Genomic DNA, 55152 nt, shown 5'->3' on the forward strand with positions numbered 1-55152 from the left:
TGCTCGATGCCGAAGCCGATACCAGCAACGAACAGGCCATCCTCGAGCCGGGTGTGGGCGAGACCCCGCTGTGGGACACCCTGGTGCTGAGCGCGCTGTTCCCCGCCGACAGCAACGCCCTGTTGCTGCTTGCCGCGCTGGAAGCCTTCGATCCGGAACTGGACTGGAGCAACGGCAGCTTCCGCGCCGTAGAGGACGAAGACTGGGAGCGCGCGTGGCTGGACCAGTTCCAGCCGATGGATTTCGGCAGCCGCACCTGGATCGTGCCGTGGAACCATGAACTGCCGGAAGCTGCACAGGCCGCCGATGCTGCCGTGGTGCGGCTGGACCCGGGCCTGGCCTTCGGTTCGGGCACCCACCCGACCACGGCCCTGTGCCTGCGCTGGCTCGACCAGTTGGCCGTCGACGGCGTGCTGCAGGGCCAGCGCGTGCTCGACTTCGGTTGCGGTTCGGGCATCCTCGCGCTGGCCGCGCTGAAGCTGGGTGCCGCTGAAGCCATCGGCGTGGACAACGATCCGCAGGCTCTGGTCGCCACCGCCGACAACGCCGAGCGCAACGGCGAGCAGGCGCGCATGCATGTGTACCTGCCGCAGGACGAACCCGTCGCGACCTACCCGATCGTGGTCGCCAACATCCTGGCCTCGGCGCTGGATGCGCTGGCCGAACTGCTGGCCGCGCGCGTCGCTGCCGGTGGCCGCATCGCTCTGTCGGGCATCCTGCATGGCCAGGAAGGCGAGCTGCTGCAGCGCTACGCCGCGTGGTTCGACGACCTGCAGGCCACCCAGGATGGCGACTGGATGCGCATCACCGGCGTGCGCCGCGCCTGATCGTGGTTGAATGACCGCTGGATCCGAGCCCGCACCCTGAGCATGTCCGAGCCGAACCCACCGCGCCGTCCCCTGGCCACCTTCCTGCGCACGACGCCGGAGGGTGAGGCTGCGCCTGCGACCGATGCGCGCACGCAGCACGACGTTGAGCACACAGCGCCTGCAATGCAGGCGCCGACCGAGCCCGTTGATCTGGCACATGCGCCGACGGCGGAGATGCGACACGACGATGACATGGTCATCGTTGATGACTCCGCGGCCATCGAACCGGCACCGGTCGTACTACCGGCAACGACGGTTGCCACCGATGCACCCAGTTTCCTCGGCAACCCGCGCCCACGTGCCCTGCCAACGCCGCGCTGGCACTGGGTGCTGGTCGCCGCGCTGGCGCTGCTGCTGGTCCTGCAGAGCGTGCTGGCCGACCGCACGCGGCTGGCCGCCGACGCCGGCAACCGCGCATGGCTGGGCACGCTGTGCGGCGTCCTGCGCTGCAGCCTGCCCGCTTGGCACGAGCCCACTGCGTTCACCATGACCAGCCGCGAGATCCGCCCCCTGCCGGGCCAGGCCGGCGTGCTGCAGGTGCAGGCCAGCATCCGCAACGATGCGCGCTGGGCACAGGCATGGCCAGACCTGCGGTTGTCATTGTCCGATGCCGATGGCCGGGTGATCGGCAGTGGCGTGTTCACGCCCGCGCAGTACCTGGGGGAGAACCCCGCGGCAGCCCTGCTGGAACCGGGACAGAGCGCCCGCGTCGCCTTCCGCGTACAGGAGCCCGCCGCATCCACCGTCGCATTCACCTTCGACTTCCTATGACCGCAAGTGGCCGCCCGGTCATGGCAGGCCGGGCACGCTCGCGCTAGACTGACCGCCACCACCTCATCCGGCCGCGCGCTTCGCGCGCACGGGCCAACCGAATCGGGAACCCCCTTGAACGCTGTCCTTTCTCGTCCTGACAACAGTCGTGGCGCTCCCCGGCCACCGCTGCGTGAACATGTCGCCCAGTCCGTGCGCCGTTACCTGCGTGACCTTGATGGCTGCGACGCGGACGATGTCTACGAGATCGTGCTGCGCGAGATGGAAATCCCGTTGTTCGTGGAAGTGCTCAACCATTGCGAAGGCAACCAGAGCCGTGCCGCCGCGATGCTGGGCATCCACCGCGCCACCCTGCGCAAGAAGCTGAAGGAATACGGCATCAGCGCCTGAGCGCGCGCGTGGGTAGTGCCGGCCGCCGGCCGGCAACCCCATGAACGATGGCAGGATGTTGCCGTTGCCGGCCAGCGGCCGGCACAACCCGTAGTTCCACGCCATGCGTGGATGAAGCCCCCACGAAATCAGCCGCCGCCGCCCGCCTTCCAGTAGTACCGCACCACGTGGAAGAACACCGGCGCAGCAAAGCACACCGAGTCCAGCCGGTCGAGCATGCCGCCATGGCCCTCGATCATGTGGCCCCAGTCCTTGATGCCGCGATCGCGCTTGATTGCCGACATCACCAGGCCGCCCCAGAACCCCATCAGGTTGATCAGCAGCGACAGGCCGAACGCCTGCAACGGCGTGAACGGGGTGATCCACCACAGCGCCGCACCCAGCGCACTGGCGCTCAACACACCGCCCACGAAGCCCTCCACCGTCTTCGACGGCGACAGCTTGGGCGCGATCAGATGCCTGCCCAGCAACTTGCCCCAGATGTACTGCAGCACGTCCGAGGACTGCACCACGATCACCAGGAAAGCGAACAGCAGCACGTTGCGCGACGGATCATGCCCGGGCACATGCAGGTTCAACAGCAGCGGCACGTGCGAGATGCAGAACACGCAGATCATCAATCCCCACTGCACCTTCGCGGTCCGCTCCAGGTAGTGGGTGGTGTCACCGCCGATGGTCGACAGGATCGGCAGGAACAGGAACGCATAGACCGGGATCAGCAGCGTGTACATGCCGTACCAGTCGATCCACACCAGGTAGTACTGCCAAGGCAGCACGATGTAGAACGCGGCCAGCAGCGCGTAGTAGTCGCCTGAACGGGTCGGCGCCAGGGTGATGAACTCGCGCAGCGCGAACAGCGAGATGATCGCGAACAGCACGATCACCCCGGCACGGCCGAAGAACAGCGCCAGCCCGACCACGATCGCCATCACCCACCACGCGCGGATGCGCGAGACCAGGTTGGCGATGACCGCGCTGGGCTGCCCGCGCTGACGCCAGCGCAGGGTCTCGGCCACCAGCGTGGCCAGTACCAGCACCGCACCCACGCCAGCGAACAGCAGGCCGGTCTGCTGGCCCACGCTGCGCGCGGCCAGGTCACCGGACACCTCCATCAGATAACTCATGCGCGCCCTCCATTCGGCGCCAGGTCCAGCAGCGCCTGCCGGCTGCGGGCCAGGAACGCGGCCTTGTCTTCATCGGCCTGCAGCCGCAGCGGTGTGCCGAAGGTGGCCGTGCACAGCAGCGGCAGCGGCAGGAACCGGCCCTTCGGCATCACCCGCTTCAGGTTGTCGATCCACACCGGCACGAACTCCAGCTCCGGCCGTTGCCGCGCCAGATGGTAGATACCACTCTTGAACGGCAGCAGCGGTTCATCGCCTACATTGCGGGTGCCTTCCGGGAACAGGATCAGCGAGCAGTCTTCGTCCACCGCATCGCGCAGTACCTGCAGTGGATCCTGCTGGCGATGGCCGGCCTCGCGCTCGACCAGCACACCATTGAACACCGCATCGATCAGGTAGCGGCGCAGGCCGTCGCGCTGCCAGTACTCGGCTGCAGCCACCGGGCGCACCTGGCGCCGCAGTGCCGGTGGCATCGACGACCAGATCAGCACGAAGTCACCATGGCTGGCATGGTTGCCGTAGTACACGCGACGCTCGCTGGACGGCGCGCAGCCGATCCACAGCGCGCGCGCACCGGTCACTACGTGGATCGCGCCACTGCAGGCGCGGGCAATCAGTTCGGCGAACATCGGTTACTCCCGTTCACGTCTGCGGCCACACCACGGCCAGCACCAGCAGCACTACCTGCACACCTGTCAGCAGGTACTGCCGCAGCAGCAGGCGGCGCATGCCGGCCCAGCGCAGGTCCCAACCGCGCAGCGGCGCATCGGGCGGTGCGCGGCGCAGACCGCTGTCGTGCAGCAGCTGGTCGGTGCGGCGCGCGGCAGCCTCCCCTTCCAGGCCTTCATCACGCAGCAGCTGCAGCAGGCTCGCGTCCAGTCCAACCCGCCACGCGTGATACGCCTGCACCAGCCCTGCCCCAGCGCTGGCCAGCAGCAGGCCGGCGGCAATCATCGCCAGGCCCGGCTCGGTGCCGAGCAGCAGCAGCGCCACCAGCAGCAGGCCCAGCGACAGGCCGGCCGGCCAACGGCCCTGCCGCAGCAGCAGCTGCATGGTCGCCAGGTCGGGAACCGTACTCATGCGCGCGCGCCTGCTGCAGCAGTGATGGCATGCAGATGCGCGACGCCCAGCACGACGCCGGGACGCGCAGCACGCACGATCGCCACCGCACCATCGGCGTCGGCGGCGCGACCACTGCGCAGCAGCCAGGTCGCTACGCTGGCGGCGCTGCGCGAATAGCCCAGCGCGCAGCACACCAGCAGCGGTCCGTGCGCGCGCAGCCGCTCGATGACCTCTGCAGCCTCGAGCAATTGCTCCGGCGCAGGCGCCACCAGGTCCAGCATCGGCACGCTGGCGTACGCCGCGGCCGGTGCACCACAGGACAGCTCGGCACAGGCATCGACCACGCCCACCAAGGGTGCCGGCAATGCAGCGCAGGGAATACGCCCCAGCCACACACCGTCCATCACCGGCACCGGCTGCGGTGCGCGGCGCGTCCACAACCGTGAATTGATCCAGGCCGCACCCAGGTACGGCGCCAGCAGCCAGCGTGACGCCATGGTCAGGCGTCCGTCGGCGCGCTTCTGGAACACCGCCGTACCCAGCCCGGCATAGGCCAGCGCCACCAGCAGCAGCGATACCACCGGCCACAGCAGCCACAACGCCACACCCCGCAGCAGGATCACTGGCACCAGCAGCAGCGCCGCCCCGAGCAGGTACAGCCCCGCCAGGCGCCAGCGCTTGGCATCCCGCGTCGTGCGCCACGCACGCAACGGTGGTGTGCCCTGCTCGGGCCACAGCCAGACGCACAACCAGCCAGCCAGAAGACCGGTCGGGATGTCGATGAAATGATGCTGGAACGTGGTCAGCACCGAAACGCCGATCAGCAGCGCCCACACATGCAGCACCCAGCGCCACACCCCGTGCAGGTACTGCGCGAACTTCACCCACAGCACGATGAGCAGCACGATGTGCAGCGATGGCGCCTGGTTGAACGGCTTGTCGAAGCCCAGCAACACATCGAACAACCAACCGAACACGCCGCCGATCTCCGGCCGCTCGAAGCTGAAGCGCAACGGCCACAGCAGGAAGCAGGTCACTGCGATCAGCTGTGCACTGAACAGGCGCAGCGCGTGCCGGTCCAGTTCCAGCCGACGCCGGCACAGGAAGAACGAGATCGCGTAGAACAGATCGATCGACCAGTACGGCACGATCGTCCACGGCACGAACGGAATCTGCGTTTCCCATCCGAAGGCCATCACCGGCAGTTCGGCATGGCGGCCCGCCATCCAGTTGGCGAAGCCATAGCTGGCGAAGAAGAACGGGCCCAGCAGGGCCAGCCACAGCAGGGCGCGCCGCCAGGGGCGCCCCTCCGCGGCCAGCGGGGTGGCGGCGAGCGTCGCCATCACGCGGTCCGGCGTGCCAGCGACACGGTGAAAATGCCGAAGTCGTCGATACGCTGCGCCACCTTCTCGAACCCGGCCAGGCGCACCAGCTCGTCCATTTCCTGCTGGGTACGGCGGCGCATCACCCACGCTGCGCCACCACGATGGCTGGTCAGTGCGCGTGCGATGAACTCCAGCTGCGGGTGCCAGGGCTGGCCGGTATAGGCCAGGTAGCCGCCCACCGGCACCGTCGCGGCAATACCCTGCAGCGAGCGCAGCACTGCATCGTTGTCGGGGAACAGTTCGTACAGGCCCGATACCACGGCCAGCGTCGGTGCGGGTTCCACCTTGGCCAGCTGTGCCGGATCGAACGCGTCGCCCTGTTCGAAGCGGGCAATAGCGGCCGCCCCCAGGCGCTCAATCAACGCTTGGCCCTGAGCCACGTTCAGATCGCTGAAATCACGCAGCACGATGCGATCGGCGCGCTGTTCGCCCTGCCCCAGCGCTTCCAGCACGTAGCGACCATGGCCAGCAGCTACGTCCAGCACGTGCACCGGCGTGCCCTGCCCACGCAGGCGCTGGGCAGCGTCGCGCAGCAGTTCCTGCAGGTGCTGGCCACGCACGCGGATGCCACGCCAGCCGATCGCATCCAGATAGTTGCGGTCGACCATGCGACCCAGCGGGCCCTTGCCACGCGCTTCGTCGCGATAGATGTAGTCCAGCGTGCTGCCGGAATCGAAACCGGTCTGCAGGCCCAGCGCGATGCCTTCGGACAACGTTCCGCCGAAACGCAGGCCGCCACGTACCACGCGCCAGCGCAGGTCGGCCAGGCTGTTGCGCTCCGGTGGCCAGGCCAGGATCTCCGATTCCTCGAAGGTCGGCCCATGGCGGTGCGCGTCGCGCCGTGACAGCTCGCGCAGCGGCTCGGCAAAACGCGCCTGGATGAAGCTGCGGATGCGCGCCAGTGCTGGTGCACGATCGCGCTCGCCCAGCGTGTCGTGGAAGAAGCCCGGCAGATGCACACGCTCCTTGATCGGGCTGGACAGGCGCTCGTAGAAGCGGTCCTGCGGGCCACGGTGCACGACGAAATCCGAGCCGGACACCAGCAGCTGCACCGGTACACTGATCGCCTGCGCATCGGCCACGATGCGGTCGGCCGCCTCGTACAGGCCCAGCAGCACGCGCACCGAGATCGGCCGGGTGATCAGCGGGTCGGCACGATAGCTTTCCACCCGCGCCGGGTCATGGGTCAGCCACTGCGGCTTGACGTAGCTGTTGACGAAGAAATTGCCGCGCAGCTTCTGCATCAGCGCCAGGCCCGGGCGTGCGAACGGCACGTACAGCTTCACCTTGAACGCCGGCGAAGCCATCACCAGCGCGCGCAGGCGTGGTGCATAGTCGTGCACCCAGGTGGCGGCGACCACCGCCCCCACGCTCTGTGCGATCACCACGATGTCCTGCACCGCGATACCGTGCTCGGCACCGATGTGGGCGATGAAGCTGTCGAGGTCACGCACCAGCGCCGGGAAGCCCGGTGCATCGCCACGCGTACCCGGCGAACGGCCATTGCCGCGCGCATCCCAGGCGAAGAAGGCGGTGTCGGGCAGGTCCAGCTCATCGACCAGGTGGGTGACCCGCCCGGAGTGCTCGTGGCCGCGGTGCAGCAGCACGATGGCCTTGGTGGCCGGCGTTGCAGTGGTGCCCGCCCAGTACCGGTAGAACAGCGGTACCTGGTCGAAGCTGTGGAATTCCCGTTCCTGCGCCTGACGCATGCAATCTCCTGATTGTCTTCTTGTATCTGCTTGATTAGTCCGGCGAAACCGCCGCTTCCCGCAGTCCGCGACGGACGCGATTGATCATGGTCAGCATGCACAGCACCGCCATGGCCGCGGCCACGCCAGTGACCGTCATCGCGCCAACCCACTCACACGCCAGCAGCAGGCCCAGCGCACCGATCACGAACGCGCGGTCGCTCTTGCCCATCGGGCCGTCGTAGCGGCGGCTGGCACCGACCATCAGCCCCAGCACCCCGGCGTACTCGCTCAGTGCCGCGGTCCAGGCCAGCAGCCACAGCGTTTCCGGGCGTACCCCAGGCACGCTGAGCAGGCTCAGGTACAGCGCCGCATCGGCAATCACATCGCACAGCTCGTTCAGATAGGCGCCCAGCCGCGACTGCTGGCCGAACTCGCGGGCCAGCATGCCATCCACCGCGTTGAGCGCCATGCGCAGCAGCATCCACAGCGGCAGCAGCAGGTACAGCAGGGGCTGGGCCGGCGCGCAGCACCACACGGCAACGGCCACCAGCAGCGAAACCACGGCGGCGGCCACGGTCACCGCGTTGGCGGTGATCCCCATACGGTGCAGGCCGCGTACGGCCGGACGCAACAGGTCCTGGAAACGTCCTTTCAGTGCATAGATCGACACGATCTGTATCCGCTGGTCCTTGGCAGTGCGGCCACAGCCTACCCCATCAAATACGGGTACCGGCAAGTTCCGCCGGGCCCAGCCAGTCCTGCCATGGCAGCTGCGGATCGATATGGCGGCGCAACCAGACCGCGTCATGGCTGCGCTGCATGGCATTGCGCACCGCCTGCACGGCCCGCTCCCGCGCCCCAGCATCGGCGAACCCCGCCTGCAGCGCCAGCAGCCGGTACACACCGCCGGGCGAGCGCTGGAAGTGGATGATGCCGCCGGCGGGCAGCACGATGGCGCCCTCATCCAGGCCATCGGCGTACAGATACAGCTCGAACGGGTCCAGCCAGTACTGCGCATGCATCACCTGCAGCAGTTCGGCCACGCTCGGTGCGCGCCGGTAGGGCGCGATGGCATCGCCATACCAGCACTTGTCGTCGTCCAGGTAGACCTTGAACTCCAGCCGCCGCCAGCGCCGGCGTTCACGGCGCTGCACGTCCCAGGACAGGATCTCGGCCTGCTCACCCCAGCGCTCGGCGGCTTCAGCCTGCAGCGTCGGTACATCGGCCGAGGCGCACCAGGCCGCGGCCTGGCCACAACGCGCGTGGCGCACATAGCGGGCCAGGAACAGCAGCGCCCCTTCGGCATCGAGGGCGGCCTGCAGGCGCTTGGCGACGGTCATGGGGCGGTATCCTGCACACGGGGGACAGGCGGCACCGTGCCGTGCCCGGCGATGGCTGACAAGCCCGCCAATCGTGCCCATCACGGTCAAGCCGGCCTTGAACGCGGCGAATCTGCTCCTGCGGCACCCGCCACCGGCCCCCACCGCCTACAATATCGGCCCCGCTCCGCTGCCGATTCTGTCCCATGACTGCCGATCTGTTGCCCGTCCGCCGGGCCCTCCTCTCCGTTTCCGACAAGACCGGCCTGGTCGAGCTGGCCACTGCGCTGGCCGCACGTGGCGTGGAACTGCTGTCCACCGGCGGCACCGCAAAAGCCATTCGCGACATGGGCCTGGCCGTGAAGGACGTCGCCGACGTCACCGGTTTCCCGGAGATGATGGACGGCCGGGTCAAGACCCTGCACCCGATGGTGCACGGCGGCCTGCTGGGCCGTTCCGGCCTGGATGATGCGGTGATGGCCGAGCACGGCATCGGCGCCATCGACCTGCTGGTGCTGAACCTGTACCCGTTCGAATCGGTCACCGCCAAGGCCGACTGCACCCTCGCCGACGCGGTCGAGAACATCGACATCGGCGGCCCGGCGATGCTGCGTTCGGCAGCCAAGAACTTCGCCCGCGTGGCGGTGGCCACCGACCCGTCGCAGTACGCCGAGCTGCTGGCCTCGCTGGACGCCAACGACGGCCAGCTGTCGGCCGCCACCCGCTTCGCGTTCTCGGTGGCCGCGTTCAACCGCGTCGCCCAGTACGATGCCGCGATCAGCAACTACCTGTCGGCGGTCACCGCCACCGACGCCGCCGTACCGGCACGTGCCGAGTACCCGGCGCAGATGAACTCCACCTTCGTGAAGGTGATGGACCTGCGCTACGGCGAGAACCCGCACCAGAGCGGCGCGTTCTACCGCGACCTGTACCCGGTGCCGGGCACGCTGGCGACCTTCCAGCAGCTGCAGGGCAAGGAACTGAGCTACAACAACCTGGCCGATGCCGACGCGGCGTGGGAATGCGTGCGCCAGTTCGATGCACCGGCCTGCGTCATCGTCAAGCACGCCAACCCGTGCGGCGTGGCCGTCGGTGCCGGCAACGGCGACGCCTACGAGCTGGCCTACGCCACCGACCCGACCAGCGCCTTCGGCGGCATCATCGCCTTCAACAAGCCGCTGGACGCCGCCACTGCCAAGGTGATCCTGGACCGCCAGTTCGTGGAAGTGCTGATTGCCCCGGACTACGAGCCGGCCGCGCTGGAATACGCACAGAAAAAGGCCAACGTGCGCGTGCTGCGCATCCCGCACGGCGATGGCCTGAACAACTTCGACAGCAAGCGCGTCGGCTCGGGCCTGCTGCTGCAGTCCTCGGACAACCGCGGCATGACCCGCGACGAACTGAAGGTGGTCAGCAAGCTGGCGCCGACCGACAAGCAGTTCACCGACCTGCTGTTCGCCTGGAAGGTGGCCAAGTTCGTGAAGTCCAACGCGATCGTCTATGCCAAGGACAACCGCACCATCGGTGTCGGTGCCGGCCAGATGAGCCGCGTTTACTCGGCCCGCATCGCCGGCATCAAGGCCGCCGACGCGAACCTGGTGGTCGAAGGTTCGGTGATGGCCTCCGATGCGTTCTTCCCGTTCCGCGACGGCATCGATGCCGCTGCCGCCGCCGGCATCAAGGCGGTCATCCAGCCGGGCGGTTCGATGCGCGATGCCGAAGTGATCGCCGCCGCCGACGAACATGGCCTGGCCATGGTGTTCACCGGCGTGCGCCACTTCCGCCATTGATCCTGGAGCGACACGGATGTCCACAGTTTCAATGAAATCGCTGGCCGCCCTCGCCCTCGCGGGTGCGGCCATGCTGGCGGGCTGCAAGCCTGCCGGCGAGCCCAGCGTGGCGCCGAAGGTGGATGCGCCTGCAGTGACCCCCGCCTCACCGGCGCAGCATGTCAGCCGCACCGCACGACTGCAGGCTTTCCTGGTCCAGCGCTACGGCAGCAACGCCAAGCTCTCCGCTGAATGGCGCGGCAGCTGGACCGACGATGGCGACACCCATGCGGTGGACTGGCAGGTCTGCGCGGAACAACCGGTGGTGAGCGGAGACAGCTGGCAGCAGTTGTTGGCCGTGTGCGGTGCGCTGGTCGATGGCGCGCACATCGACCCGGGAACGATCGAGTTCTTCGTGCTGCGCCCCAAGGGCGATGGCTTCGAGGTGACCAGCGAACTGACCGGCGAGCGCTTTGGTAGCGGCGGCCAGCCCGGCACCGCCAGCATCATCCGCGCCGGCAGTGACTTCTATGGTTTCCGCGTCGAGGACGGCTGGTTCGGGCAGGGTTTCTCGCTGCTCTCGCAGTCGCTGATCCTGCCGGGCCCGAACGGCCTGGTGGCCAGTGGCAGCGTGCGCAGCCATATCGACAATGACGCCCAGTACGAGTGCGACGCCAGCACCGACCCCGACACGGCCAACGACTGCCGCACCCGCCGTTTCAGCATCGATTTCGCACTGCGTTTCGACGACAGCGACCGCAGCGCGCGGGTCTGGCCGCTGCTGATCGAAGAAACCGGAACCACCTGTGGCGGCAAGCAGGTCCGGCAGCAGCACCGCTTCACCCTGGACCCGAAGACCTGGGCCTATTCCTTCCCCGAATCGCTGCGACGCGAAGGCTGCGAGTGAACCACGCGCGCCGCCGGGGATATCGATCTTCCCTTCCCACGCAATCTGGAATCTCGTGATGAACGTACTTGTCATCGGCTCTGGCGGCCGCGAACACGCCCTGGCATGGAAGCTGGCCCAGTCCTCCCGTGTCACCGAAGTGATCGTGGCGCCCGGCAACGCCGGCACCGCCAGCGAAGACAAGTGCCGCAACGTGGCGGTCAAGGTTGCCGATATCGACGGCCTGCTGGCGCTGGCCCAGGCCGAAGGCGTGGCGCTGACCGTGGTCGGCCCGGAAGTACCGCTGGTGGCCGGCGTGGTCGACCGCTTCCGCGCCGCCGGCCTGCGCATCTTCGGGCCGACCGCCGCTGCCGCGCAGCTGGAAGGCAGCAAGGCCTACGCCAAGGACTTCCTGGCCCGCCACAACATCCCCACCGCGTTCTACGCCGTGCACACCGACGTGGACGCCGCCCTGGCCTACATCCGCGAGAAGGGCGCACCGATCGTGGTCAAGGCCGATGGCCTGGCCGCCGGCAAGGGCGTGATCGTCGCAATGACCCTGGCCGAAGCCGAAGACGCGGTGCGTGACATGCTCTCCGGCAACGCGTTCGGCGATGCCGGTGCACGTGTGGTGATCGAGGAATTCCTCGACGGCGAGGAAGCCAGCTTCATTTCGATGGTGGACGGCGTGCATGCGCTGCCGATGGCCACCTCGCAGGACCACAAGCGCGTCGGCGACGGCGATACCGGCCCGAACACCGGCGGCATGGGCGCCTATTCGCCGGCCCCGGTGGTGACGCCGGAGGTGCATGCCCGCGTGATGCGCGAGGTGGTGAACCCGACCGTGCGGGGCATGATCGCCGACGGCATCCCGTTCACTGGCTTCCTCTACGCCGGCCTGATGATCGATGCCAGCGGCGCGCCGAAGGTGATCGAATTCAACGTGCGCTTCGGCGATCCGGAAACCCAGCCGGTGATGCTGCGGCTGCAGTCGGACCTGGTGGAGCTGGTGGAAGCCGCCATCGACGGCCGCCTGGACCAGGTGGAAGCGCACTGGGATGCACGCCCGTCGCTGGGCGTGGTGCTGGCCGCCAGGCCGTACCCGGAATCGCCGATCACCGGCGACGTGATTTCCGGCCTGGACGACGTGCCGGCCAGTGCCAAGGTGTTCCATGCCGGCACCACGCTGGACGCACAGGGCCAGGTGGTCAGTGCCGGCGGCCGCGTGCTGTGCGTGGCGGCGCTGGGCGACAGCGTGCGCGACGCGCAGGCCAATGCCTATGCCGGCGTGGCCAAGGTCAGCTGGGCCAACGAATTCCACCGCAACGACATCGGCTGGCGCGCGATCGCACGCGAAGGCTGAGGCCCACGCGATAGCAGAGCAGCCACGCATGGCGTGGCTCTACTGGAATCAGCAGTAGATCCACGCCGTGCGTGGATTGAACACCTCGGAAAAGCAAAGGCCCGGCAGAACCGGGCCTTTGCTTTACAGGACTGCTTCGAGTCCCTTCCGATCAATCAGGTTCAGCAACTTCAGTGATGGTCCGCTGGGCTTCTTCTCGCCCTGTTCCCAGCTGCGTACGGTGGAAACGCTGGTATTGAGAACTCCAGCAAAGACCGGCTGACTGAGCTGTAATGACGCACGCAGGGCACGGATCTGGGCACTGCTGTATTCAGGGACCGGCTCAAGGCAAAGCGCTTCGTAGCTGCTCAACCGACGCTTATCGATGAAACCATGTGCGTGCAGACTCACAGCCGCATCATGCACCGCCTCAAGAAGCGCACTTTTCGCGCGCCGTCGCTCAGGGGTCTTCGTCATGGCTGATCTCCTGTAGATCCCCGTACTGCACGGCACGATTCAGCTGCGCCGTACTCATTTTCAAGAACTCCGATGCGTACAGCTGCAGCGCATCGCGTTCCGCATTCGTGATTGCAGCACGTTCATTCTTCTCGTAGCCGAAAAGGAAGAACCAATGCCCGCCTCGCTGTGTGGCGACGATGGTTCGGACGCTCCCACGCTTTCCTCGCCCCGGCAAGGCAACGCGCTTCTTGAAGATTCCGCCGCCAAGATCAGCATCCACCAGACCCCCTTCCATTTCACGTACCGACCGGTACAGCGCAGCGTCGGACAGGGTGGTCCTGCGCATGCTGCGATTGAAACTTCGTGTGCGGAAGACGCGTGGCATGATCATACCGTGCCACTGCGTGGTACGGCGTGAACATCAGCATCCAGCACATGATCCGGTCGGCGCAATCACCGCTTTGGCGTCAGACTAGAGCCACGCCATGCGTGGATGAGAACGCCACCAAAAAGAAAAAGCCCGGCATTGCCGGGCCTTTCTTCAATCCAGCGCCACCCCGCTTACGCGGTGAACAGCGCCTTCATCTTCTTCAGCGCATTCGCTTCAACCTGGCGGATGCGCTCGGCCGACACGCCGTATTCGTCAGCCAGTTCCTGCAGCGTCACCTTGCTGTCCGCATCCAGCCAGCGACGGCGGATGATGTCGCGCGAGCGGGCGTCCAGCTCGGCCAGGCCTTCGCGCAGCAGCTGCATCTGGTTGTCTTCGCTGTCAGCACGTTCGTAGGCCATCGACGGGTCTTCGTCGTTGGCGACCAGGAACGCGGCCGGCGACGGCGGCGCGTGCTCGTTGTCCTCATCGGTCGGCGCATCGAAACCGATATCGCGACCTGACAGGCGCGACTCCATTTCCATGACCTCGCGCTCGGACACGTTCAGGTCCTTGGCCACCGCGCTCACTTCAGCCGCGTTCATCCAGCCCAGGCGCGTCTTCGACTTGCGCAGGTTGAAGAACAGCTTGCGCTGCGCCTTGGTGGTGGCGACCTTCACGATGCGCCAGTTCTTCAGGATGAACTCGTGCATCTCGGCACGGATCCAGTGCACGGCGAAGGAGACCAGGCGCACGCCCATGTCCGGGTCGAAGCGCTTGACCGCCTTCATCAGGCCGATGTTGCCTTCCTGGATCAGGTCACCCAGGGCAAGGCCGTAGCCGTTGTAACCGCGGGCCACGTGCACCACGAAGCGCAGGTGCGAATGCACCAGCTCGCGGGCGGCGTCCAGATCGTTGCCGTCGCGGAAGCGACGGGCCAGGTCCTGTTCGTCATCGACCGACAGCACCGGAATCTGGTGCACGGCACCGATGTAGGCGTCCAGCGAACCGAGCGCACTGGGAATCGGGAGATTGTTTGCCACAAGGGCAGTAGAGGTGTTCTGGCTCATAGGCACCCATCTTAGCAGTCCGGCATTTGGACTGCTAAAGGAGGAAAAAGTTCCAGCATCCCATTGATGCAACACTGGTCCCAAACAGAGCCCTACCGTAGCGCGATTTGATGACAGTGGCGAGCACGCTTTTCGGGATTCACAATCCCTTGGAATTCAAGCAATTACCTACTGGAAACCGGCCGATTCCGGTCAAGCGGAGCTGAACGGGCCTTCCGCAGGACCCATTCAGGCCCGGAAACGTTGCTCGGCGTTCAGCCCCGATCACCCGCCGGCGGTCAGAGCGCCGAGCGTGGCGGCAGCGACCAGTCGATCGGGGCCTGGCTGCGGCGCTGCAGGTACTCGTTGGCCATCGAGAAATGCCGGCAGCCGAGGAAGCCACGATGGGCCGACAGCGGCGACGGATGCGGCGACTTCAGCACGCGATGGCGGCGGGTATCAATGACCTTGCCCTTCTGCTGCGCATACGCGCCCCAGAGCATGAACACCAGGCCTTCGCGTTCGCGGTTGAGCACATCCACCACGTGGTCGGTGAAGCCTTCCCAGCCCCGGCCCTGGTGCGCACCGGCCTTGCCCTCCTCCACCGTCAGCACCGCATTGAGCAGCAGCACGCCCCGCTGCGCCCACGGGATCAGGCAGCCGTGGTCCGGACGCGGGATACCGAGATCGCTCTCGATCTCCTTGTAGATATTCAGCAGCGACGGCGGCACCGGCACGCCCGGCGCCACCGAGAAGCTCAGGCCATGCGCCTGGCCGCGGCCGTGGTACGGGTCCTGGCCGAGGATCACCACCTTCACCTGCTCGAACGGCGTGGCATCGAACGCAGCGAAGATCTGCGGCCCAGGCGGGAACACCGCCGCGCCACTGGCCTTGCGCTGGCGCAGGAAGCTGGACAGCTCGCGCATCTGCGGCTGCAACAGGTAATCGCCGACATGCTGCTTCCAGCTCGGTTCCAGCTGGATCGTCGGGGTGTCGGCTGCTTCATCCATCATCGAATCAGGGGTCCATCGTTCAATCGGGCCAGCCGCAGCTGGAACAGCACCTTGGTGACCAGCAGCCGTTCTTCGATCGGCTTCAGCACCAGGTCGTTGGCACCGGACTGCAGCAGCCCGGTCTGGTTGTGCGGATTGCCGTCGCCAGTCATCACCAGCACCGGCAGGCGGCGCTTGCCGTAACCGAAGTCCACGCGCACCCGCTGCACCACGTCGCGGCCGCTCAGTTCGCCCTTCAGGGTAACGTCGGTCAGCACCAGGTCGATGCGATGGCGGCTGCGGCCCAGCGACTCGGCGGTGAGCAGGGTGAACGCTTCTTCGGCGCTGACCACGTGCAGCACGTTCAACTGCTGGCGTTCCAGCATGCGCTTGGTGGCCTCGGCGACCACGCGACTGTCCTCGATATAGAGGATGGTGGCGCCGGGAATGGTCTGCGGCTGCACATAGCCGCGGATGAAGGTCGCCAGTGCCTCGTGGCCCAGCGCCTTGTCGAAATAGTCGGTGACGTACTCGGTGAAGCGGCGCTGCTCCAGGTGCTGCTGGGCATCGCCGGAGACCACGATCACCGGCACATAGGCCTGGCCTGCGGCTTCGCGGACCATCCGCGCCAGCGCCAGGCCGTCGCCATCACGCAGGGTCAGCGAGGTGGTCACCAGATCCACCGGCCCCTGTGCCAGCGCCTGCTGCGCGTCCTCGATGCTGTCGCAGCCGATCACCTCCACGCCCGGCAGGTCACGCTGCAGGACGTCGGCGATCAGCTTGCGCACCAGCTTCGAGCCATCGACCACCATCACCCGCGTCGCGGGCCCCTCAAGGTGCTTCAGCGCTTGCGGTTGCATGCCGGTCTCAGGTGTCGGTCGGGCGGGTCTGGCGGAGGAAGTGGCCGGTCACCAGCCATGCCCCCAGCCAGCCCAGCAGCAGCGTGCCGAGCAGGACCAGACCGCCATGCAGCAGGTCCAGGCCATGCAGCACGAACGGGCTGCCGTAGCTGCGGGAGAGTTCGACCAGCGGCACGCGCAGCGCGGCACCGGCCCCGCCGATCAGGGCCAGTGCCACCGCGCCGGCACCCAGGCCGTACCACGCGCCCAGGTACAGGAACGGGCGGCGGATGAAGCCATCGCTGGCCCCCAGCAGCTGCAGCACGCCGATTTCCTCGCGACGGGCCTGGATGTCCAGACGCACGGTGTTGCCGACCACCAGCGCGGCGCCCACGCCGAGCAGCACCGACAGCACCTGCACCAGCCGCGCACCGAACGCCAGCCAGGCATCCAGGCGCTGGCGCCACAGTGCATCGTGTTGCACCAGGTCGGCCTCGGGCAGGCTTTCCAGCGCGCGCGCCAGGCGCGCGTCGTCCTTGCCCTGGCCGGGGGTGATCACCAGCAGCGAGGGCAGTGGATTGTCGTTGAGTGCGTCGATCGCCTCACCGAGGCCGGCATCGCGCAGTTCCTGCAGGCCCTGCTCGGGCGTGCGCACGTTCACTTCGGCCACGTCGTCGCGGTCGCGCAGCTGGCCCGCCAGGCGCAGCGCGCCGGGACCATCGACGTTGCCCTTCAGGAACACGTTGATGTCGCGCGACTGCTGCACGCTGCCGGCGAACTGCTTGAGGTTGTCCAGCGCGATCGACAGGCCCAGCGGCAGGGCCAGTGCCAGCGCCATGACCATCACCGTCAGCAGGGTCGCCCATGGCTTGCGGCAGGCGCGGCCCAGGCTGAACACCACGCTGTGCACGTGGTGCTGGAACCAGACGCCCACGCGCGACGGGGCGGCGGCTTCGCTGTTTTCGTTCTTCGCCATCGGTTACTCCGCCAGGTCCTGCGGCGAGATGTCATCCACCAGCCGGCCGTGGTCGAGGATCAGCACGCGCTTGCGCATGCGGCGCAGCAGCGGCAGGTCGTGGCTGACCACCAGCACGCTGGTGCCGCGCGAGGGCAGCTCGGCGAACAGGGCCATGATCTCCGCCGCCAGGGTCGGGTCGAGGTTGCCGGTTGGTTCATCGGCCACCAGCAGCTTGGGCTCGCCGACGATCGCGCGGGCAATGCCGACGCGCTGCTGCTCGCCGGCCGACAGCTGCGAGGGCAGCGCCTTCTCGCGGTGGCCCAGGCCCATCCGTTCCAGCACCGAGCGCACGCGCTTGCTGATGTCGCCACGGCGGGTGCCGCGCAGGATCAGCGGCAGCGCCACGTTCTCGGCGATCGAGCGGTCCATCAGCAGGCGATGGTCCTGGTAGACCGCCCCCACTGCGCGCCGATGGCGCGGCACATCGCCGCCACGCACCTTCAGCAGGTTGCGCTCGTCGAACACCACCGCGCCGCGGCTTGGCCGCTCGTCCAGGTGGATCAACTTGAGCAGGGTGCTCTTGCCCGCACCGGAATGGCCGGTGACGAACAGCATCTCGCCCGGCGCGACCTCGAAGCTGACATCGGTCAGTGCCTCGTGGCCACCGGCGTACTGTTTGCTGACATTATCGAAGCGCAGGACACTCATGCCCCGATTATGCAGGAGCGGCGCCACCGATCGGTAGCGCCTGGCGTTGCCCGGCGGAATCTTCGATCTGCCACTGCGCCCGCCGGACCTCCCCGGGCGCTACCCTTCCCTGCGGGCGTGCAGGACCACCAACGCGTTGTTGTCGCGGTATTCATCCCAGAAGCCGGGAGGCCGGTCCTTGCATTCCGCCGCTGTCGGCACCGGCGCCTGCCACTGCAGCCCGGGCAGCCCCGCGCGGGCGGCCGCCTGCTCGTGCTGGTCCGCGCGCCATTGATGGTCGGTGACGCGGGCCACGGCCGCATCGGCGAACGCGACCTCGACCAGGTGATGATCATCCAGCGCCTGCTGCCGGACGATACGCGCGCCGTAACGCGAAAAGTCGCCCTTGGCCAACCGGAAGGCAGGATGGGTGACGATGCCCAGCAGCCGTCCGCCCGGTTTGAGGACGCTGGCTGCTGCCCGGTACATGCGCTCCAGTTCCTGCAGCGTATCGGCGTGGTTGAACAGCCAGACCGCCACGGCAACATCGAAGCGGGCCGGCATGTCCAGGCGGGTCGCGTCGCCGTGCAGGAACTGCATGGCGTCACCGCCCTGCGCGGAAAGCCGGCGCGCCTGTTCGATCATCGCGGCGGACAGATCGACGCCGAGGGCGCTACGGGCCCCGTGCAGCAGGAGGTGGCGGCCGAAATCACCGGAACCGCAGGCCAGATCGATGACATCCCGCCCCTGCAGTGGACCGGCCAGCTCCAGCAGTGTCCGGCGTTCCAGCGGACGGGATGCAGAGGCCGCCACATGCTGCGCGTAATGCAGATCGAATGCGTCGTAACAGGGTACGGATGCCATCGCGTGACGCCTCCGGATGCGGGAGGCATCAGCTTGGATGGAAGCCGGCGGGCGCGGCCAGAGTCAGATGCGACAAGGTTGCGTGGCCGGCGCCTGCGCGGCATGCCGGTCCCGGCCAGCGGCCGGCACTACCATGCCTCGTGAGGCTGTAGAGCCGAGCATGGGCTCGGCTCGGTGCGGACCAAGGTCCGCACCCACCCGCGGTGGCTTAGTTGCCCGACAGCATCCGGCGGATCTTGCGGCCGATGCGGGTCAGGAACGAATCACCGGTATCGGCCGCGGTGCGCACCGGCTTGGCCACCACCTGCACCGGGGTGACCGGGCTGACGCCATTGCCGGCCGTGGCCTGCACGCCTTCGGCACCTTCGACCGGACGGCCGTGGCGACGACGACGACGCTTGCGCGGCTTGCGCTCGCCATCCACCGCACCTTCGGCACGCGGCGGACGCGGCGGGCGCGGAGCCTGGGCGACAGCGGCTTCAGCACCTTCCACCGGAGCGGCCGCAGCCTGCTCGCCTTCCACGCGCGGCTTGCGCGGGCCACGCGAACGGCGCTCGCCGCTGCGCTCACCGTCGCGACGCTCACCGCGGCCACCGCTGGAGCGGCCACCACTGCGGCCACCGCCACGACGCTCTTCCTCGGCGGCGCGGGCTTCGCGCGCTTCCCGGAAGATCTGGCCAACGCTCTCGTTCTCTTCGCCGTCCTCGCCTGCGGCCGGGGCCGGGCGTTCCGGGCGCGGCAGCGCGGTCAGCAGCTCCTTGGTGACCGGCTCGGACGGAATCTTCTGCTCGATGTAGGCCTCGATGTCCGGCAGGCTCATCGCATAGCGTTCGCAGGCAAAGCTGATCGCATCGCCTTCCTCGCCCAGGCGGGCGGTACGGCCGATGCGGTGCACGTAGTCTTCGGCGTCGAACGGCAGGTCGTAGTTGTAGACGTACTTGATGCCGTCGATGTGCAGGCCGCGCGCGGCCACGTCGGTGGCCACCAGGATTTCCAGCTGGCCCTTCTGGAAGCGGTTGAGCAGGCTCTCACGCTTCTTCTGCGGCACGTCGCCGGACAGCACGCCGACGCGGTAGCCGGCCTTTTCCAGCGAACGGGCCACGCGCTCGACGAACACCTTGGTATTGACGAACACCATGGTGCGCGCGCCTTCGCTGCGCGACAGCAGGCCCAGCAGCAGCGGGATCTTCTCTTCGTCGGCCGGGAAGTACAGCTTCTGGCGCACGCGTGCGGCAGTGACCGTCTCGGCTTCGACCACCAGCTTCTGCGGCTCGTTCATGTGCTCGTAGGCCAGCTCCAGCACGCGGTGGCTGAGGGTGGCGCTGAACAGCAGGGTCTGGCGGGTGGTGCGCTCCGGCATGCGGCGCAGCAGGAAGCGGATGTCCTTGATGAAGCCGAGGTCGAACATGCGGTCGGCTTCGTCCAGCACGCAGATCTCGCAGGCATGCAGCGAAACCACCTTGTGCTGCTTCACGTAATCGATCAGGCGGCCCGGGGTGGCGATGATCACGTCCACGCCCTGCTGCAGGATCTCGCGCTGCTTGTCGTAGTCGACACCGCCATAGACCAGCGCGAAGCGCAGGCCCAGGTCGGAACCGAACTTCACCGCGTCCTTGTGGATCTGGATGGCCAGTTCGCGGGTCGGGGCGAGGATCAGCGCGCGCGGGTCTTCCGGCTTGCGGTCGGCCAGCGCCGGCTTGCTCAGCAGGCGGTTCACGACCGCGACCAGGAAGGCCAGGGTCTTGCCAGTGCCGGTCTGGGCCTGGCCGGCAACATCACCGCCGGCCAGCGCGACCGGCAGGGTCAGCGCCTGGATCGGGGTGCAGCGGGTGAATCCGGCTCCTTCAAGGCCGGCCTGCAGGGCCGGATGCAGCTCGAAGGAGGAGAAGGTCAAATCGGTCAGCGGTTTGTCGCTCATGAGTCCGTCTTGGTATGGCCGCCGGCCCGTAAGGCGGCTGGCACTTCATCGTCTAGGGGCACCGTCGCAAACTGCGGCCCCTGCGGCGGGTTGGCAGGCTGGGACCACCGGGTCCGCGCGCCGCACAATGCCCCAGTTTAACGCACTCGGGCGGGCAAACCGGAATGAGCCGTCTCAAAGAGACGAGAGACGCTCGACCTTCACCCAGCAACACCGGACTTGAACGGTCCTTCCAGAGGCGCTGGTGTCGCCCGCTGCCAGCCCCATGTACAGGAAGACAGTGAAATCCGACACATACCGGCCATCGAAGCGATCACGATACGCTGGGTTCCAGCCGGCGCCTGTCCCTGCCCTGCGATAGGGGTACACTGCCGGCCGTGAGCGTCCAGGCATCCCGCCGAACGCACCGCGGCAGTGCGCCGCGAGGCAACGACGAGGGTCGCGCCACCGGGCATGGCCCAGTTCACCCACCTCCGGCATGACCGGGTGCAATCCAAGACGAGAAACCAAGATGAGCGACAAGGTTGTACATGTCGGCGACGCCGACTTTGATAGCGCAGTGCTGAATTCCAAGGAACCGGTGCTGGTCGATTTCTGGGCCGAGTGGTGTGGCCCGTGCAAGATGATCGCCCCGGCGCTGGACGAGCTGGCCGATGCCTACCAGGGCCGCGCCAAGATCGCCAAGGTCAACGTCGACCACAACCGTGCGCTGGCCGCCAAGTACCACGTGCGTTCGATTCCGTACCTGGTCGTGTTCAAGGATGGCGAGAAGGTCGCCGAGCAGATCGGTGCGGTGGGCAAGGCCCAGCTGGCCGGCCTGCTGGACAAGGCCCTGGCCTGATCCCGCTGTTCCCCGGCAGCCGTCGACCGCGGCTGCCGGTGGGGCGCCCCGCGCCCATGATGAATGCTGTTCCCGGTGACCCTTGCATGGCGCCGCGGGCCGATGATAGTGTCGGCATATCCGGCCGCGTTCGCGTGCCGCACCCTCTGGACGCAGTTTCTTCCAGACCCATTCCCAACGTTCGCCGCCCCAGCCGGGCGCTCGCACCTTCAAGCGAGGAATAACGCTCTTGTCCGATAACACTTCCGAAACCGGCAGCGCCGATGCGCCCGCCGAAAAGCGCGTGCGCAAGCCCCGCGTGAGCAAGGCCGCCGCTCCGGCAGCCGCCGAAACCAGCGCCGCTCCGGCGCAGCCGACCCTGCCGCTGGCCGCCGCGCCCGAAGCGCCGGCACCGGCCGCCGCCGCCCCCGCACCGAGCGCGCCCGCCGCCGAGGCCCCTGCCAGCAGTGGCGGCGGCGAAGGTGGTGAGGGTCGCGAATCCGGCCAGCCGCGCCAGCAGAACCACCAGGGGGGCGGCCAGAACCAGGGCCAGAACCCGTACAACCAGAACGGCCAGCAGGGCCAGGGGCAAGGTCAGGGCAATCGCCGCGACCGCTTCCGCAACCGCCGCGACCGTGACCGCAACAATCGCTTCCGCGACGATGGCCTGCCCAACGACGGCGGCGAGCAGCAGCCGTTCGTGCCGCGCCCGCACGCCAACGTGCCCGAGGGCTTCCCGGTCTACTCGCTGAGCGACCTCAAGCGGATGCCGGCGCAGAAGCTGCTGGAAATCGCCGAGCAGCTGCAGATCTCCGAAGGCGTGGCACGCGCCCGCAAGCAGGATGTGATCTTCGCCCTGCTGAAGGTACTGACCCGCCACGGTGACGGCGTCGCCGCCGACGGCGTGCTGGAAATCCTGCCGGACGGCTTCGGCTTCCTGCGCGCGGCCGAAGCCAGCTACCTGGCCGGCCCGGACGATACCTACATCTCGCCCAGCCAGATCCGCCGCTTCAACCTGCGCACCGGCGACCATATCTCCGGCCGCATCCGCTTCCCGAAGGACGGCGAGCGCTACTTCGCGCTGAACATCGTCGACACCATCAACGGCGAGCCGATCGAAGCGTCGAAGAACAAGGTGCTGTTCGAGAACCTGACCGCCCTGTTCCCGCGCCGCCGCTTCACCCTGGAGCGCGGCAACGGTTCGTCGGAAGACATCACCGGCCGCATCCTCGACCTGATGGCGCCGCAGGGCAAGGGCCAGCGCTCGCTCATCGTGTCGCAGCCGAAGGCCGGCAAGACGATGATGATGCAGCAGGTCGCCACCGCCATCACCACCAACCACCCGGACGTGCACCTGATCGTGCTGCTGATCGACGAGCGCCCGGAAGAAGTGACCGAAATGCAGCGCACCGTGCGCGGCGAGGTCATCAGCTCGACCTTCGACGAACCGGCCGCGCGCCACGTGCAGGTGGCCGAAATGGTCATCGAGCGCGCCAAGCGCCTGGTCGAGCACAAGAAGGACGTGGTCATCCTGCTCGACTCGATCACCCGCCTGGCCCGTGCCTACAACAACGTGGTGCCGAGCTCGGGCAAGGTGCTGACCGGTGGTGTGGACGCCAACGCCCTGCATCGCCCGAAGCGCTTCTTCGGTGCCGCGCGCAACGTGGAAGAAGGCGGCAGCCTGACCATCATCGCCACCGCACTGGTCGACACCGGTTCGAAGATGGACGAGGTGATCTACGAAGAGTTCAAGGGCACCGGCAACAGCGAAGTGCACCTGAGCCGCCGCATCGCTGAAAAGCGTGTGTTCCCGGCCATCGACATCAACCGTTCCGGCACCCGCCGCGAAGACCTGCTGATCGAACCGGAACTGCTGCAGAAGATCTGGATCCTGCGCAAGCTGCTGCATCCGATGGATGAAATGGCCGCGATGGAGTTCCTGCTGGACAAGATGAAGAACACCAAGTCCAACGACGAGTTCTTCGGTTCGATGAAGCGCTGAGCCCCGGCGCTGCATCGGAAGAAACCTGCCGCTCGCTGCGGCAGGTTTTTTTTTGCCTGCAGGGCGACGCACTTCACTTCGCTGGCGCCCGCTTTTGGCGATAATCCGCGCGATACCCTGCCCGGCCCCCGTGGGCCCGGCCACCGATTCCCGCTGTCGCCCCTTCCGGAGAACCGGTCGGGTCCAGCCTCCTGCCGGATCCGTCGACGCATGCGAACGCTGTCCCCCCGCCTCAACCTGGGCAAGCTGATCCTCGCCCTGGCCCTGCTCAGCGCCATCATCGCGCTGGCCAACACCCTGCTGGCCAGCTACCGGGTGCAGCGCGACCAGCTGGTCGGCAATACCCTGGAAGCCAACCGCGTCTACGCCACCAAGCTGGCCGAGACCACCCAGAACTTCCTGCTGGCCGCGCAGCAGCAGCTGGCCTATGCAGCCACCCGGCTCGGCCAGGGCGACCTTGATCCGAAGCAGGCCCAGGACGAAGCCAGCCGCCTGCAGTTGCAGTCCAGCAGCTTCAACTCCTCGCTGGTGGTGGATGCCGATGGCCTGGTGATCGCCACCTCGCCGCAGACCCTGCAGCTGCAGGGTGAGGTGCTGCACAGTGTCGGCAACAATGCGGCACTGGCCGCGCGCCAGCCGATGATCAGCGATCCGTACCAATCGGCCACCGGCAAGCTGCTGGTCTCGCTGTCGCACCCGATCTTCGACCGCCAGGGCCGCTATCGCGGCTATGTCAGCGGCACCCTGTACCTGCGCCAGCGCAGCGCCCTGCATACGCTGCTGGGCAAGCACTACTACCGCGACGGCTCCTACCTGTACGTGGTCGACCGCCATGGCCGCCTGCTGTACCACGCCGACGGCAAGCGGGTTGGCGACTACGTGGTTGGCAACCCGGCGGTGAAGGCCGTTGTGCGGGGCGAGCGCGGCGCGCAGCAGGTGCGCAACAACCGCGGCGTGTCGATGCTGGCTGGCTACGCACCGGTCGCAGCCACCGGCTGGGGCATCATCGCCCAGCGCCCGACCGAGGCCACGCTGCAGCCGCTGTCGCGGCTGATGACGGCGGTGATCTGGAACGCGATTCCGCTCGGCCTGCTGTCGCTGCTGGTCACCTGGTGGTTCGCGCGCCGCATCTCGATGCCACTGTGGCAGCTGGCACGCAATGTTCAGGGCGGCGAGGACACCGGCAACGCCATCAACCATGTCAGCGGCATCCGCGCCTGGTACTTCGAGGTCGCCCAGCTCAAGCAGGCGGTGCTGCACAGCTTCAATGCCCTGCAGGATCGCATCGGCACGCTCAACCGTGCCAGCCGTACCGACCCGCTGACCGGTCTGTTCAACCGCCGCGGACTGCAGCAGGCGCTGGACGCGCTGCAGGTGCAGGGCATCCCGTTCGCGATCCTGGCGCTGGACATCGATCGCTTCAAGTCGATCAACGACAGCCATGGGCATGACGTCGGCGACAACGCCATCGTCCATATCGCCGACCAGATGCGCCGCTACTCGCGCGACAGCGACATCCTCTGCCGCGCCGGTGGCGAGGAATTCCTGCTGCTGCTGCCGGGCATCAGTACTGAATCGGCGCGCCAGGCCGGCGAACGCCTGCGCCAGCACATCGCCGACCATCCGTTCGAACCGGTCGGCACCATCACCGTATCGCTGGGCGTGGCCCACTTCCCCAGCTTCCATGTCGACGCAGAACAGGCGCTGCGGCTGGCCGACAAGGCGCTGTACATGGCCAAGGAACAGGGCCGCAACCGGGTGGTGGTCTACCCGTATGCGGACTGACGCGGAGCCGGATTGCCCGGCTCCGCTCCCACAATCAGCCCTGTTCCAGCGGGGTCAACAGGCGCACGCCGCGCTTGGCGCCATCGACCATGTACACCCCACCCTCCGGCAGCAGGTCGCTGCCGGCCTGTTCGATCGCCCGGCGTTCGCGCCACGGCGCAGCCTGGCGGGGCCCGGGGATGAAGGCGCGCCAGCGGCCATAGCGTTCCTGCCCTGCGTTGCGGTCATTGCCCAGGGCGAAGCTCACCGGGATGCGTACCGTCCAGCTGTCGTGTGTGCTGCTTTCGCCGGTGGTCGGTGGGTTGAAGGTCCAGCTGCGGGCGCTGCTGATACTGGCCTTGGCCAGGATGTCGCGCATCTTGGCCATGGCCCGTTCCGGGCCGACCACGGCCATGTTCACCTGCTCGGCGATGACATCGGCCACCGTGCCGTCACGCGCCACCTTGACCATCAGCAGCACTTCACCCTGCGCACCATTCCGATAGGCGTCTTCCGGATAGCGCGGCGGAGCCATCTGCTTCCGGGTCACCGAATCGGTAGCCTTCGGATCATATTCACTGAAATCGACACTGGTCATGCTGACCTGGTAGCCACCATCGGCCATCTGCGTCCCCCTCAGCCGCACCCGCATCGGGGCGCGTGCAGCCACTGCCTTGCCATCGCGCAGCGTGGGTTCGAAGCGCCAGCCGCCGATCGTGCCTTCCACGAAGGAGGCGATGCTCGGAGTCAAGGCCGATTTCTGGTCCAGTACCAGCGAGCTGACCTCACCCTCAGGCGTGATCTCGATATGGCCGGACAGCACCATGCTCATTTCCGCGGTGGCACGCACCGCACGCGCGGTCTGTGCACTGGCCTCGCCAGCAAGCAACGGGGTGCCGGCACCTACGGCCAGCGCGAGAGCGAGAAACAAAGGGGAACGCATCATTGCCGGATCCTTGGTGATGAACGGCGAGCGTACCCCAGTCCCAGCCGCCATGACAGCCGCCTCAGGCCAACCGGTGCACACCCGCATAAGGGGGCGTATCCGGATAGTCACCGCGGGCGAAGCGTTCCTGCAGGCCCTGCCACCAACCCGGGTCGAACAGGTGCCGGTAGTGCTCGCGCACTGCGGCCAGTTCACCTGCCGGCAGGCCCATGAACGGGCCGAAGCGCTCCGGGAACACATCACGCGGGCCGACATGGAACCAGGGCTCGTCGGCCATCGCTTCCTCAGGCGTGCGTGGCTGCGGCCACGCGCGGAACACGCAGTCGCTGACCAGGCACAGCTCGTCATAGTCGTAGAACACGGCCCGGCCATGCCGCGATACGCCGAAGTTCTTCGGCAGCATGTCGCCAGGGAAGATGTTGTTGCGCGCCATGTCGGTGATGGCCTGCGCGTAGTCGAGCACCGCCGCGCGCACGGCCTCGCCTCCCTGCTCGCGCAGGTACAGGTTCAAGGGGCGGAAGCGGCGCTGCACATAGCACAGTGCGACTTCAACCTCATCGCCATCGATGCGTACGCTCTGCGCGCATTGCTGCAGCAGCTCTTCCAGCAAGGCCGGTGCGAAGCGGTCGCCTGGAAAGCGCAGATGACGATAGGGCTGTGCATCGAGCAGGCGGCCGACACGGTCCAGGTTGAACACCAGCGCGTATTTCTCTTCCACCTGCTGGCGCGACATCGACTTCGGCCACGCGAAGCGGTCGCGGATCAGCTTGAACACCAGCGGGTAACTGGGCAGGGTGAACACCGCCATGACCATGCCCGGTGTGCCCTCTGCATGCACCAGCCGCTCCTGCGGGTGCTCGTTGAAATGACGGAAGAAGGTGCGGTAGCGCTCGGTCTTGCCCTGCTTGGCACGGCCCAGCACCGTGTAGATCTCGTCGATGGGCTTGCCCGGCAGCAGGCTGCGCAGGAACACCACGGCGTCGCCCACCGTGCCCAGGTCAGCCTGGAAGTAGCTGCGGGAGACGCCGAACAGGTGAGCAACATCACGGCGCCGGGTCAGCACTGCATCGGCACGCAGGCCGCGCTCGTCGTTGACCAGGGCGATCACGCACGGCGAGAAGCGGTGCTCGCCGAACACGCGTCCGACCAGGTAGGCGCGACGCTCGCGGTAGAACACGGTGTCGAGCAGCTCGATGCTGCGTACCGGCGTGTCACCCCAATGGGCGAGGTCGTCCTGCAGGCGCACGGCAATGGTCGCCGCGCAGCGCAGCTGGTGCGCATAGGGGATGTCGAAGCGATAGTCGGCCAGCACCCGCTGCAACGCCTCCACCGGCCGCGTCGGCGAGACGGCATAGGTATGCCGTGCCACGGGATGGGTGATTGCATCGGAAGGTTCGACATCGAAGGCGATGAACTCCAGCGCCGGGTCCACGCCCCGGGTGGCGAACAGGCGCCGCGACAGCGTGTTGTAGAAGGTCTTGTACAGCTCGGCGTCGATCAGCCCCTGCAGCAGCGCGCTGTAGCAGGCATGCACCTGCAGCCACAGCGCGCGCTCGCCGATCGCGTCACCGGCGAGGCGACGCAACGCATCCATCTGCTCGGCGATGCACAGGTCGTACAGGGCGATGCGCTCGACCGCATCCTGTCGCGCACCAGCCCAATCGCGCTGCTCGAAGCGCTGCCGCGCCCGCGCGGTGATCGCCGCGAAGCGGGCATGGTACTGCTCGAAACCATCGCGGATGGCGCCGGCGATACGCGGCGCCAGTTCGGCAGCGATGTCAGGCTCGGACATGCACGGCTCACCGGGGAGGACCGGCTTTACCATACGCTGGCGTGTGTGATGCCGTCGAGCGCAGAGGTAGTGCCGGCCGCTGGCCGGCAGCCCCTGGACCGCCGGTGGACCCATGCAGATGCCGGCCAGCGGCCGGCACTACCGGCTCAGATCGCCAGTTCGGCCTCTACGTCCTGCACCTTGCGCCGGGCCAGCGCCAGGTTGGACTTGGTACGGTCCAGCACGAGGTAGAAGAACAGGCCCTTCTTCTTCGCCACCGGGCGCATGATGTGGTACGCCTTGCCCAGCGAGATCAGGATGTCCTCGATGCTGTCGTTGAGGTTCAGCGACGCGGCGGTCTTCATCTTGGCGCGGATCACTTCGGTGTTGCCGGCGGCGGCCACTTCCATGTCCATGCCGGTACCGGCTTCACCCAGCAGCATGCCGCTTTCGTAGTCGACCAGCGCCACTGCCTGCGCGCCGTCGATGCCCATCAGTGCGTTCAACGATTCATTCAATCCAGCCACGTCGCACCCCTTGTCGAAGTTGGTTCGAGCCCCTCGTTCCCCTGCGGCCGGGCTCACGATCCGCCGAGTTCGGCCAGGATCGCCTGGCCACATTCCCTGCTCTGCCACAGCACCTGGCCGATCACGCTGCGCTGGTCGCAGGCCGCCATCAGCAGCAGCGGTGCGCGCCCTTCAGCCAGGATCGCCAGCATCAGCACCTTGCCGCCCACAGCCTCCAGCATCAGCGTCTGCAGATCGCCCAGCACCAGTTCGCGGCCCACCGCCGCGGCCAGTGCCAGCATCGCGCTGGTCATCGCTGCCAGTCGTTCGCCACGCCCATCGGCGCCGGCACTGACCAGGGCAAAGCCATCGACGCTGGCCAGCACTACCGTACGCACGCCTTCGACGCGCTGCTGCAGGTCCTGCAGCAAGGGCTGCAGGCGCTCACGCTGGCCGGCATCGGGCAGGACTGCCGCCTGCCCGTCAGCCATGTGCCGCCACCAGCGCGTGCGCTTCCATTTCGCTCATCAACACATCCATCAGCAGCAGCCCCTGTTCGCGGTCGCGGGCGTCCACCGCCAGCAGCGGTAGTGGTTGGTCGTCGAGGCAGGCGCGCGTGGCCCAGTCATCCAGCGCGGCGCGTGGCGCCTGGTCGAGATGGGTCACCGCCACCACCAGCGCCAATGACGATGCGAACGGCTGCAGCACCTGCAGGTAGTCCTCCAGCTCGCTGGCCAGCCCGGCACGACGCGCATCCAGCAGCAGCACCGCACCACGTGCCCCCTGCAGCAGGATCGGCCACAGGAAATCGAAGCGCTGCTGGCCAGGTGTGCCGTAGAGACGCAGGCGTTCGCCGTTGGGCAGGTCGATGTCTGCGTAGTCCAGCGCCACGGTGGTGGACACCTTGTCGGCGCCGAGGCGGTCACTGTTGGCCACATCGGTGTCGATCACCGCGCCCGCTGCGATGCTGCGCACCAGGGTCGACTTGCCGCTGCCCATGCCACCCAGCACCACCACCTTGTGCTCACGCATTGCGTTCGCTCCCGCGCAGGTGCCGCCACAGGCGGGCAAGCAGGCCGTTGTCGGTGCCCGTGCCGCTGCCACGTCCTGCCGCCATCGGGGCCACCGGGGCGCTCTGCAATTGCGCGTAGCCGCACAGGTAGGCGGCATGGATGAAATCGCGCACCGCCGCAGCCGGCAACTCAAGCAGCATCGCGCACTCGTCAACCGTGCACGCGCGCTTGAGCAGCAGCGAACACAGGCGGAAGCCATCATGGTCGTGGCCCAGTACGCGGAAGTCGGGCCAGCGCAGCAGCTTCACTGAGGCGCCACGCAGGCGTTCGTCCAATGCCTGCCAATGGCGGCTGCGCTGTGCCCACTGCCACAGCAGCGGTCGCAGTGGTTGGCGTGGCCGCTCGCCGGCCAGCGCCTGCAGGCGTGCCGGCGTCAGCGCATCCAGTTGCAGGCGTTCGAAGGCATCGGCCAAACGCTCCACCAGCGCCGCAGCCGGTTCCTGCAGCAGCACGGCCTGGTCGTGCTCCAGATCCATCAGCAGCAGAGGCTCGCCCGCATCACTCAACAGTGCCTGGCCCTGTCGCAGCGGCAGCCGCTCGCGCAGCAGACGGGTGATGGCATGCGCACCATCAGCCAGGCGGATCGGTGCGGCTGCGTGCATGGCCAGGGGCTCCACTGCCAACTGCATGCCGCGCAATGCACGGCCGATGGCACTGTCATCAAGTACATCCTGGTGCCCATCACCGTCACGCAGCTGGCCTCCCAGGTCCTCGATCCAGCACTGCAGTCGCGGACGCTGCTGGCGCATGCGCAGGGCCGCGTTGCGCAGCGCCGGCGTATCGCGGATGACCAGCAGATCGCAATCATCCAGGTCCTGGCTGCGGCGGATCTGGCCGTCCGGCAGGGCCGATGCCACGCGCAGCCGCTGCAGCAGGGCCTGCTCGCCCTGGATGTCGGTTCCCACTACCAGCACGCGTGCCATCCGTGTTCCCCGTGCGGCCACCTCCCCGGTGGCCTCGCGTCGCCAAGGCTAGGGCATCGCCAGCGGCAGCCGTCGTGATCGACTGCTCAGATCGAGGGCGGCTGCAGATCCGCTCATATCGGTTCTGCGACGGCCATCGTGGGCAAGTTTCATGCCCCTTTGACGGCATTCCGACAGCCGACGGAAGTCGCGGTTTCATCGCCTGGGGTCAGATCCCTTTTGCATGGCAAAAGGGATCTGACCCCAGAGCCAAAAAAGAAACCCGCGCCGAAGCGCGGGTTCCGGTGTCACGGCCGAACGGCAGTGGATCAGCCGCGCAGCTGCTCCAGCGCGGCGTTGAAGGTCGCGCTCGGGCGCATCGCCTTGCTGGCCTTGGCCACGTCCGGGCGGTAGTAGCCGCCGATGTCCACGGCCTTGCCCTGCACCGCGATCAGTTCTTCAACGATCTTCTGCTCGTTGTCGGTCAGCGCCTTGGCCAGCGGCGCGAAGCGTGCCTTCAGTGCAGCATCTTCATTCTGCGCGGCCAGGGCCTGGGCCCAGTACAGCGCGATGTAGAAGTGGCTGCCGCGGTTGTCGATGCCACCCAGCTTGCGCGACGGCGACTTGTCGTTGTCCAGGAACTGGCCGTTGGCTTCGTCCAGCGCCTTGGCCAGCACGCGGGCTGCGGCGTTGTCGTAGCGGTTGCCCAAGTGTTCCAGCGACGCTGCCAGGGCAAGGAACTCACCCAGCGAATCCCAACGCAGGTAGTCCTCTTCAACGAACTGCTGCACGTGCTTCGGAGCCGAACCACCAGCACCGGTCTCGAACAGGCCGCCACCGGCCATCAGCGGCACGATCGACAGCATCTTGGCGCTGGTGCCCAGCTCCATGATCGGGAACAGGTCGGTCAGGTAGTCGCGCAGCACGTTGCCGGTCACCGAGATGGTGTCCTCGCCCTTGCGGATGCGGTCCAGCGAGAACGCGGTGGCTTCCACCGGCGGCAGGATGCGGATGTCCAGGCCGTTGGTGTCGTGGTCCTTCAGGTACTGCTCGACCTTGGCGATGACCTGCGCGTCGTGGGCGCGGGCGGCATCCAGCCAGAACACGGCCGGGGTGCTGCTCAGGCGGGCGCGTTCGACGGCCAGCTTCACCCAGTCCTGGATCGGCGCGTCCTTGGTCTGGCACATGCGCCAGATGTCACCGGCCTCCACGGCGTGCTCGAACACCACGGTGCCGGCGTCGTCGGTGACCTTGACCACGCCATCGGCAGCGATCTGGAAAGTCTTGTCGTGCGAGCCGTACTCTTCGGCCTTCTGCGCCATCAGGCCGACGTTCGGCACCGAACCCATGGTGGCCGGATCGAAGGCGCCGTGCGCCTTGCAGTCGTCGATGACGGCCTGGTACACGCCGGCGTAGCAGCGGTCCGGAATGACCGCCTTGGTGTCCTGCAGCTTGCCTTCGGCGTTCCACATCTTGCCGGAGTCGCGGATCATCGCCGGCATCGAGGCGTCGACGATCACGTCGCTCGGCACGTGCAGGTTGGTGATGCCCTTGTCCGAGTTGACCATGGCCACGCCCGGGCGCTGCGCGTACTCGGCAGCCAGGTCGGCTTCGATCGCCGCACGGGTGGCTTCAGGCAGCGACGGCAGGCGCGCAGCCAGGTCACCGATGCCGTTGTTGGCATCGAAACCCGCCTGCTTGAGCACGTCGGCATGCTTGGCCAGCACGTCCTTGTAGAACTCGTTGACCGCCACGCCGAACATGATCGGATCGGAGACCTTCATCATGGTCGCCTTCAGGTGCAGCGAGAACAGCACGCCCTGGGCCTTGGCATCGGCGATCTGCTCGCCGATGAAGGCGGCCAGTGCCTTGCGGCTCATGACGGCGGCGTCGACGATCTCACCCGCCTTCACTGCGGTCTTTTCCTTCAGCACGACGGTGCTGCCGTCCTTGCCGTGGAAGGTGATCTTCAGTGAACCGGCGTTGGCCAGGGTGGCCGACTTTTCGCTGCCGTAGAAATCACCGGCGGCCATGTGCGCGACGTGCGACTTCGAATCCGACGCCCAGGCGCCCATGCGGTGCGGATGCTTGCGCGCATAGTTCTTCACCGACAGCGGTGCGCGGCGGTCGGAGTTGCCTTCGCGCAGCACCGGGTTCACCGCGCTGCCCTTGACCTTGTCATAGCGCGCCTTGTAGTCGCGCTGCTGGTCGTCAGCCGGGGTTTCCGGGTAATCCGGCAGCGGATAGCCCTGGTCCTGCAGTTCCTTGATGGCCGCCTTCAGCTGCGGCACCGAGGCGGAGATGTTCGGCAGCTTGATGATGTTGGCGTCCGGGGTGGTCGCCAGCTGGCCCAGCTCGGCCAGGTCGTCGCTGACCTTCTGCGCGTCGCTGAGCAGTTCCGGGAACAGCGACAGGATGCGGCCGGACAGCGAGATGTCACGGGTTTCCACCACGATGCCGGCAGTGGCGGTGTAGGCACCAACGATCGGCAGCAGCGACTGGGTGGCCAGGAACGGTGCTTCGTCGGTCAGCGTGTAGAGGATCTTGGACATGGGGGACTTGGACTCTGTAGCAATGCTCAGGGGAAGGCCGGCGCCAGCGCCGGGCCACGTGCAACCGTGTCGCGCGCGGGGCCGGGCCCCACGCTTTCCCCCGTCGCCGTCAGGGTGGGCGCGCGGCGGGGAAACCCCTGCATTGTCGCGTTTTCAGCCGCGCGGGGCAAAGCCACGCCATACGCGACGGTACTGCACCACTGTGTTGCGCCGCTGGCTCGCTTCCGGTCTGGAAGCTGAGGCTTGATGGCTAATTCGACTTCCCGCTCGTTGAGGCACGCATGACCCACTCCGACAATCGCGGCCCCCACTCGGCATGCCTTGGACAGGTCAATGTCTGTGAGCGCTTGCTTTGCTGGAAGTTGCAGATGCGGAATCCCCCAACAACGGCGGCCAGGCTGGCGAGTTCATCAGCCGTCGCTGCAGAGCCTCGGATGTGCAGCGAACCGGCGCCAGACGATCCGGGCCGAACGTAGACGTCGTACCGGGTGGAACCTCCTTCCGCCCTTGCATACCCCGACACGACATATCCGCCGTCCGTGAAGCGCAGATCCGGCGTGCTTCCTGACGCAGGCTTTTCGGGGGCATCGCCCTCGTAGATCAAGGCGACTTCCCGATCATCGCTTCTGACGCGGTGCACGCCGAAGTCAACAGGTGCCTCGTAGGTCACGGACATGCCTGTTGGCACGCGCAGACAAGCGCCATATAGGAAGTGGTCGCAACTGTAGCTCCACAGGCTAGATTCCTGGGCCCACGAAGTGAGCGGGCACAAGAAAGCGAAGAAAACCAAAATGCGTGAAAGCATCTCAACGCTCCCGTTTTTGAACCGCCGAATCGCCTTCTACAATTCCACCGATGGTATGGCTGTCAACCACACCGGGAACCCTATTCATGATTCCGTCGCCACGTGCAGGATTGGGCAGCCCCGTCGTCTTGTCATAAAGATCATCCACACCGCCAAGATGTGACACTTCATGAGGAACAACACCCTTGTCAAATCTATCCAGGACATTGATCTCGCCCTTCTTTCCGCCCAACTCCGCGAAACTCCGTCCGCTGCGGTGGGAGGTTTCCCCGTTGACAAGCTTTATCTCATTACGGGCGGCCCGCGGAGTACTTCCGAGTATCGCCCAATAAAAAAGGACGCAGCCTCGCGGCTGCGTCCATCGTGAGCCCTGCCGGGAGAGAGTCGGCAGGACTTACTTGACCTCGAACTCCTGCGGCGTTCCGGCCGCCTTGCCATCGACGGTGACTTCGGCGCGGTACTTGCCGGCCGGCCAGCCCTTTGCATTCTTGAACGTGACGTTGGTGGTTTCCGCGCCACTGGTGTTCAGGGTGGCGTTCTGTTCGCCGGCCACCTGGCCGTCCTGGTAGGTCAGCTTCGCGCCAACAGTGACGTTGTTGGCAGCGCCGTCGGTCTTGACCGAGACGATGACGTCATCCTTCGGTGCGAACAATGCCGTCGTCGCAACCGACTTGTCGGCGGCTGCGGTCTTGCCGACGGTCACTGCCGAGACGCTGACTGCAGCGGCTTCGGCCATCGGCGGCGGTGCGCCGGTCATCGGTGCAGGTGCTGCCGGTTCGGCCGGCGCGGTCGCTGCCGGAGCGGCGTTGCTGTCGGTCGACTCTTCTTTCTTCTTGCAACCTACCAAGGCAACGCTGCCCAGCAGGGCGGCGATCAGGGCGGTCTGGAGCGGGGTGGTCTTGATCATTCGGGGTTCCTCCCAGGGATTGTCGGACGGCGTTCGATGGCCGGCTTACTTCGGCGGCAGCTTCAGGGTCTGGCCCGGGAAAATCTTGTCCGGGTCATCAAGCACATCGCGATTGGCTTCGAAGATCTTCTTCCAGGCGTTGGCATCGCCCAGATGCTGCTTGGCGATCTTCGACAGCGAGTCACCCTTCTGCACGGTATAGGTGCCGCCGCTGACAACGTCTGCGGTGCTGTCCACCGAGGCGCTGACGCCGGAGAAGTCCGCCTTCGGCACCTGCTCGGCGGTACTGTCGACACTGCCACTGACACCGGAGAAATCGGCTTTCTTCTCGGTACTCATCCACAACTCCCGTCTGCATGACTACGTGGTTCGCACGGTGCCATGGAGGTTGTTAAATGGGGATGGTGCAGATGTGAAGCCGCCCCCGGGGGCGGCTGAACAATCGGGAGAGCCGGTGCCCGGTAGTGCCGGCCGCTGGCCGGCTTGCGCTGGTCCTGGATGCGGGTTCCCTGCGGTTGCCGGCCAGCGGCCGGCACTACCCGTAACCGCCTGCGGCGGTTACTGCCGCAGTTCGCGGTAGGTCGCGGCCGGGGCAGCGATGCCGGGGCTGGCACGCCAGGGATTGATATCCAGGCCACCACGGCGGGTGTAGCGGGCCTCCACTTCCAGCCACTGCGGCTGGCAGCGGGCGGACACCTCGCTGAAGATCCGTTCAACGCACTGCTCGTGGAACTCGGCGTGCTCGCGGTAGCTGACCAGGTAGCGCAGCAGGCCCGCGCGGTCGATCTTCGGCCCACGGTAACGCAGGCTGACCGTGGCCCAGTCCGGCTGGCCGGTGACCGGGCAGTTGGACTTCAGCAGCGCCGAGACCAGGGTCTCCTCCACCACCTCGCCCGCATCGGCCGCGAGGAAGTCCGCCTGTGGCGGGCCGTAGCAGTCGATCTCCACGTCCAGCCCGTCGATGGATTCACCGAGCGGCGTCTCGCGCAGGCCCGGCAGGCCGAACTCGACCTGGACCGGCGCACCGGCGCAGGCCGACAGGTCCGCGATGATGCGCGCGCGCAGCGCTTCGGCAGTGTCGATGCGGGTACTGTTGAGGGAATTCAGGTACAGCTTGAACGACTTCGATTCGATCAGCCGCGGCGAGGTGCACGGCACCTGCACGGTGGCGACGGCGACCTGCGGCTTGCCACGCGGGTCGAGCCAGCTCAGCTCGAAGGCATGCCAGCGGTCATGGCCGACGAACGGCAGCGCGGCGTCATCGAGGCCGATCTCGGCGCGGGCACCGCTGCGGGGGATGGGAAACAGCAGGCCGGGATCGTACTGCGACGGGTAACTGACCTCGCGACCGAGGCTGGAATCCTGTGGGGTGTTCATGGGGGTCATTGTATCGCGCGGAGGGCGGGCCTTCGGCCCGGCCGGCCAACGGCGGAGCCCCTCCGTGGTGGTTTTGTTGGTTGGTGGTGGAAGGCGGTCTATCGGCTTGGCCGGGTGGGTAGGCGGGTCGGGGGACGCCGTAAACCCGTCCTTGGGGGCTTGGCCGCGGCATCCATGCCGCGGACACCCCCGCCCCGCCTACCCACCCGGCCCCTGACAGTTCCCTGCACGCGGCCACCACCACGGGAAAGATCAGAAAAATCAAAATCAAAAGCCAATCCTTCAGACATTCCGGATGTCTGCCCGTGTCGACCAAGGTCGACACCCACCAACAGCCGCGTGAACCTGTCGGGTGCAGGGCTGCAAGCCCTGCCGGAAACCCTCAGCCCGCAGGAGTGCCGGCACCGTTCAAGTAATCCAGGCTCACCTGCAGCAGCGCCCGCAACCCGACATCCAGCGCCTTCTCATCCAGCAGGAACTTCGGCGAATGGTTCGCCGGCGCCGTCGCCGGGTCGATGCCCACGCTGGTCGAACCCACGAAGAAGAACATCCCCGGCACCTCCTTCGCGTACAGCGAGAAATCCTCCGCGCCCATCTGCAGCGGCGGCTCGTACACGTTGTCCTTGCCCACCACCGCCTGCAGGCTCGGCAGCATCTTCGCGGTCAATGCCGGGTCGTTCACCGTGGCCGGGTTGCCTTCCGATTCGTAGATGTCGGTCACCGCCTTTGCCCCGTGCGCGGCGGCGGTGTGCTCGGCCACGTTGCGCAGGTCGGCGAAGATCTGCTGGCGCATGCCTTCATCAAAAGTACGGATGGTGCCGACCATTTCCACTTCATCGGGAATGATGTTGTAACGAATCCCACCGTTGATCGCGCCGAAGGTCAGCACTGCCGGCTGCTTCGACAGGTTGGCGCGGCGGCTGACGATGGTCTGCGCGGTGCCGACCAGATCGGCGGTGGCGACGATCGGATCAACACCGTTCCATGGCGCCGAGCCGTGCGTCTGGCGGCCGATCACCTTGATGCCGAAACGATCCGAAGCCGCCATCAGCGGACCACCACGCACCGCGATCTGTCCTGCCTGCACGCTGGAAAACACATGCAGCCCGAATACGGCTTCCGGCTTGAAGTCGGCGAACAGCCCTTCCTTCAGCATCAGGGCAGCACCACCCTCTTCCGGCGGCGGTGCACCCTCTTCGGCAGGCTGGAAGATCAGCATCACCTGGCCCGGAAGGTCCTTCTTCATCGACACCAGTGCTTCGGCCACGCCCAGCAGGGTGGCGGTGTGCGCGTCATGGCCACAGGCATGCATCACGCCCACGGTCTGCCCGCGGTACTGGTCGGTGGCCTTGGAGGCGAACGGCAGGCCGGTCTGTTCGGTCACCGGCAACGCGTCCATGTCCGCACGCAGGGCGATCTTCGGCCCGGGCTTGCCGCCTTCGATGATCGCCACCACGCCGTGATGGGCGATGCCGGTCTTCGGCTTCAGGCCCATCGCACGCAGCCGCTTGGCGACCTCGGCCGAGGTGCGTGCCTCGCGGTTGGACAGTTCCGGATGCTGGTGGAAGTCGCGGCGCCATTCGACCACCTTGGCCTGCAACCGCTGCGCGGCAGCGGTCACCTCCGGGCGCTGCCCGTCCTGGGCATGAGCAAGGGCCGGCAGGGCCAGCAGCAGGGCGGACAGCAGCAGCGAACGGCGCATCACGATCTCCACGGCAAGGGGTTCCAGCTGAATGTAGGGCAACACCGGCGCTACGGGAACCTCCCCGGCCGGATCCGGTCTTAGCGCCCGTCCCATCCGTCATGCAGGAAACGCGATGTGGCACAGGTATGCTTTGCGCATTGCCCCCGGGGTCCCGCCCGGTCCAGCCCTCTTGGAGTCCTCGTAATGTCACGTGTTTGGAAGATCGTGCTGCTGGTCGTGGCGGTACTGGTGCTGGCCGTGGTCGGCCTGCGCGTCGTCGGTGGGGGCAAGGACAAGGCTGGAAAACCCGCTGCGGGCGCGCGCCAGGGCGGCGAGGATCCGGATGCCGGCCCGGTGCCGGTCACCGTGGTCGACGCTACGCGCCAGGACGTGCCGGTGTATGCCAGCGCACTGGGCACGGTGACCGCGATGAACACCGTTACGGTCAGCCCGCAGGTCGGCGGCCAGCTGATGAGCCTGAATTTCCGCGAAGGCCAGGAAGTGAAGCAGGGTGATGTGCTGGCGGTGATCGATCCGCGCACCGCCCAGGCGAGTTACGACCAGGCCGCCGCGGCCAAGCGCCAGAACGAAGCGCTGCTGGCCACCGCGCGCTCCAACTACCAGCGCTCGAACGCGCCGGAGTATCGCCAGTACGTCGCCAAGACCGATCTGGATACACAGCGAAACCAAGTGGCACAGTACGAAAGCGCAGTCGCAGCGAACGAGGCCAGCATGCGCTCGGCGCAGGTGCAGCTGCAGTACACCAAGGTCACCGCACCGATCACCGGCATCGCCGGCATCCGCGCGGTCGATGCTGGCAACGTGGTCAATGCCGGCACCGCGCTGGTCACGCTGACCCAGATCCACCCGATCCACGTACTGTTCAACCTGCCCGAGCGCCAGCTTGGCGACGTGCGCCAGGCGCAGGCCGCCGGCGCGGTACCGGTGGCGGCGCTGGACCGCGCCGACTCGCACGTGCTGTCCGGTGACGGCAAGCTGGATGTGGTCGACAACCTGATCAGTGCCGACAGCGGCACGTTCAAGGCGCGCGCCCTGTTCGACAACACCGACAACGGTCTGTGGCCGGGCCAGTTCGTCAACGTGCGCATGCAGCTGCGCACGATTGCCGGCGGCGTGGTCATCCCCACCCAGGCGGTGCTGCGTGGCCCGGACGGCGAGTACGTCTACATCGTGCAGGGCGACAACACGGTAAAGATGCAGACCGTGCGCAGCGGCGTGGAAGTGGGCGACAGCCAGGTGCAGATCGCCGAAGGCCTGAAGGGCGGCGAGCGGGTGGTCAGTGAAGGCCAGTTCCGCCTGAAGCCGGGCAGCAAGGTCAACGCGCTGAAGCCGGGCGAGACCCCGGCCGCACCGACCGAGGCCGAGCTGAAGGCGGCCGAGCAGAAGAACGGTGGCGGCAGTGGCCGTCGCGGTGGTGGCCCGCGCTGAGCGCAGGCCACAGTTCTCCCTCGCGCCGGCACACCTGCCGGCGCCGACATTGAAGTGCCAGCAAGGATCAGTCCGTGGGCTTTTCGACGATCTTCATCCGCCGCCCGATCGCCACCTCGCTGCTGATGGCGGGCCTGTTGCTGCTCGGCATCCTCGGTTACCGCAAGCTGCCGGTCTCGGCGCTGCCGGAAATCGATGCCCCCAGCCTGGTGGTCACCACCCAGTATCCGGGTGCCAACGCCACCACCATGGCCTCGCTGGTCACCACGCCGCTGGAGCGCCAGTTCGGGCAGATCTCCGGGCTGGAACTGATGACCTCCGACTCGTCGGCGGGCCTGTCGACGATCATCCTGCAATTCTCGATGGACCGCGACATCGACATCGCCGCGCAGGACGTGCAGGCGGCGATCCGCCAGGCCACCCTGCCCTCGTCACTGCCTTACCAGCCGGTCTACAACCGGGTGAATCCAGCCGACGCGGCCATCGTCACCCTGAAGCTGACGTCTGATACGCGTCCGCTGCGCGACGTCAACAACTACGCCGACTCGATCCTGGCCCAGCGCCTGTCGCAGGTGCAGGGCGTGGGCCTGGTCTCGATCGCCGGCAACGTGCGCCCGGCCGTGCGCATCCAGGTCAATCCGGCGCAGCTGTCGAACATGGGCCTGACCCTGGAACAGCTGCGCAGCGCGCTGACCCAGGCCAACGTCAATGCGCCGAAGGGTTCGTTGAACGGCAAGACGCAGTCCTACAGCATCGGTACCAACGACCAGCTGGCCAGCGCCGCCGAGTACCGCGACACCATCATCAGCTACAAGAACGGCCGTCCGGTGCGGTTGTCCGACGTGGCCGAGGTGATCGATGGCGTGGAGAACGACCAGCTGGCCGCCTGGGCCGATGGCAAGCCGGCGGTGCTGCTGGAAGTGCGCCGCCAGCCCGGCGCCAACATCGTGCAGACCGTCGAGCGCATCCGCGCGATCCTGCCGCAGCTGCAGGGCGTGCTGCCGGCCGACGTGCACCTGGAGATCTTCAATGACCGCACCGAGACCATCCGCGCCTCGGTGCATGAAGTGCAGTTCACCCTGATCCTGACCATCGGCCTGGTGGTGGCGGTGATCTTCGTGTTCCTGCGCCGGTTGTGGGCCACGATCATTCCCTCGGTGGCGGTGCCGTTGTCGCTGGCCGGCACCTTCGCGGTGATGGCCTTTGCTGGCATGTCGCTGGACAACCTCTCGCTGATGGCGCTGGTGGTGGCCACCGGCTTCGTGGTCGACGATGCGATCGTGATGATCGAGAACATCGTGCGTTACATCGAGCAGGGCAAGAGTGGCAAGGAAGCGGCCGAAATCGGTGCGCGCCAGATCGGCTTCACCGTGCTGTCGCTCACCGTTTCGCTGGTGGCGGTGTTCCTGCCGCTGCTGCTGATGCCCGGCGTCACCGGCCGCCTGTTCCACGAGTTCGCGTGGGTGCTGAGCATCGCCGTGGTGCTGTCGATGCTGATCTCGCTGACGCTCACCCCGATGATGTGCGCCTACCTGCTCAAGCCCGACGCCCTGCCCGAAGGCGAGGACGCGCATGAGCGCGCGGCAGCGGCCGGCAAGCAGAACCTGTGGACGCGCACCGTCGGCCTGTACGAGCACAGCCTGGACTGGGTGCTGGGCCACCAGCGCCTGACCCTGGCCGTGGCCGGCGGCGCACTGGTGCTGACTGTCCTGTTGTACGTGCTGATTCCCAAAGGCCTGCTGCCCGAACAGGACACCGGCCTGATCACCGGCGTGGTGCAGGCCGACCAGAACATCGCCTTCCCGCAGATGGAGCAGCGCACCAAGCAGGTGGCCGAGGCACTGCGCCATGATCCGGACGTGACCGGCGTGTCGGCGTTCATCGGTGCCGGCAGCATGAACCCCACGCTCAACCAGGGCCAGCTGTCGATCGTGCTGAAGGAGCGCAGCCAACGCGATGGCCTGGACGAGATCCTGCCGCGCCTGCAGAAGGCGGTGGCCGGTATTCCGGGCGTGGCCCTGTATCTGAAGCCGGTGCAGGACGTGACCCTGGATACCCGCGTGGCCGCCACCGAGTACCAGTACTCGCTGTCGGACGTGGATTCGGCGACGGTGGCGACCCAGGCCACGCGCCTGACCGAAGCGCTGCGCAAGCGCCCGGAACTGGCCGACGTCGACAACAACCTGTCCAACCAGGGCCGTGCGCTTGAGCTGAACATCGACCGCGACAAGGCCAGCGTGCTGGGCGTGCCGATGCAGACCATCGATGACACGCTCTACGATGCGTTCGGGCAGCGCCAGATCTCGACCATCTTCACCGAGCTCAACCAGTACCGCGTGGTACTGGAAGTGGCGCCGGAGTTCCGCACCAGCACCGCGCTGATGGAACAGCTGGCCGTCGCCTCCAACGGCGCCGGTGCACTGACCGGTACCAACGCCACCAGCTTCGGCCAGGTCACCTCGTCGAACTCGTCGACCGCCACTGGCATCGGCGCGCAGAACACCGGCATCACCGTCGGCGCCGGCAACATCATCCCGCTGTCGGCCCTGGCCGAAGGCAAGGTCAGCAGTGCGCCGCTGGTGGTCAGCCACCAGCAGCAGCTGCCAGCAGTGACGGTGTCGTTCAACGTGGCGCCGGGCTATTCGCTGTCCGAAGCCGTGCGTGCAATCCAGGAGACCAAGGACAGCCTGGACATGCCCACCCACCTGCATGCCGAATTCATCGGCAAGGCCGCCGAGTTCACCGGCAGCCAGACCGACGTGGTGTGGCTGCTGCTGGCGTCGCTGGTGGTGATCTACATCGTGCTGGGCGTGCTGTACGAGAGCTACATCCACCCGATCACGATCATCTCCACGCTGCCGCCGGCCGGTGTCGGTGCACTGCTGGCGCTGATGCTGTGCGGGCTGAGCCTGTCGGTGGACGGCATCGTCGGCATCGTGCTGTTGATCGGCATCGTCAAGAAGAACGGCATCATGATGGTCGACTTCGCGATCGAGGCGCGCCGCGCTGGTGCCAACGCGCACGAAGCGATCCGTCGTGCCTGCCTGCTGCGCTTCCGCCCGATCATGATGACCACCGCCGCGGCCATGCTCGGTGCACTGCCGCTGGCGCTGGGCACTGGCATCGGCTCGGAACTGCGCCGCCCGCTGGGCATCGCCATCGTCGGTGGCCTGCTGCTGTCGCAGCTGGTCACCCTGTACACCACGCCGGTGATCTACCTGTACATGGAGCGCTTCTCCGAGTGGCTGGCGCGCCGCCGCGAGCAGCGCGCCCTGCGTGACGGCACGCTGCAGGAGCCGCAGGCATGATCCACGCCCCGCTGCTGCGGGGGGCCGCACGATGAACCTGTCCGGCCCCTTCATCCGCCGCCCGATCGGCACCGCGCTGCTGGCCATCGGCCTGTTCATGGTCGGCCTGATCTGCTACCTGCGCCTGGGCGTATCGGCGCTGCCGAACATCGAGATCCCGGTGATCTTCGTGCATGCCAGCCAGTCCGGCGCGGACGCGGCCACCATGGCCTCCACGGTCACCGCGCCGCTGGAACGCCATCTCGGCCAGCTGCCGGGCATCGACCGCATGCGCTCGTCGAGCTCGGAAGGCAGCTCGCTGGTGTTCATGATCTTCCAGAGCGGCCACAACATCGATTCGGCGGCACTGGACGTGCAGACCGCGATCAACTCGGCACAGGCCGACCTGCCCTCCGGCATGGGCTCGCCGATGTACCAGAAGGCGAACCCGAACGATGACCCGGTCATCGCCATCGCGCTGACCTCGCAGACGCAGTCGGCCGACGAGCTGTACAACGTCGCCGACTCGCTGCTGGCGCAGCGCATCCGCCAGATCAGCGGCGTCGCCTCGGTCGACATCGCCGGTGCTTCGACGCCGGCGGTACGCGTGGACGTCAACCTGCGCCTGATGAACGCACTCGGCCTGACCGCCGACGACCTGCGCAACGCCGTGCGCGCGGCCAACGTGACCTCGCCCACCGGCTTCCTCAGCGATGGCAACACCACCACCGCGATCATCGCCAACGATTCGGTGGCACGCGCAGCCGACTTCGCCGACCTGGTGGTCAAGACCCAGGGCGATGGCCGGGTGATCCGGCTGAAGGACATCGCCAACGTCTACGACGGCCAGCAGGATGCCTACCAGGCGGCGTGGTTCGACCACAAGCCGGCGGTGGTGATGTACGTGTTCACCCGCGCCGGCGCCAACATCGTGGAGACCGTGGACCGGGTCAAGGCACAGATCCCCGCGCTGCGCGACTACCTGCAGCCGGGCACCACGATGACACCGTACTTCGACCGTACGCCGACCATCCGCTCGTCGCTGCATGAAGTGCAGATCACTCTGCTGATCAGCCTGGCGATGGTGGTGCTGACCATGGCGCTGTTCCTGCGCCGGCTGGCACCCACGCTGATCGCCGCAGTGACCGTGCCGCTGTCGCTGGCCGGTGCCGCGCTGGTGATGTACGTGATGGGTTTCACCCTGAACAACCTGAGCCTGCTGGCGCTGGTGATCGCGATCGGCTTCGTGGTCGACGATGCGATCGTGGTGATCGAGAACATCATGCGCCACCTCGACGAAGGCATGCCGCGGATGCAGGCAGCGCTGACCGGCGCGCGCGAGATCGGCTTCACCATCGTCTCGATCACCGCCTCGCTGGTGGCGGTGTTCATCCCTCTTCTGTTCGCCAGCGGCATGATGGGTGCGTTCTTCCGCGAATTCACCGTCACCCTGGTCGCGGCCATCGTGGTCTCGATGATCGTGTCGCTGACGCTGACCCCGGCGCTGTGCAGCCGCTTCCTCAGTGCGCACGACCACAGCGCGCCGCCGTCGCGCTTCGGCCGTTGGCTGGATGCCGGCCATGAGCGCATGCTGCGCATCTACACCGTGTTCCTCGACTTCTCGCTGCGCCACGCGCTGCTGATGTCGCTGACCCCGCTGATCCTGATCGGCGTCACCGTGTTCCTGTTCGGTGCGGTGAAGAAGGGTGCGTTCCCGCCGCAGGACACCGGCCTGATCTGGGGCCGCGCCAACTCCAGCGCCACCGTCTCCTTCGAGGACATGGTCGCCCGCCAGCGCCGCATCACCGACATGCTGATGGCCGACCCGGCAGTTAAGACCGTGGGCGTGCGCCTGGGCAGCGGCCGCCAGGGCTCCAGCGCACAGTTCAACATCGAGCTGAAGTCGCGCAGCGACGGCCGTCGCGAAACCACCGCGCATGCGTTGGCGCGACTCAGTGCCAAGGCCGATCGCTACCCGGACCTGCAGCTGCGCCTGCGCGCGATCCAGGACCTGCCCAGCAACGATGGCGGCGGTTCCAGCCAGGGCGCGCAGTACCGCATTTCCCTGCAGGGCAACGACCTGGCCGCACTGCAGGAATGGCTACCCAAGCTGCAGGCGGAACTGAAGAAGAACCCGAAGCTGCGCGATGTCGGTACCGACGTGGACAACGCCGGCCTGCGCCAGAACATCCAGATCGACCGCGCCAAGGCCGCACGCCTGGGCATCACCGTGGGTGCCATCGACGGCGCGCTGTACGGTGCGTTCGGCCAGCGCCAGATCTCCACCATCTATTCGGACATCAACCAGTACAGCGTAGTGGTGAACGCCCTGCCCTCGCAGACCGCCACGCCAGCGGCGCTGGATGAAGTGTATGTGCGTGCACGCAACGGCGACATGGTGCCGATCACCGCGGTGGCCACCCAGATGCCCGGCTTGGCACCGTCGCAGATCACCCACGAAAACCAGTACACGACGATGGACTTGAGCTACAACCTGGCTCCGAACGTGAGCATGGGTGAGGCCAAGGCAATCATCGACGCAACGGTGGCGGGCATGCGCATGCCCGGCGACATCCGCCTGGCCGACGATGCGGGCTTCGGCTTCAATTCCGATCCCAGCGACATGCTGATCCTGGTACTGGCGGCGATCCTGACCGTGTACCTGGTGCTGGGCATGCTCTACGAGAGCCTGATCCACCCGGTCACCATCCTGTCCACGCTGCCGGCGGCGGGCGTCGGTGCGCTGCTGGCGTTGTTCGGCACCAACACCGAGCTGTCGGTGATCTCGATGATCGCGCTGGTGCTGTTGATCGGCATCGTCAAGAAGAACGCGATCATGATGATCGATTTCGCGCTGGTGGCGCAGCGCGAGCATGGGCTGGCACCGCGCGACGCCGCACGCGAGGCCAGCATCGTGCGCTTCCGCCCGATCATGATGACCACCATGGTGGCGATCCTGGCGGCCGTACCGCTGGCGATCGGCCTGGGCGAAGGGTCGGAGCTGCGCCGCCCGCTGGGCATCGCGATGATCGGCGGCCTGCTGTTCTCGCAGAGCCTGACCCTGCTCAGCACGCCTGCGCTGTATGTGATCTTCTCGTGCCTGGCCGAACGCTGGCGGGCCCGTCGCGCACGCAAGCGCGAAGCGAAGCTGCTCAAGCGCGCGCAACGGGCGTAGAAGAGCCCATCCACGCAGGGCGTGGATCTACTGGTAGCGCCGGCCGCTGGCCGGCGTTCTCCGTACAGCCAATCTGCCGGCCAGCGGCCGGCATTACCGTGGGTACGGACCGTGGGTACGGACCGTGGGTACGGACCGTGGGTACGGACCGTGGGTGCGGACCGTGGGTGCGGACCGTGGGTGCGGACCGTGGGTGCGGACCGTGGGCACGGATGGTGGGTGCGGACCGTTGGTCCGCATGCCTCCGGGTTTGACGCACGGTAACGAAAAGAGAACAATTCTCATCCAGCCATGGTCCTGCGCCCCTTCGCGGCGCCCCGCTGCCATCTCCGGCCAGCCTGCGTGATCCCAGCCACTGCCCCTTCCCCCACCCGTGGGCGGATGGCCTGTGGCCGTCCGTCGAGGACCACCATCGATGCTGCCTTCCCGTTCTCCCCGCCTGGCCCTGCTGGCCATCGCCCTGTCAGCCGCCTGCGCTGCCCATGCCGAAGCGCCGGCCGTCAGCCGTAACGCCACCGATCTGGATGCGGTGAAGGTCACCGCCGAACGCACCCATACCGACGCCGGCGCACTGGGCGACCGCGCCCTGCGCGACACTCCGTTCGCGATCACCGCTGTTGGCCGCGAGCAGATCGAGCAGCGCCAGGTGGTCTCGCTGGGCGAAGCCTTCCTGCTCGACCCTTCGGTCAGCACCCAGGTCAGCGCCTATGCCAGTGGCTGGAGCTCGCCCATCCGCAACCGCGGTCTGGAGCTGAACTACGACAGCTACCGGGTCAATGGCCTGCAGGTCTCTTCCTGGGGCACCGAATGGCCGCTGGAAGTGATGGAACAGGTCGATCTGCTGAAAGGCCCGGGCGGATTCCTGTATGGCTTCGGCACCCCCGGCGGCATCGTCAATTACATCACCAAGAAGCCGACGGACACGCCCACCTTCTCCGCCCAGCTGGGCTGGCGCGAACAGGGCATCGTCAGCGGCGGCATCGACGTTGGCGGCCGCTTCGGCAACGAGCAGATGTTCGGCTACCGCTTCAACGCCTTCCAGGAAAAAGGCGAGACCTTCAATGGCGGACACGTCGATCGCAAGGTTGGCGCACTGTCGCTGGACGCGCGCCTGAGCGATGCGCTCACCTGGACCTTCGACGGTGTGTTCCAGTCGCGCGACCTGCGCGAGGAATCACCGCAGTACTACTTCCGTGGCCTGACCTCGTTGCCGCGGCCGATCGCCGGAGATACCGACAACAGCGTGCCCGGCACCTACTACGACACACGCTCCAGCCTGCTGTCGACCGGCTTGAACTGGCAGATCAACAGCGACTGGAAAGCCAGCCTGAGTTACGGCGTCACCACCTCGTGGAATGACGTCAACAAGATCTTCGCCTACATCGACGATCTCAACGGCGACTACGACGTCAACGTCTACGAACTGGGTGGCAAGAGCGAGTGGAAGCTGGCCCAGGCGATGCTGCAGGGCAGCTTCCGCACCGGCCCCCTTCAGCATCAGGTGGTGGCGGGCATCAGCCACCAGACCGGACTGGGCTGGGACCGCCCCTACGAGTGGAACCTGATTGGCCGCGCCAACCTGTACCAGCGCCATGCCATCCGCCACGACGCCGTTGGTTCGCGGGTGATGACCCGCGGCGACGAGACGGTGCAGCAGGCGGTGTTCGCAAGCGATACGGTGAACCTCGGCGGCGGCTGGTCGGTGCTGGCGGGCTGGCGCTACAACGACTTCGAAACCAAGGGGCGGTACCACACCTACCCGGTCACCCCGACCTACGCCGTGATGTTCAAGCCCAGCGAGGCGGTCACCCTCTACGCCAGCTACATCGAGTCGCTCGAAGCGGGCAGCCGCGTAGGCAACAGCTACATCAACGCCGGTGACGTGCTCGATCCCACCATCAGCAAGCAGTACGAGATCGGGGCCAAGGTCGAAGCGGCGCGTTGGAATGCGAACGTGGCCGCGTTCCGGCTGGAACGTGGTGCCAACATCGATGAGCTCACGCCGGCCGGCAAGCGCCTGGTGCAGGACGGCATCACGCTGTACGAAGGCATTGAAGCCAGTGCCGACCTGCACCTCAACGATGCACTGACCGTCGGCGGCGGCGTGACCTGGCTGGATCCGACCTACGACAAGCTGTCCCCGGGCAGTGCCGCACAGGAAGGCAACCGCACCGCCGGTGCTGCGCGCTGGAGCGGCGTACTGCACGCCACCTACCAGCTGCCGTGGGTAGACGGCTTGGAAACCTATGCCGCCGTGCGCTATTACGGCGGTGTCTGGTACGACGCCGACAACACCCTGAAGCTGCCTGACTACACGCTGGTGAATGCAGGCATCGGCTATCGCCTGCTGGCGTCCGGCCATCCGGTGACCCTGCGTGCCAGCGTCGAGAACCTGGCCAACCGCAGGTACTGGTCCAACGCCGGCGCCGGCCTGCCGCGCACGTTCGCGGTGAGCGTGCGGTTCGACATGTAATGCCCGGCAAACCGGTAGTGCCGGCCGCCGGCCGGCTCCTCGCACCTCCGTCCGGGCGCATGAGAGCCGGCCAGCGGCCGGCACTACCGGGTATTCCCTCGCGGGCTGTCCCCTTCACCCCGTACCCGCAATAATGGTGGGAGACCCTTCCACCGAGCCTGCATGCCCGCCCGCGAATCCCGTCTCAGCCGCCTGTGGGCCCACGAGAAGGCCAGTTACGGCCTGCGGGTGTTCATCGCCCTGACCGCAGCGCTGGCGGTGTGCTGGCAGCTGGATGCGCTTACGGCCCTGCCCGGCGTGTTCCTGGGCATCATCGCCAGCGCCATCGCCGAGACCGACGACAACTGGTGGGGCCGGACCAAGGCCGTGGCGCTGTCGCTGCTGTGTTTCTGCATCGCGGCAGCCTCGGTGATCTGGCTGTTCCCGTGGCCGTGGATCTTCATCGGCGCGCTGGCGCTGTCCACCTTCGGCCTGACCCTGCTCGGCGCGCTCGGCGAGCGCTATGCGTCCATTGCCCAGGCCACGGTGACGCTGGCGATCTACACCATGATCGGGCTGGAGCAGCATGGCGCCAGCGACCTGCACAGCGCGCTGGACGCGGTCAGCCACCTACTGGCCGGTGCGGTCTGGTACGGCCTGCTGTCGATCCTGTGGACCGCACTGTTCGCCAACCGTCCGGTGCGCGAACGCGTGGCGCGACTGTACGTTGAACTGGGCCGCTACCTGCAGCTGAAGGCCGCGCTGTTCGAGCCGGTGCGCGAGGCCGACCTGCAGCGGCGCCAGCTGGACCTGGCCGAGCAGAACCGCCGCGTGGTCGGTGCATTGAATGAAGCCAAAACCGCGATCCTGGCGCGCTTCGGCCGCTCCGGCCGCCCCGGCGTGAACTCCGGCCTGTACCTGCGCCTCTATTACATGGCACAGGATTTCCACGAGCGCGCCAGCTCCTCGCACTACCCGTACGGCGCGCTGGTCGATGCCTTCTTCCACAGCGATGTGCTGTACCGCTGCCAGCGCCTGCTCGACCTGCAGGGGCAGGCCTGCGCACGGCTGGGCGAGGCGATCCGCCTGCGCCGTCCATTCGTGTACGGCGAAAGCAACCAGCAGGCCGGGCGCGACCTGGCCGATGCACTGGCCTACCTGCGCGACCAGCAGCGGCCGCAATGGCAGCGCCTGCTGGGCTCGCTGGACCTGCTGGTGCACAACCTGCGCAGCATCGAACGCCGCCTGCTGGACGCGGAGCGCTCCGAAGCCAGCCTCGACAACGTCGACACCCGCCTGCGTGACAGCAACCCGCATACCCTGCGCGAGATGGGCGTGCGCATCCGCCAGCAGCTCACGCCCGGCTCGGTGCTGTTCCGGCACGGCCTGCGCATGGCATTGGCGCTGATCGCCGGCTTCGCGGCAATCCGCTTGTTCAATGCACAGAACGGCTCGTGGGTGCTGCTGACCATCGTGTTCGTGTGCCGCCCCAACTTCGGCGCGACCCGCCAGCGCCTTGCACAACGCATCGTCGGCACCGTGGCCGGCCTGGTGCTGACCTGGGCACTGCTGCAGCTGTTCCCACAGCTGCACGTACAGCTGCTGATCGCGCTGCTGTCGGCGCTGCTGTTCTTCTTCACCCGCACCGACCGCTACCTGGTGGCGTCGGCGGCGATCACGGTGATGGCCCTGACCTGCTTCAACCTGATCGGCGACGGCTTCGTGCTGATCGTGCCGCGCATGGTCGATACGCTGCTGGGTTGTGCGATCGCCGCCGCGGCCGCCTTCCTGATCCTGCCCGACTGGCAGGGCCGGCAGCTGCATCTTGTGCTGGCGCGGGTGCTGGACACCGCCGCGCGCTATCTGGATTCGGTGCTGGGCCAGTACCGCAGCGGCATGCGTGACGATCTGGCCTACCGCATCGCCCGGCGCGACATGCACAACGCCGACGCCGCGCTGTCCACCGCGCTGTCGAACATGCTGCGTGAACCCGGCCATGTGCGCCGCAATCTGGATGCCGGCTTCCACTTCCTGGCGCTGTCCAACACACTGCTCGGGCACCTGTCGGCGCTGGGTGCGCACCGCGACCAGGTGGACAGCTACGCCGGCGATCCGCTGGCGCTGGCTGCCGGTGAGCGCGTGCGCAAGGCGCTGCAGCAGCTGGCGACGGCCCTGAGCGCTCGGCAACCGGTCAGCGAGGACGACAACGACGCTGATCGCGCGGTGGCGGCCGAACTGGAACAGATCGACGAGGCGATGCCGCCGAAGCTGCAGCTGATCCGCACGCAGATGGCGCTGGTGCTGCGGATGCTGCCGAAGGTGCGGGCGGCGGCGAATGAGGCGGTGACCAGCCTGACCTGATCCCTCATCGCTGGTCGGACATTCCATCCACGCATGGCGTGGATCTACTGCACCGCGTGCAACCGTGTGTTGCGTATGGCGATGCGCCCCGATCACGTTCCCGCGCGGATACTGGGCGATCCCTGCTCCCCCGGATTCCCCATGAAGATTGAACTCTCCGGCCGTACCGCGCTGGTCACCGCCTCCACCGCCGGCATCGGCCTGGCGATTGCCCAGGGCCTGGCCAACGCGGGCGCGCGGATCATTCTCAACGGCCGCAGCACCGACAGCGTCGAACGCGCCCGCCAGCGCCTGCTCGACGCCGTTCCGGGTGCCGACGTGCTCGGCGTGGCCGCCGACCTCTCCGATGCGGCCGGCGTCGACACGCTGCTGGCAGGCCTGCCCAAGGTCGACATCCTGGTCAACAACGCCGGCATTTTCGGCCCCGAGGACTTCTTCGAGACCGAAGACGCGACCTGGGAACGTTACTGGCAGACCAACGTGATGTCCGGCGTGCGCCTGTCGCGGGCACTGTTGCCGGCCATGGTCGATGCCGGCTGGGGTCGCGTCCTGTTCATCTCGTCCGAATCGGCACGCAACATTCCGGCCGACATGATCCACTACGGTGTCAGCAAGACCGCGCAGCTGTCGCTGTCGCGCGGCCTGGCCAAGCGCGTGGCCGGCAGCGGCGTCACCGTCAACGCGGTGTTGCCCGGCCCGACCCTGTCCGACGGTTTCGCGGCGATGTTCGAAGATGAACGCCAGCGCAGCGGCAAGCCACTGGAGCAGATCGGCCGCGAGTTCGTGATGGCACACCGGCCGTCTTCGGTGATCCAGCGCACCGCCACGGTCGAGGAAGTGGCCAACATGGTGGTGTATCTGGCCTCGCCGCAGGCCTCGGCGACCTCGGGTGCGGCGCTGCGCGTGGATGGCGGCGTGGTCGACGATATCGTCTGAGACCTATCAAGGTGTGCGGACCAACGGTCCGCACCCACAGTTGTGGGGCTTCAGTAGATCCACGCCATGCGTGGATGCATCCCGCCATGGTCCCGGCGGATAGGCAGGAATGCTAGGCTGCGCCGGTCAAGGAGGCTCCATGTCCGGTCACAACCAGTTCGCCCTGCTGCGCCAGCGCCGTTTCCTGCCGTTCTTCGTGGTCCAGGCGCTCGGTGCGTTCAACGACAACGTGTACCGGCAGGCGATCATCAGCATGTTGCTGTTCATGGCCGTGCCGGAAGAAGAACTGGGGCTGTATGCCACGCTGGCGCCGGCCATCTTCATCCTGCCGTATTTCCTGTTCTCGGCGCTGGCCGGGCAGATCGCCGACAAACTGGAAAAATCGCGGCTGATCGTGATCACCACCACCATGGAGATCGTGATCATGTCGCTTGCGGCCACCGGCTTCCTTACACAGAGCCTGCCGGTGCTGCTGGTCGCCCTGTTCTGCACCGGCATGCAGTCGACCCTGTTCGGCCCGGTGAAGTACTCGGTGCTGCCGTCGGTGCTCAAGCCCGAAGAGCTGACCGGTGGCAACGGTCTGGTTGAAATGGGCACCTCGATGTCGATCCTGTCCGGCATGATCGTCGGCGGCCTGGTGTTCACCGTGGCCGGCAGCCACGGTACGGTGGTGGCGGCCTGCGCGATCATCGGCCTGGCGATCTGCGGCAACATCGCCGCCCGCCTGATTCCCAAGGTCGATGCCGGCGATCCCACCCTGAAGATCAACTGGAACCCGTTGCCCGAATCGCTGGCGGTGCTGCGCATGGCACGCCAGCAGAAGGCCGTGCGCAACTCGATCCTGGGCGTGTCCTGGTTCTGGTTCGTCGGCACCGTGCTGACCTCACAGCTGCCGGCCTATGCGGTGACCAACCTCGGCGGTGAGCCGATCCTGTACATCTTTGCGCTGGCCCTGTTCTCGGTCGGCACCGGCATCGGCTCGCTGCTGTGCGAGAAGCTGTCGGCGCGCACAGTGGAAATCGGCCTGGTGCCGCTGGGTGCATTCGGCATGACCGCGTTCCTGCTCGACCTGTACTTCGCCCGCAGCGGCGAGGCGACGGTGCACGGGCTGACCATCGGCACCTTCCTGCAGCAGCCCGGCAGCATCCGCATCGTCATCGACCTGATCGGTATCGGCCTGTTCACCGGCATCTTCGTGGTGCCACTGTTCGCGCTGATCCAGAGCCGCACGCCGAAGGCGCAGATGTCGCGCGTGTTCGCGGCGCTGAACATCCAGAACTCCGGCTTCATCGTCGGCGCAGCCCTGTTGTCACTGGCCGCGCACAAACTGCTGCACTGGAGCATCCCGCAGCAGTTCCTGGCGCTGGCCATCGCCAACGCGCTGGTGGCGATCTACATCTTCACCATCGTCCCCGAATTCCTGATGCGCTTCCTCAGCTGGCTGATGGTGCGCACCCTGTACCGGCTGCGCCCGCACGGCATCGAGGCCAACGTGCCCGACGAGGGCGCCGCGCTGCTGGTCTGCAACCATGTCAGCTACATGGACGCACTGATCCTGTCGGCGACGATTCCGCGCCCGGTGCGCTTCGTCATGTACTACCGGATCTTCAACATCCCGGTGATGCGCTGGATCTTCCGCACCGCCAAGGCGATCCCGATCGCCGGCGCGCGTGAAGACCCGGCACTGATGCAGCGCGCGTTCGACGAGATCGACGCCGCGCTGGCCGAAGGCGAGCTGGTCTGCATCTTCCCGGAAGGCGCGCTGACCAAGGATGGCGCGATGGCACCGTTCAAGTCCGGCGTCGAGAAGATCCTCGAACGGCGGCCGGTACCGGTGGTGCCGATGGCCCTGCGTGGCATGTGGTCGAGCATGTGGAGCCGGCGCGACAGCCGCCTGGGTCGCATGCGTGTGCCGCGCCGTTTCCGTGCCACCGTCGAGGTTGTAGCGGCACCGGCCGTGGATGGCCACAGCACCAGCGCCCCGGTACTGGAGGCCCAGGTGCGGGCCCTGCGCGGCGATCACGCCTGACGGAATCGGCCCGCCAGGCGGGTCCGGCAATCTCCCCCGCATACGTCACCGTTCACTGGCGTACGCGACATGTCGTGACTGTAAACGCATACATGCAACGCAGGTTGCGGTAGATTACGCACCCACAGGGGGGAGGTCCGGCCGATTCATCATGGCCGGCCACCAAGGAATGGAGTCTCGCTTTGAATCAACCACCACCGCTCAGCCGTCCGGTCTACATCCCCAACCATCTGGTCTGGGCGATCCTGACGACGCTGTTCTGCTGCCTGCCGTTGGGCGTGGTGTCGATCGTCTATGCCTCCCAGGTCGATGGCCGCCGCGCGGCCGGCGATCTTCCGGGGGCCTACAGTGCGTCGCGCAAGGCGGGCTGGTGGGCGGCGGCTTCGGCCGTGGCCCTGCCGGTCCTGTTGCTGTTGTGGTTCGGGCTGTTCGGCGGCTTGGCCGTACTGGGCGCTCTTTCCGACCAATGATTCACCACCACCACCCATCAAGGAGCTTGAACCCATGAATACTGCTACTCCGCAGGTCCCGAACAACCTGGTCTGGGCGATCCTGACCACCCTGTTCTGCTGCCTGCCGGCCGGCATCGTGTCGATCGTCTACGCCGCCCAGGTCAACGGCAAGCTGGCGGCCGGCGACATCGCCGGCGCCCAGGACTCCGCCGCCAAGGCCAAGAAGTGGGCCATGTGGTCGGCCATCGCCTGGGTCGTGCTGGTCGTGCTGTACGTGCTGTTCTTCGTTGTGCTCGGCGGCATGGGCGCGATGAGCAACGGCAACTACTGATACGCCTGGACGGATCCGGCGCCTGCGCCGGATCCGTTGTTGCATGTCCGCGCTTCCCGCTCGTTCCCGACTCGCCCGCTGGGCACCGCTGCTGGTTTCCGCCGGCCTGGCCGTGGGTGCCACGGTGGTGCTGCGCAACGTCAATCCGTATGTCGCCGGCAATCCCCTGCCGAGCTGCCCGCTGTACGCGCTGACCGGCCTGTACTGCCCGGGCTGTGGCAGCACGCGCTGCCTGTATTCCCTGGTCCACTTCGACCTGCCCGGCGCGATGGCGATGAACCCGCTGCTGGTCATCAGCCTGCCGTTCCTGTTGTTGATGCTGCTGAACATCGCCGGCATCCGCCCGCGTGTGCTCGACCCGCTGATGCGGGTGCTGGCCAATCCCGTGTTCTGGCTCTGGGTGCTGCCCGGGTATGCGCTGCTGCGCAACCTGCCGTGGGCACCGTTCACCGCACTGGCACCGATCTAGGTTTCCAGCCAACGGCGCAGCCCCTCGTGGTGGGCGGCGTTTGAAGGTAGAAGCCTTGGGGGTGGCCGGGTGGGTGGGCTGCGCAGGGGGCGCTGCAAGTACGTCCATGTAAGCTCGGTCGCCGCATCCATGCGGCTCACGCCCCTGCACAGCCCCCCCACCCGGCCACGAACAGTTTCCGTGTGCGTCCACCACGGAAAAGAAAGAGAAGATCAAAAGCGGAAGCGGATCGCTTCGCTCTGCATCCACGCATGGCGTGGATCTACCGTGTCGACCAAGGTCGACACCTACCAACAGCCGCGGGAATCTGTCGGGGGTGGGGCGGTGTGGGGCTGCAGGACCGTTGGCGCCATGGGCCCGAGGC

47 protein-coding genes (1 of these 47 cut by a window edge) are annotated in these 55152 nt (G+C 67.0%); 19 read left to right on the forward strand and 28 right to left on the reverse strand.

The features are described 5' to 3' along the window. The 3 genes from prmA to fis all read left to right on the forward strand — a co-directional run. Positions 1 to 827 carry the 3' portion of a 50S ribosomal protein L11 methyltransferase gene (prmA, locus tag N5D91_RS08480; protein ID WP_110713929.1) on the forward strand. Its footprint begins 94 nt before the window's first position, so the window shows 827 of its 921 coding nt (coding positions 95-921); the start codon falls outside the window, past its left edge; it ends in the stop codon at positions 825 to 827. Between the two features lie 42 nt (positions 828 to 869). Then, on the forward strand, positions 870 to 1640 hold the full coding sequence (locus tag N5D91_RS08485) for a DUF3426 domain-containing protein (protein WP_180854023.1): 771 nt from the start codon (positions 870 to 872) through the stop codon (positions 1638 to 1640). A gap of 114 nt (positions 1641 to 1754) precedes the next feature. Then, positions 1755 to 2030 carry a DNA-binding transcriptional regulator Fis gene (gene fis, locus N5D91_RS08490; protein WP_005419706.1) on the forward strand — a complete coding sequence of 92 codons (276 nt, stop codon included), beginning with the start codon at positions 1755 to 1757 and terminating at the stop codon, positions 2028 to 2030. A gap of 128 nt (positions 2031 to 2158) precedes the next feature. Here the strand turns inward: fis and N5D91_RS08495 are convergent, their stop codons facing one another. Genes N5D91_RS08495 through N5D91_RS08525 form a run of 7 tightly spaced genes read right to left on the reverse strand, consistent with a single transcriptional unit; the run spans position 2159 to position 8629 of the window. Continuing rightward, positions 2159 to 3154 carry a phosphatidate cytidylyltransferase gene (locus tag N5D91_RS08495; protein WP_110713931.1) on the reverse strand — a complete coding sequence of 332 codons (996 nt, stop codon included), beginning with the start codon at positions 3152 to 3154 and terminating at the stop codon, positions 2159 to 2161. After that, the gene (locus N5D91_RS08500) at positions 3151 to 3780 is read right to left on the reverse strand and encodes a lysophospholipid acyltransferase family protein (protein WP_014038692.1); all 630 of its coding nucleotides are present in this window, start codon (positions 3778 to 3780) and stop codon (positions 3151 to 3153) included. Before N5D91_RS08500 ends, N5D91_RS08495 begins: the two co-directional genes overlap by 4 nt. Before the next feature lie 13 nt (positions 3781 to 3793). Further along, the gene (locus N5D91_RS08505) at positions 3794 to 4231 is read right to left on the reverse strand and encodes a hypothetical protein (protein ID WP_110713932.1); all 438 of its coding nucleotides are present in this window, start codon (positions 4229 to 4231) and stop codon (positions 3794 to 3796) included. After that, positions 4228 to 5532, reverse strand: a complete 1305-nt coding sequence (locus N5D91_RS08510) for a phosphatase PAP2/dual specificity phosphatase family protein (protein ID WP_180854028.1) — start codon at positions 5530 to 5532, stop codon at positions 4228 to 4230. The genes N5D91_RS08505 and N5D91_RS08510 overlap by 4 nt, the downstream gene beginning before the upstream one ends. 23 nt (positions 5533 to 5555) lie before the next feature. After that, complete coding sequence (locus N5D91_RS08515; protein ID WP_180854024.1) at positions 5556 to 7307, reverse strand: bifunctional alpha/beta hydrolase/class I SAM-dependent methyltransferase; 1752 nt, start codon at positions 7305 to 7307, stop codon at positions 5556 to 5558. 34 nt (positions 7308 to 7341) lie between these two features. After that, positions 7342 to 7962 carry a CDP-alcohol phosphatidyltransferase family protein gene (locus N5D91_RS08520; protein ID WP_180854029.1) on the reverse strand — a complete coding sequence of 207 codons (621 nt, stop codon included), beginning with the start codon at positions 7960 to 7962 and terminating at the stop codon, positions 7342 to 7344. 43 nt (positions 7963 to 8005) lie between these two features. Then, positions 8006 to 8629, reverse strand: coding sequence for a hypothetical protein (locus N5D91_RS08525; RefSeq protein ID WP_110713935.1), 624 nt, complete (start codon positions 8627 to 8629; stop codon positions 8006 to 8008). A 185-nt stretch (positions 8630 to 8814) separates the two neighbouring features. Here N5D91_RS08525 and purH point away from each other — a divergent pair, with 185 nt between their 5' ends. From purH to purD, 3 genes are read left to right on the forward strand one after another with little or no spacing between them, the layout of a single operon-like run. Then, entirely contained in the window at positions 8815 to 10398 is a 1584-nt protein-coding gene (purH, locus tag N5D91_RS08530) for a bifunctional phosphoribosylaminoimidazolecarboxamide formyltransferase/IMP cyclohydrolase (protein WP_032129548.1), read from the forward strand. A gap of 16 nt (positions 10399 to 10414) precedes the next feature. Further along, complete coding sequence (locus N5D91_RS08535; RefSeq protein ID WP_180847465.1) at positions 10415 to 11284, forward strand: hypothetical protein; 870 nt, start codon at positions 10415 to 10417, stop codon at positions 11282 to 11284. Positions 11285 to 11342: 58 nt separating this feature from the next. After that, a complete protein-coding gene (purD, locus tag N5D91_RS08540) occupies positions 11343 to 12626 on the forward strand; it encodes a phosphoribosylamine--glycine ligase (RefSeq protein ID WP_180854025.1) in 1284 nt (427 codons plus the stop codon). 123 nt (positions 12627 to 12749) lie between these two features. Here purD and N5D91_RS08545 read toward each other — a convergent pair whose 3' ends face one another. The 9 genes from N5D91_RS08545 to rhlB all read right to left on the reverse strand — a co-directional run bounded on the left by N5D91_RS08545 (position 12750) and on the right by rhlB (position 20738). Next, on the reverse strand, positions 12750 to 13082 hold the full coding sequence (locus tag N5D91_RS08545) for a DNA-binding transcriptional regulator (RefSeq protein WP_014038700.1): 333 nt from the start codon (positions 13080 to 13082) through the stop codon (positions 12750 to 12752). Beyond that, entirely contained in the window at positions 13066 to 13449 is a 384-nt protein-coding gene (locus N5D91_RS08550; RefSeq protein ID WP_180847466.1) for a type II toxin-antitoxin system RelE/ParE family toxin, read from the reverse strand. The genes N5D91_RS08545 and N5D91_RS08550 overlap by 17 nt, the downstream gene beginning before the upstream one ends. 176 nt (positions 13450 to 13625) lie before the next feature. Then, positions 13626 to 14501, reverse strand: a complete 876-nt coding sequence (gene rpoH / locus N5D91_RS08555) for an RNA polymerase sigma factor RpoH (RefSeq protein ID WP_006473441.1) — start codon at positions 14499 to 14501, stop codon at positions 13626 to 13628. A gap of 278 nt (positions 14502 to 14779) precedes the next feature. Next, entirely contained in the window at positions 14780 to 15493 is a 714-nt protein-coding gene (gene ung, locus N5D91_RS08560) for a uracil-DNA glycosylase (RefSeq protein WP_110713940.1), read from the reverse strand. Continuing rightward, the gene (locus N5D91_RS08565; protein ID WP_005411271.1) at positions 15490 to 16332 is read right to left on the reverse strand and encodes a response regulator; all 843 of its coding nucleotides are present in this window, start codon (positions 16330 to 16332) and stop codon (positions 15490 to 15492) included. Before N5D91_RS08565 ends, ung begins: the two co-directional genes overlap by 4 nt. A gap of 7 nt (positions 16333 to 16339) precedes the next feature. Continuing rightward, positions 16340 to 17287: a permease-like cell division protein FtsX gene (ftsX, locus tag N5D91_RS08570; protein WP_180854026.1), complete on the reverse strand. Its 948-nt coding sequence runs from the start codon at positions 17285 to 17287 to the stop codon at positions 16340 to 16342. A gap of 3 nt (positions 17288 to 17290) precedes the next feature. Further along, the gene (gene ftsE, locus N5D91_RS08575; protein ID WP_049424090.1) at positions 17291 to 17977 is read right to left on the reverse strand and encodes a cell division ATP-binding protein FtsE; all 687 of its coding nucleotides are present in this window, start codon (positions 17975 to 17977) and stop codon (positions 17291 to 17293) included. Between the two features lie 99 nt (positions 17978 to 18076). Beyond that, positions 18077 to 18820, reverse strand: a complete 744-nt coding sequence (locus tag N5D91_RS08580) for a class I SAM-dependent methyltransferase (RefSeq protein ID WP_110713942.1) — start codon at positions 18818 to 18820, stop codon at positions 18077 to 18079. 208 nt (positions 18821 to 19028) lie between these two features. Then, positions 19029 to 20738 carry an ATP-dependent RNA helicase RhlB gene (gene rhlB, locus N5D91_RS08585; protein ID WP_164160925.1) on the reverse strand — a complete coding sequence of 570 codons (1710 nt, stop codon included), beginning with the start codon at positions 20736 to 20738 and terminating at the stop codon, positions 19029 to 19031. A gap of 511 nt (positions 20739 to 21249) precedes the next feature. Here rhlB and trxA point away from each other — a divergent pair. From trxA to N5D91_RS08600, 3 genes are all read left to right on the forward strand, one after another. Continuing rightward, positions 21250 to 21579 (forward strand): thioredoxin TrxA, encoded by a 330-nt coding sequence (trxA, locus tag N5D91_RS08590; protein ID WP_088027548.1) that lies wholly within the window; start codon positions 21250 to 21252, stop codon positions 21577 to 21579. A 229-nt stretch (positions 21580 to 21808) separates the two neighbouring features. Then, complete coding sequence (gene rho / locus N5D91_RS08595; protein ID WP_094001169.1) at positions 21809 to 23560, forward strand: transcription termination factor Rho; 1752 nt, start codon at positions 21809 to 21811, stop codon at positions 23558 to 23560. Positions 23561 to 23770: 210 nt separating this feature from the next. Then, a complete protein-coding gene (locus tag N5D91_RS08600; RefSeq protein WP_110713944.1) occupies positions 23771 to 25345 on the forward strand; it encodes a sensor domain-containing diguanylate cyclase in 1575 nt (524 codons plus the stop codon). A 34-nt stretch (positions 25346 to 25379) separates the two neighbouring features. Here N5D91_RS08600 and N5D91_RS08605 read toward each other — a convergent pair whose 3' ends face one another. From N5D91_RS08605 to N5D91_RS08660, 12 genes are all read right to left on the reverse strand, one after another. Further along, entirely contained in the window at positions 25380 to 26270 is an 891-nt protein-coding gene (locus tag N5D91_RS08605; RefSeq protein WP_180854031.1) for an energy transducer TonB, read from the reverse strand. A 61-nt stretch (positions 26271 to 26331) separates the two neighbouring features. Then, complete coding sequence (gene aceK / locus N5D91_RS08610) at positions 26332 to 28062, reverse strand: bifunctional isocitrate dehydrogenase kinase/phosphatase (RefSeq protein ID WP_180854032.1); 1731 nt, start codon at positions 28060 to 28062, stop codon at positions 26332 to 26334. Between the two features lie 146 nt (positions 28063 to 28208). Then, the gene (locus N5D91_RS08615; RefSeq protein ID WP_110713947.1) at positions 28209 to 28568 is read right to left on the reverse strand and encodes a hypothetical protein; all 360 of its coding nucleotides are present in this window, start codon (positions 28566 to 28568) and stop codon (positions 28209 to 28211) included. 53 nt (positions 28569 to 28621) lie between these two features. Beyond that, positions 28622 to 29038 (reverse strand): roadblock/LC7 domain-containing protein, encoded by a 417-nt coding sequence (locus N5D91_RS08620; RefSeq protein ID WP_164160929.1) that lies wholly within the window; start codon positions 29036 to 29038, stop codon positions 28622 to 28624. Further along, positions 29031 to 29579: an ATP/GTP-binding protein gene (locus tag N5D91_RS08625; RefSeq protein ID WP_180854033.1), complete on the reverse strand. Its 549-nt coding sequence runs from the start codon at positions 29577 to 29579 to the stop codon at positions 29031 to 29033. The genes N5D91_RS08620 and N5D91_RS08625 overlap by 8 nt, the downstream gene beginning before the upstream one ends. Further along, positions 29572 to 30543 (reverse strand): hypothetical protein, encoded by a 972-nt coding sequence (locus tag N5D91_RS08630; protein ID WP_180854034.1) that lies wholly within the window; start codon positions 30541 to 30543, stop codon positions 29572 to 29574. Before N5D91_RS08630 ends, N5D91_RS08625 begins: the two co-directional genes overlap by 8 nt. 308 nt (positions 30544 to 30851) lie before the next feature. Beyond that, complete coding sequence (locus N5D91_RS08635; protein ID WP_153854674.1) at positions 30852 to 33074, reverse strand: NADP-dependent isocitrate dehydrogenase; 2223 nt, start codon at positions 33072 to 33074, stop codon at positions 30852 to 30854. 806 nt (positions 33075 to 33880) lie between these two features. Next, complete coding sequence (locus tag N5D91_RS08640; protein ID WP_134951482.1) at positions 33881 to 34111, reverse strand: hypothetical protein; 231 nt, start codon at positions 34109 to 34111, stop codon at positions 33881 to 33883. 162 nt (positions 34112 to 34273) lie between these two features. Then, the gene (locus N5D91_RS08645; protein ID WP_032130280.1) at positions 34274 to 34786 is read right to left on the reverse strand and encodes a hypothetical protein; all 513 of its coding nucleotides are present in this window, start codon (positions 34784 to 34786) and stop codon (positions 34274 to 34276) included. A 45-nt stretch (positions 34787 to 34831) separates the two neighbouring features. Next, entirely contained in the window at positions 34832 to 35125 is a 294-nt protein-coding gene (locus N5D91_RS08650) for a LysM peptidoglycan-binding domain-containing protein (protein ID WP_005419771.1), read from the reverse strand. A 219-nt stretch (positions 35126 to 35344) separates the two neighbouring features. Beyond that, entirely contained in the window at positions 35345 to 36163 is an 819-nt protein-coding gene (queF, locus tag N5D91_RS08655) for an NADPH-dependent 7-cyano-7-deazaguanine reductase QueF (protein WP_153854675.1), read from the reverse strand. A 382-nt stretch (positions 36164 to 36545) separates the two neighbouring features. Next, entirely contained in the window at positions 36546 to 37865 is a 1320-nt protein-coding gene (locus tag N5D91_RS08660; protein ID WP_110714390.1) for a M20 family metallopeptidase, read from the reverse strand. A gap of 186 nt (positions 37866 to 38051) precedes the next feature. Between N5D91_RS08660 and N5D91_RS08665 the strand changes: the two genes are divergently transcribed. The 10 genes from N5D91_RS08665 (at position 38052) to N5D91_RS08710 (ending at position 54788) form a co-directional block, all read left to right on the forward strand. After that, a complete protein-coding gene (locus N5D91_RS08665) occupies positions 38052 to 39296 on the forward strand; it encodes an efflux RND transporter periplasmic adaptor subunit (protein WP_164162722.1) in 1245 nt (414 codons plus the stop codon). Between the two features lie 74 nt (positions 39297 to 39370). Next, positions 39371 to 42604, forward strand: coding sequence for an efflux RND transporter permease subunit (locus N5D91_RS08670; protein ID WP_180854035.1), 3234 nt, complete (start codon positions 39371 to 39373; stop codon positions 42602 to 42604). Between the two features lie 31 nt (positions 42605 to 42635). Next, positions 42636 to 45758: an efflux RND transporter permease subunit gene (locus N5D91_RS08675; protein ID WP_180854036.1), complete on the forward strand. Its 3123-nt coding sequence runs from the start codon at positions 42636 to 42638 to the stop codon at positions 45756 to 45758. A 415-nt stretch (positions 45759 to 46173) separates the two neighbouring features. Beyond that, on the forward strand, positions 46174 to 48231 hold the full coding sequence (locus N5D91_RS08680; RefSeq protein WP_180854037.1) for a TonB-dependent receptor: 2058 nt from the start codon (positions 46174 to 46176) through the stop codon (positions 48229 to 48231). A gap of 162 nt (positions 48232 to 48393) precedes the next feature. After that, positions 48394 to 50571: a YccS family putative transporter gene (yccS, locus tag N5D91_RS08685; RefSeq protein ID WP_180854038.1), complete on the forward strand. Its 2178-nt coding sequence runs from the start codon at positions 48394 to 48396 to the stop codon at positions 50569 to 50571. Positions 50572 to 50712: 141 nt separating this feature from the next. Beyond that, on the forward strand, positions 50713 to 51507 hold the full coding sequence (locus N5D91_RS08690; protein ID WP_180854039.1) for an SDR family oxidoreductase: 795 nt from the start codon (positions 50713 to 50715) through the stop codon (positions 51505 to 51507). 139 nt (positions 51508 to 51646) lie between these two features. Beyond that, complete coding sequence (locus N5D91_RS08695; RefSeq protein WP_110713958.1) at positions 51647 to 53536, forward strand: MFS transporter; 1890 nt, start codon at positions 51647 to 51649, stop codon at positions 53534 to 53536. A gap of 182 nt (positions 53537 to 53718) precedes the next feature. Then, entirely contained in the window at positions 53719 to 54006 is a 288-nt protein-coding gene (locus tag N5D91_RS08700; RefSeq protein ID WP_110713959.1) for a CD225/dispanin family protein, read from the forward strand. A gap of 34 nt (positions 54007 to 54040) precedes the next feature. Next, positions 54041 to 54319 (forward strand): CD225/dispanin family protein, encoded by a 279-nt coding sequence (locus tag N5D91_RS08705; RefSeq protein ID WP_032127177.1) that lies wholly within the window; start codon positions 54041 to 54043, stop codon positions 54317 to 54319. A 43-nt stretch (positions 54320 to 54362) separates the two neighbouring features. After that, positions 54363 to 54788, forward strand: a complete 426-nt coding sequence (locus N5D91_RS08710; protein WP_006473646.1) for a DUF2752 domain-containing protein — start codon at positions 54363 to 54365, stop codon at positions 54786 to 54788. Positions 54789 to 55152 lie beyond the last annotated feature (364 nt).

It is taken from the genome of Stenotrophomonas sp. GD03794 (assembly GCF_029842145.1).
Taxonomy (GTDB): Bacteria; Pseudomonadota; Gammaproteobacteria; order Xanthomonadales; family Xanthomonadaceae; genus Stenotrophomonas; species Stenotrophomonas riyadhensis.

Excerpts from the sequence above, each read along its gene's own strand:
- N5D91_RS08680 (WP_180854037.1), top strand. The coding sequence starts at position 46,174 with ATGCTGCCTTCCCGTTCTCCCCGCCTGGCCCTGCTGGCCATCGCCCTG.
- N5D91_RS08645 (WP_032130280.1), bottom strand. The coding sequence starts at position 34,786 with ATGATCAAGACCACCCCGCTCCAGACCGCCCTGATCGCCGCCCTGCTG.
- N5D91_RS08525 (WP_110713935.1), bottom strand. The coding sequence starts at position 8,629 with ATGACCGTCGCCAAGCGCCTGCAGGCCGCCCTCGATGCCGAAGGGGCG.
- N5D91_RS08710 (WP_006473646.1), top strand. The coding sequence starts at position 54,363 with ATGTCCGCGCTTCCCGCTCGTTCCCGACTCGCCCGCTGGGCACCGCTG.
- N5D91_RS08695 (WP_110713958.1), top strand. The coding sequence starts at position 51,647 with ATGTCCGGTCACAACCAGTTCGCCCTGCTGCGCCAGCGCCGTTTCCTG.
- N5D91_RS08620 (WP_164160929.1), bottom strand. The coding sequence starts at position 29,038 with ATGGCTGACGGGCAGGCGGCAGTCCTGCCCGATGCCGGCCAGCGTGAG.
- N5D91_RS08495 (WP_110713931.1), bottom strand. The coding sequence starts at position 3,154 with ATGAGTTATCTGATGGAGGTGTCCGGTGACCTGGCCGCGCGCAGCGTG.
- yccS (WP_180854038.1), top strand. The coding sequence starts at position 48,394 with ATGCCCGCCCGCGAATCCCGTCTCAGCCGCCTGTGGGCCCACGAGAAG.
- rpoH (WP_006473441.1), bottom strand. The coding sequence starts at position 14,501 with ATGAGCCAGAACACCTCTACTGCCCTTGTGGCAAACAATCTCCCGATT.
- N5D91_RS08630 (WP_180854034.1), bottom strand. The coding sequence starts at position 30,543 with ATGGCACGCGTGCTGGTAGTGGGAACCGACATCCAGGGCGAGCAGGCC.
- purH (WP_032129548.1), top strand. The coding sequence starts at position 8,815 with ATGACTGCCGATCTGTTGCCCGTCCGCCGGGCCCTCCTCTCCGTTTCC.
- N5D91_RS08535 (WP_180847465.1), top strand. The coding sequence starts at position 10,415 with ATGTCCACAGTTTCAATGAAATCGCTGGCCGCCCTCGCCCTCGCGGGT.
- aceK (WP_180854032.1), bottom strand. The coding sequence starts at position 28,062 with ATGTCCGAGCCTGACATCGCTGCCGAACTGGCGCCGCGTATCGCCGGC.
- trxA (WP_088027548.1), top strand. The coding sequence starts at position 21,250 with ATGAGCGACAAGGTTGTACATGTCGGCGACGCCGACTTTGATAGCGCA.
- N5D91_RS08565 (WP_005411271.1), bottom strand. The coding sequence starts at position 16,332 with ATGCAACCGCAAGCGCTGAAGCACCTTGAGGGGCCCGCGACGCGGGTG.
- N5D91_RS08635 (WP_153854674.1), bottom strand. The coding sequence starts at position 33,074 with ATGTCCAAGATCCTCTACACGCTGACCGACGAAGCACCGTTCCTGGCC.
- N5D91_RS08545 (WP_014038700.1), bottom strand. The coding sequence starts at position 13,082 with ATGACGAAGACCCCTGAGCGACGGCGCGCGAAAAGTGCGCTTCTTGAG.
- N5D91_RS08665 (WP_164162722.1), top strand. The coding sequence starts at position 38,052 with ATGTCACGTGTTTGGAAGATCGTGCTGCTGGTCGTGGCGGTACTGGTG.
- purD (WP_180854025.1), top strand. The coding sequence starts at position 11,343 with ATGAACGTACTTGTCATCGGCTCTGGCGGCCGCGAACACGCCCTGGCA.
- N5D91_RS08550 (WP_180847466.1), bottom strand. The coding sequence starts at position 13,449 with ATGCCACGCGTCTTCCGCACACGAAGTTTCAATCGCAGCATGCGCAGG.
- ung (WP_110713940.1), bottom strand. The coding sequence starts at position 15,493 with ATGATGGATGAAGCAGCCGACACCCCGACGATCCAGCTGGAACCGAGC.
- ftsX (WP_180854026.1), bottom strand. The coding sequence starts at position 17,287 with ATGGCGAAGAACGAAAACAGCGAAGCCGCCGCCCCGTCGCGCGTGGGC.
- N5D91_RS08675 (WP_180854036.1), top strand. The coding sequence starts at position 42,636 with ATGAACCTGTCCGGCCCCTTCATCCGCCGCCCGATCGGCACCGCGCTG.
- rhlB (WP_164160925.1), bottom strand. The coding sequence starts at position 20,738 with ATGAGCGACAAACCGCTGACCGATTTGACCTTCTCCTCCTTCGAGCTG.
- N5D91_RS08505 (WP_110713932.1), bottom strand. The coding sequence starts at position 4,231 with ATGAGTACGGTTCCCGACCTGGCGACCATGCAGCTGCTGCTGCGGCAG.
- N5D91_RS08705 (WP_032127177.1), top strand. The coding sequence starts at position 54,041 with ATGAATACTGCTACTCCGCAGGTCCCGAACAACCTGGTCTGGGCGATC.
- N5D91_RS08515 (WP_180854024.1), bottom strand. The coding sequence starts at position 7,307 with ATGCGTCAGGCGCAGGAACGGGAATTCCACAGCTTCGACCAGGTACCG.
- N5D91_RS08690 (WP_180854039.1), top strand. The coding sequence starts at position 50,713 with ATGAAGATTGAACTCTCCGGCCGTACCGCGCTGGTCACCGCCTCCACC.
- queF (WP_153854675.1), bottom strand. The coding sequence starts at position 36,163 with ATGAACACCCCACAGGATTCCAGCCTCGGTCGCGAGGTCAGTTACCCG.
- ftsE (WP_049424090.1), bottom strand. The coding sequence starts at position 17,977 with ATGAGTGTCCTGCGCTTCGATAATGTCAGCAAACAGTACGCCGGTGGC.
- N5D91_RS08580 (WP_110713942.1), bottom strand. The coding sequence starts at position 18,820 with ATGGCATCCGTACCCTGTTACGACGCATTCGATCTGCATTACGCGCAG.
- N5D91_RS08650 (WP_005419771.1), bottom strand. The coding sequence starts at position 35,125 with ATGAGTACCGAGAAGAAAGCCGATTTCTCCGGTGTCAGTGGCAGTGTC.
- N5D91_RS08625 (WP_180854033.1), bottom strand. The coding sequence starts at position 29,579 with ATGCGTGAGCACAAGGTGGTGGTGCTGGGTGGCATGGGCAGCGGCAAG.
- N5D91_RS08600 (WP_110713944.1), top strand. The coding sequence starts at position 23,771 with ATGCGAACGCTGTCCCCCCGCCTCAACCTGGGCAAGCTGATCCTCGCC.
- N5D91_RS08500 (WP_014038692.1), bottom strand. The coding sequence starts at position 3,780 with ATGTTCGCCGAACTGATTGCCCGCGCCTGCAGTGGCGCGATCCACGTA.
- N5D91_RS08605 (WP_180854031.1), bottom strand. The coding sequence starts at position 26,270 with ATGATGCGTTCCCCTTTGTTTCTCGCTCTCGCGCTGGCCGTAGGTGCC.
- N5D91_RS08485 (WP_180854023.1), top strand. The coding sequence starts at position 870 with ATGTCCGAGCCGAACCCACCGCGCCGTCCCCTGGCCACCTTCCTGCGC.
- N5D91_RS08660 (WP_110714390.1), bottom strand. The coding sequence starts at position 37,865 with ATGCGCCGTTCGCTGCTGCTGTCCGCCCTGCTGCTGGCCCTGCCGGCC.